Origin of the sequence: Gracilibacillus ureilyticus, assembly GCF_900111195.1 — a bacterium.
In the GTDB taxonomy this organism is placed as follows: Bacteria; Bacillota; Bacilli; order Bacillales; family Amphibacillaceae; genus Gracilibacillus; species Gracilibacillus ureilyticus.
Genome location: NZ_FOGL01000025.1, coordinates 1 through 53,927 on the forward strand (window position 1 = coordinate 1; position 53,927 = coordinate 53,927).

Here is a 53,927-nt window from a genome sequence, read left to right on the forward strand (position 1 = left end):
CACCTTTCAACTTTCCCTCATGTGAGGAAAAGTGTTATCCGGTATTAGCCCCGGTTTCCCGGAGTTATCCCAGTCTTACAGGCAGGTTGCCCACGTGTTACTCACCCGTCCGCCGCTCGTTCCACAAGAATCACCCCGAAGGGATCTTCTTGCTTCCCGCGCTCGACTTGCATGTATTAGGCACGCCGCCAGCGTTCGTCCTGAGCCAAGATCAAACTCTCAATAAAACTTGCACATGAATGTGCCGAATTGATCTGCTCGCTTCTATAAGCTAGCTAATTCTTACTTTTCTTTCATACTGGTTGTTTTGTTCAGTTTTCAATGATCAATGTTTATTTGTCGTTTTTGCGACAGCTTTTATATTATATCAACTCACCAGCTTCATGTCAATAACTTTTTATAAGTTATTTGAAACGAAGTATTAAGTTGTGCTGTGTTGTTTCAGCGACGTTTAATAATATACCACGGTCGCTTAACTAAAGTCAATAACTTTTTTAAAATAATTAAAGTTAGCTCAGCCTTTCTTCATTTCTTCTTAATAGCTGCAATTCTGCACCTCTCATCCTTCTATTATAACACTATCTTTTCCTATATATTTATAATTAAACAAAACCCCGCTTTAAATGCGGGGTTTAACTCTAAGTATCCTTATAAGCTCGCCAACAGGAGCTTTATTTGTTTCGCATTTGCGGGAATAGTAATACATCACGAATAGATGGTGCATTTGTTAACAACATTACTAAACGGTCGATTCCAATCCCCAGACCTCCAGTAGGCGGCATTCCATACTCAAGAGCTTCAAGGAAATCTTCATCCATTTCATGAGCTTCGTCATTTCCTTGCTCTTTTTCTTTCACTTGCGCTTCAAACCGCTCCCTTTGATCAATAGGATCATTAAGCTCAGAGAATGCATTCGCATGTTCTCTACCTACAATAAATAATTCAAATCGATCAGTAAAACGTTCATCTTCTTTATTCTTTTTAGCTAATGGCGAAATAGCTACAGGATGTCCATAGATAAAAGTAGGCTGGATAAGCTTTTCCTCCACCCTTTGCTCAAAGAATTCATTGACAATATGTCCATAAGTCATTGTATCTTCAATATCAATACCATGCTCTTTAGCAAGTGATTTAGCTTCTTCATCCGTCATTTGCTTCCAAAAATCTACACCAGTATGTTCCTTAATTGCATCAACCATATGCAACCTTGTCCATTTAGGTTCCAAGTTTACTTCATATTCTCCATAGCTAACCGTAGTTGATCCGAGTACTTCATTTGCGATATGGGCTACCATATTTTCTACTAACTCCATAATATCATGGTAATCTGCATATGCTTCGTATAATTCAATCATCGTGAATTCCGGATTATGTCTTGTTGAAACACCCTCATTACGAAATACTCTTCCTATCTCGTAAACCTTTTCCATTCCACCGACGATAAGACGTTTTAAATGTAACTCAATAGCAATACGCATGTACAAAGGTATATCAAGTGCGTTGTGATGGGTGATAAATGGACGTGCTGATGCTCCCCCTGCAATACTGTGCATCATTGGTGTCTCTACCTCCAGGAATCCGAGATTATCTAAATATCTGCGCATTGACTGGATGATCTTACTTCTCATAAGGAAAGTATCCTTACTTTCAATATTTGTTATAAGATCTAAATAACGCTGACGGTATCTTTGCTCTACGTCTTTTAAACCATGGAATTTTTCAGGAAGTGGACGCAGTGCTTTTGTCAATATAGTAAATTGATTTGCTTTAATAGAGAGCTCACCAACGTTTGTTTTAAATACTGTTCCTGTTACACCAACAATATCTCCCAGGTCAGCTGTTTTAAACAGCTCGTACGCATCTTCCCCTACCGTATCCTTTCTAACGTAAAGCTGGATTTGGCCGCTTAAGTCCTGGATATGCGAGAAGCCCGCTTTACCTTTTCCACGCTTTGTCATAATTCTTCCTGCTATAGTAGTCTCTATAGCTTTTTCCTCTAACTCTTCTTTAGAAAATTGATCATATGCTTCCCTTAGGTCTTCTGCCAAATGTGTGCGGGCAAACTTATCACCAAAAGGGTCCAGTCCTTTTTCTTTATAAGACTCCAGCTTCTCCAGACGTACCCGCATCTGCTCATTCAATTCTTCACTCATTATATCGTCACCTCAACTAGTATATTATTTAAACGCTTATCTTATTTCTTTGGTTCTAATTCTTCTACAGAAATGTTTAAATGTTGTGCAATAGATTCTAGATGTTCTAAACTAGGCACTTTCTTTCCCCGTTCTAAATCACCCAACCGAGAAACAGAGATGCCTAACTCCTCCGCAAATTGTATTTGGGTATAGCCTTTCAATTTACGAAAAGCCTTTATTCTATTCCCCCACCTGGATGTTGCCATTTGACTACTCCTTTTCTGTCCTTAAGAGCTAATTCATCTATTAAATTAGAAATATGTTTATTCACATGCGGTAAAAATAAATCTGGGGAGATTTCCCTTAACGGTATTAGCACAAACGCCCTTTCATGCATAAAAGGATGTGGTAAAGTTAATCGGTCTGTTTTTATATTCTCTTGATTATATAATAAAATGTCAAGGTCTATCGTTCTGGGACCCCATCTTATCTCACGTTTTCTGCCTAATTCCAGTTCGATTTTTTGACAGAGATTCAACAATTGAACAGGCTCCAGTGTTGTCTCTACCTTTATTACTTTGTTCAGAAAAGCGGACTGGTCTGTGTAGCCGACAGGTTCTGTCTCATAAACAGATGAAGAAGAAATCATTTTCAACTCATTATCCTTTTTTAACTGCTGCTCAGCCTTCTCTATATATTCTAATCTTGGTTCAATATTGGAACCCAACGCGATAAATACTTGTTTCATCATTGCCTCACCCTGTGAATTTCTACCGCAACAGACTTGTAATGACCAGGAATAGGCGGATCAGGTTTATAAACCTTTACTGTACAAGCTTGTAATAACGGGAAATTTCCGAATAACTGCTCTGCTGTCTTCTCTGCCAATGTTTCTACAAGGTTTACCGCTTTTCCTTCTATTACTTCCTTGACCGTCTTGTATACTGCACCATAGTCGATGGAATATTTCATCTCATCCGTCTTACCGGCCTTTGCCAGATCAAGTTCCATCGTTAAGTCGACTGAAAATCGCTGCCCCAGCTTTCTCTCTTCCGGAAACAAACCATGGTAACCGTAGAACATCATTTGATGAAGATAGATTTTATCCATTCAGATCACTTCCCTTACCAATCAGTACATCCATCATTTTAGCCATTCTCACTGTCATTTCTACATTATGTACTCTAACCAATTCTACACCTTTATTTATACCAAAACAAACCGTTGCGCCTGTTCCTTCGTCTCTTTGATCTACTGGCAAATCCAATGTCTGTCCGATTACAGATTTTCTTGATGTTGCCAGCAATACTGGATAACCTAACTGTTTTAGTTTATCTAAATTTTTCATTGCCAATATATTCTGCTCATAGGATTTGGCGAAACCTACTCCCGGATCAAGAATAATATTGTTTCTGTCCACACCTGCATCCAAAGCTATTTGAACACTTTCTTTTACATCTGAAAGCATATCTTCCACAAATGATTGATAGACAGCTTCTTTCCTGTTATGCATTAAAATAATCGGGACATTGTATTCTGCTGCAACCTTTGCAATCTTCGGCTCCCGCTTAGCTCCCCAAACATCATTAATAATAGAGGCACCGGCGTTCACTGCCTGTTTAGCAACCTCTGCTTTATATGTATCAATAGAAATTGGAAGATTAACTTCATTAGATAATGTTTCAATCACGGGTATAACACGCGCCAGCTCTTCTTTTTCGGAAACAGCCTTGTGTCCCGGCCTTGTTGACTCCCCGCCAATATCAATGATATGCGCTCCGTCCTGTTCCATCCTCTTCGCCTGCTCAACCGCTTTTTCCACAGTTGAATAGTTCCCGCCATCCGAGAAGGAGTCAGGAGTTATATTCAGTATGCCCATAATAAGTGTCTGTTTCGAATAGTGGAAGTCCTTCACTTTCGTTCTTAACCATTCACTCATATAAATCCGTCCTTTTTTAATAACATTATTCTCAAATGACTATTATATCATAAATAAATAATATTACGTTTAAAAACAAAAAGCGATTATCTTTTATCAGATAACCGCTTTTAAATAATTATTCTTCGTCAAATTGGTAAAGTGGTGTCGATAAATAGCGTTCACCGTTACTTGGAAGAACTGCTAAAACCTTTTTACCTTTACCCAGTTTTTTCGCAACTTGATTAGCCGCATAAATAGCTGCACCCGATGATACTCCGCCTAGCACACCATCTTTTTTAGCTGCTTCACGTGCAGTTTCATATGCCTGGTCATTTGTTACAGTAATTACCTCGTCATATACTTCCGTATTTAAAACTTCCGGTACAAACCCTGCACCAATACCTTGAATCTTATGCGGGCCTGGTTTACCGCCAGATAAAATTGCTGAGTCTGTAGGTTCTACTGCATATATTTTAATATCTTTATAGTGATCTTTTAACACTTTACCAGCACCAGTGATCGTACCGCCAGTTCCAATCCCGGAAACGAATGCATCCAGTTGGTCACCCATTTGTTCTACAATTTCTTTACCAGTAGTTCTCGCATGAACCGCCGGGTTTGCTTCATTGTTGAATTGTTGAGGCATGAAGTATCCATTTTCTTCTTGTAGCTCACTTGCTTTCTTGATAGCACCTTTCATACCTTCCGCACCTGGTGTAAGTACTAATTCTGCACCATATGCGCGTAAGAGATTTCGTCTTTCCATACTCATCGTGTCAGGCATTACTAAAATTGCCTTATAACCTTTAACAGCAGCGATTAACGCTAAACCGATACCAGTGTTTCCACTCGTTGGTTCGATAATAGTGTCGCCTTCTTTTAAAAGACCTTTTTCTTCTGCATCTTCCACCATGGCTAAAGCAATACGATCTTTTACAGAGCTTCCCGGGTTGAAGTATTCAAGTTTTACATAAACCTCCGCACCTTCCGGATCTGCTGTACGGTTTAACTTAACGATCGGTGTATTACCTATTAATTCAGCTATATTCTGAGCTACCTTCATCCTGTTTCCTCCTCAATTCCAAGTAATATAATTGGTTTTATATACAATTTACACGAAAAGCCTCATTTTTGTCAACCCATAAGCTGGCAGCAGTTACATCTGTCAATCGTCATCAAGGATTGTTTTCACTTCTAACTCATCCCACAGGGTTGTTGCATCAATCTCCTGATCTAGTCTCTCCAGTGCAATGTCCTGTTTCACTTCATCAGAGACTTCCTCATAATCGAGCGTGATCGCAGGAAGATTCTGATGGACATAGATTATCGCAATACCCTGGCTTGTTTCTATAGGGTCACTGTAGTTATTCTCAAGCGCGAGTGCTTGTTCAAAATATTCGGCAGGCAAAAAACTGCTTGTTTCACTATAAAACCCTAAATATCCGCCATCACTTCCTGAATCATCAATGGAATATTGTCGGGCAGCTTCTGCGAAATTTTTTCCTGAGTCCAGTTCTTCCAGTACCTTCTCAGCATCTTCCATTGTCGGCAAAATAATATGGGATAACTGTACCCTCTGTTCAAAATTATATTGGTTCTTATATATCTCATAATATTGTTCTGCTTCTGCATTATCGATCTCTACATTCCTTGTGAGCAGTTGTTGTAAGTAATATCGATATTTAATACGCCTTTCCCAATCTGCAATTAGTTCCTTCTTTTCCTCTTCTCCCAGTAGACCTCGCATAACTAACATCCGTGATATTTCCCGCTCTATTAGTTTCTCCTCTATAACTAGATTATTCTCTTCCGCTAAAGAAAATACCACTTCTTCATTCACGATATCGACTAATGCATCTGGACCGTAATCATCCATTACTCGCTGAATGAGTTCACTCCGGCTAACTTCATTCCCATTCACTGTAGCCAGCGGGCCGGATTCTCCCGCGAAAGCGAATGATTCTTCTTCAGGGCTACCCCGGAAGAAAAGGGTGAAGATGTTCGTGATGAGTAAAAGAAAGATTATAATCCACAAACTCAACTTCGATAAACCCACACACATATCCCCTTTTATGAAGTTTTTAATTCTTTCAATTCCTCAATATTGAAGGAGTAAGTTTCGTTACAAAAATGGCAGGTTGCTGTTGCTCCATGATCTTCTCTAATCATTGCATCAATCTCTTCATTCCCCAGACTCGTAATCGCTGCAGCAAGTCTTTCTTTTGAACAAGGACAGGAAAAGGATACAGGCATCTCTTCTAAAATTTTCAAATGTTCTTTGCCGCCAACTAATAATTCCAGAATCTCTTCAGGTGTTTTTCCATTCTGGATCAATTTGGAAATTGGATCAATACTTGCAATTTGCTGTTCAACTCTTTCAATTGTTTTTTCAGATGCACCTGGAAGCATTTGTATGATAAAGCCGCCTGCCGCCAGAATCGTGTGATCAGGATTAACTAAAACTCCCGCACCAACAGCAGAAGGTATTTGCTCAGAATTCGCCAGGTAATAGGTAAAGTCCTCGCTCACTTCCCCTGAAACAATTGGCACCTGACCGGTAAAATTACTCTTTAGGCCAAGATCTTTCACAATACTTAAAGTACCTTGTGTCCCAACCGCCCTTCTGACATCGAGTTTCCCTTGTGCATTTGATTCGAAATCAACATGGGGATTTAATACATAGCCTCGTACTTCGCCTTTTGCATTGGCATCCGTGATCACTGCACCAATTGGCCCGTCCCCTTCTAGCTTTACCGTTAATTTCGCATCATCTTTTAGCATAGCACCAAGCATTGCAGTGATTGTCACTGTTCTTCCTAAAGCAGCTGAAGCTGTTGCCCATGTATCCTGTCTTCTCCTTGCTTCTTCCACTGTGTTTGTTGATCTGATGGCATATGCTCTTACTTCACCGTCAAATGCTGTCGCCTTTAATAAAAAATCCTTCATAATATCCGCTCCTTTTCACCTTAAGTCATGTTCGTTTTTTAAGTATATTTCGTATAATCCCTTTAAGGTTAAATATGGATCAACATAGTCAATTGTATTGGAATCTCTCGCGATAAGATTAGCTAATCCGCCTGTCGCTATTACTTTAGCGTTTGTTCCCATTTCGGACTTTATTCTTGAAACAACCTCATCTACTTGGCCGACATATCCAAAATATACACCTGACTGCATTGCTTCTACTGTCGTACTGCCGATAATATTTTGCGGTCTCTTCAACTCAATTTTTGGCAGCTTTGCGGCATTCATATAAAGTGCTTCAAGAGAGATATTTATTCCCGGGGAAATAACGCCGCCAACATACTCTTCCTTTTCATTTATATAACAGTAAGTTGTTGCAGTACCAAAATCAATAATTATGCCTGGTGCACCGTACTCTTTTATCGCACCGACTGCATTGACAATTCTGTCTGCACCTAATTCTTTAGGGTTAGGATAAAGAGTTCTCAAATATGGATTGACTTTCTCTTCTCCAATAACCATTGGTTCACAATGAAGATACTTATCTGCCATTCTTTGCAGGGCAAATAATATCGGAGGGACAACAGATGAAATAATAATTCCGTTTATATCGGATAATTTAAGACCTTCATGTTCCAGTAATGATTTAATGAACATTCCGTATTCATCTTCGGTCTTGTTTTTATCTGTTTGCATGCGCCATTGATAAGTCAATTGGCCCTCACAAAAAACACCTAATACTGTGTTTGTATTTCCCACATCTAATACAAAAATCATCTTTTTCAGCCCTTTATTTTTTAATATTGGTCATTTCCTCATATTGTATAGGCAAGAAACATAAATTAGCAAGCCAAAAGGGGTCCTGAAAAGAGCGGTACTACATGAATGCACCTTTCCTCTCGTCACCTCAATGAATTCTGCGAAAAATTGAAATACTGATAAAAAAAGCAGTTCCTTTACAGAGAAGGAACTGCTTTTTCATCTTATTCTTTATCATTGTCATTGTCTTTATCTTTGGAACCATCCTGGTCAAAATAGCTATCTGATTCTTTATCAAAATAACTCTGCTCCGATTTCTTCTGGATATTAACCTTAACATCAGAGGAGTCATCATTTTTATCAGTTAACTTTGATGCAGAAGTATTATCTTCACCATTTTGTTCTGATACAACCGGATCGGGTAATACCCCGTCTTCAAATAACGATTTTATCTGGTTTGCATCCAATGTTTCAATCTTAAGAAGCGTTTTGGCAACTAATTCTAACTTATCTCTGTTTTCTGTAAGAATTTCTTTTGCACGGTCATAACAGCTTTGAATAAAATTCTGAATTTCCTGATCGATTTCATATGCAATGGCATCACTGTAATTTTGTTCTGATTGCATATCACGACCTAAGAATACCTGGCCGCCGCTGCTGCCAAACTGAAGCGGTCCAATTTTATCACTCATACCATACTCCATGACCATTTTTCTAGCAATGCCTGTAGCTCTCTGGAAGTCATTATGAGCACCTGTACTTACTTCCCCGAAAATAATTTCTTCTGCTACACGCCCGCCCAGTAATCCGGTGATCTTATCAAGCAGTTCAGGCTTTGTCATAAAGTAACGATCTTCCCTTGGAAGCATTACTGCATAACCGCCAGCCTGGCCACGAGGCACAATAGTTACTTTATGAACCATGTCGGCATCATCAAGCACCATCCCAATAATGGTATGTCCACTTTCGTGATATGCCACAATATTTCGCTCTTTTTCCGAGATAACACGGCTTTTCTTGGCAGGTCCCGCAATTACCCGGTCAATTGCCTCATCCACATCATCCATATCGATCTTTTGTTTATCTGATCTTGCAGCAACTAATGCCGCTTCATTTAACAAGTTTTCCAAGTCTGCACCAGAGAATCCCGGTGTACGCATCGCGATTGTTTTAAGCTCCACATCGTCAGCTAATGGTTTATTGCGTGCATGGACTTTTAAAACATCTTCCCGACCTCTTAAGTCTGGACGATCTACTGTAATTTGACGGTCAAAACGGCCTGGACGTAATAATGCCGGGTCTAAAATATCCGGTCTGTTAGTTGCAGCGATAATAATAATACCTTCATTCTCACCGAAACCATCCATTTCAACAAGTAACTGGTTCAGGGTTTGCTCACGTTCATCGTGACCCCCGCCAACACCAGCTCCACGCTGACGGCCAACTGCGTCAATCTCATCAATAAAGATAATACAAGGTGCGTTCTTCTTCGCATTTTCAAATAAGTCACGAACACGGGAAGCGCCGACCCCGACAAACATTTCAACAAAGTCAGAACCACTTATAGAGAAGAATGGTACTCCAGCTTCTCCGGCAACAGCTCTGGCTAGTAATGTTTTACCTGTACCAGGAGGACCTACTAACAGTACCCCTTTTGGAATCTTCGCACCGATTGCTGAGAACTTACGTGGGTCTTTCAGGAAATCTACTACTTCTACGAGTTCCTGCTTTTCTTCATCTGCACCGGCTACATCACGAAAGCGTACCTTTTTCTTTTCTTCGTTATACATTTTGGCTTTACTCTTCCCAAAATTCATTACACGGCTGCCGCCGCCTTGTGCCTGGTTAAGCAAGAAGAAAAACAGGATGAATATAATAACAAATGGGATCATTGTTGTTAAGAACGTGACCCATCCACTTGGTTGTTCTTCCTCATAAACTTCTAATATGCCCTGTTCAGAAGCCACCTCATATACTTCTTCAACAATTGCCGGGCTGTTTGGGATATTTGTAATAAAGGCTGGATTATCCTCTCCAGATAACTCCCCCACAATGCGCATGACACCATTTGACGGGCGCATTTCCATCCCTTGAATTTCATTATTTTGCAATGCTTGCATAAACTCATTCGTATTTAGTTCTTCGGCCTGATTGTTTTGACCGGTGAACACAGATATGATCCCAATAACTACCAGAAATATCAGGAAATACAGGATCACATTACGTATTATCCGATTCATTGCCTACCTCCTCCCGCAACGAGAAAACTATAGTAAATAGTATCATATAGAAAGAACTTATTACAACTAATTACCACTGTGTTTTTCATATGTATGATAATTTATTGAACTCAGTTGTCCTATTATTCATCGCCACCGTAAATTTCCGGCTTTAAAATTCCAATATAAGGGAGGTTGCGGTATTTTTCCTGATAATCCAGTCCATATCCAACCACAAACTCATTCGGAACTTTAAAACCGACTATATCTGCTTTAATATCAACCGTTCTTCCTTCCGGTTTATCCAGTAATGTGACAATTTTAATTGATTTAGCTTTACGGTACTTAAATAAGTCTACCAGATAACTCAATGTTAACCCACTATCAATAATATCTTCAATTATCAGTATGTCTCTTCCTTCTACTTTCGTATCTAAATCTTTCACAATTTTCACTTCACCGGATGATCGCATTTCATTGCCATAACTGGATACATCCATAAAATCCATTTCCAAATGTGTATTAATATTGCGAAGGATATCTGACATAAAAGGCAATGCACCTTTTAATACACCTACAGCTAAAGGGAACTTCCCATCATATTCTTTCGTCAGCTGCTCCCCTAATTCTTTGCATTTCTCCTGAATTGCCTCTGCAGATATTAATACTTCTTTTATTTCATTATGCATCGTGCTGCCTCCTAAATGGTTGGTTCAATATATTCTAATAATAAACAGTTCATTGCCTGTTTATTTATATTCACTTCTGCTTTTTTTAATCCGATCACCCAGAGAATGGATCCGTCATTTGCAATCAGCAAAGGCCATTTATCACGTTCAGCTATTGGAATTTTTTCATCAATAAATATATCTTTCACCTTTTTGCTCCCATTTAATCCTCGCAATTTCAACCGGTCACCCGGTCTTCTTGTCCGTATCGTTAATGGAAAGATAGAAGCTTCCAATGGCAGGAGAATCGAATGTTTCGTTTCCCGGAAAGAGCCAACACTGTAACTAGCCCGTAAAATAGCCTGATTAAGCAAATGATTTTCTCCTGGAATATGTATTTCCTGTATTTCATTTTGTAAACCTGCTGTTTCGGTCGTTGTAAAACCAAACATAATATTTTGATAGCTTTTTGTAACCTGCATAGATTGCGGAAAATCAATAGTTACATTAGCTTTTTCGTGATTTAACAATGTGAGAATATCTTCTTCATGTTTAGTCGAAATTCCTTCAGGAACCTCTTGATAGAGATAGTTTAATATTAGATGAAGTGCACGTCTTTGTAAAGCAATCGGATAATTCAGGAATGAAGGAATAAAGAAGCTTGCAGTCTGGTCATTACTTTGAAATTGAACCACCTCTTTAACCATTGCCTTTGCCTGTTGCAACAAACAGTCCTCATCTTCTGTTAAACGTTCTGTTAATTGCTGGACTTGCCTGTGAACACTCGGGTTTTTCTCCTTTAGCAACGGAAGTACCTTCAGACGGTAATAGTTTCTCGTATAAGCTAAACTTTGATTCGACGGATCTTCTCGAATCTGCAGACCGCGTTCCTCGCAGTAACGGTAAATCTCCGCTTTCGTACAACATAATAATGGACGTATGATCTGTCCATTTGCAAACGGCCGCTTCACAGGAATACCTTTTAATAAGGCAGGATTAGCATGCTGAACCAATCGCATTAATACTGTCTCGACCTGATCATCCCCATGGTGGCCAAGTGCCAGATAATCAGCTTTGTATTGATTCATTACCTGTTCGTACACCTGGTACCTTAATTTCCTTGCAGCAACCTGTGTGCCTTCCTTATCTTTGTCCCGCTTTACATCAACTGTTTTACCAACAAAAGGGATCGCCCACTCTTCGCATACTTCCTGTACAAATCTCACGTCCTCTAGAGACTCGTTCCCCCGCAACCCGTGATCAACAGAGACAGCAATTACCTTCAGTCCCATTTGATCCTTTACTGATACAAGGAAATGCAGCAATGCCATCGAATCAGCACCACCTGATACCCCAACGACTACTGTTGCACCTTCATGCAGTAATTGATGGCGTCTCATAAAATTCTGTACGTTTTGATCAAATTTCCCGGAATTCAATCACCACCACCTCACAATTTTTTAAATCTATTTTAACATAATATGATAAACGTTTTCTTGTAATTACAAAAATAATGTAACATACATATAACACAATCCGCTAACCGAAAGAATACTGAACACTTCCAGGAACGGGTGATAAGAGGTCTCTGTTTGTTTATCTGGCACTAATCGCTTTTGTCTTACATGTGTATGATGGGTTTGTTTCATTACATCCTCTAATAAGTAATCTTTTACCTCTATTGCTTCATTCATCTCTCCATTTATCATTTTTATTAATAACTTTTTTAAAGATTCGGACCGGATCGCCAGCTGTATCTTCTGGTTCAGTGTTTTCCTCGGATTATTCCCTTTTGAAAAACCATCCGGATAGAAAATTCTTAATACAACCATCGCAAGAGCAAACAAATCATACCCGGGATCTGCCTTTCTCGTACCCATCTGCCAATATGCCCTGTCGTAAAACTCCGTATACTCTTTAATGGCTCGGCCTTGTAATGTCGTTCCACCGACATCCACCCATTTTAGTTTTGCTGGTCTTCTGGATACAATTAAATTGTCTGTTTTCAAATCCCCGAAAACGTATCCCTGATCATGGAGTGCTTGTAAATCCTTAGCAAAACCTATTAATAGAGTAATCAGCCATTCCTGCCCGTTCCTGTTAATAAAATCTGGTAAATCATCTCCCGATATATACTCCATTACATAAAAAGAATATACATACCCATTCGGTGCAATATAATCATCTGTATCGATTAAAGAAGGCCCAAGGCTATGCCCTTGAACCTTCTTAAACGCTTTTAATACATTGACTTCTGAAGTAATGGAGTGACTTTGTTTACTTACTTTCAGTGCAACTTGGACATTCTGGTATACACAGAGATAAACCGTTCCTATCGCTCCACTGCCAAGTTCCTTCACAACATGATAACTCTTTTTATGCCACTTCCCTGTAACAGTTTGGCCTTTAGAAATATGGATATCAGGCTTCTTCAACGTCTGGGTATTCATTATGGAACAGTCTCCTTTTTAGACTCTTCTTACCGAATTGGTGCATCGCTTCTTTTAATGCAGGGCCTGTTGGCGTTACACCGCCACTTGCCAGCTTTGAAAAAATAGATGTAATAGAATCCAGTTTGCCCGTCCAATCCACTAATTGCTGAATTGGCTTCTTCCTGCCAGGGAATTGATAGATACTAAAACGGCTTCGTCCAATTCTTGCATTCATACTTATAGACAAATCGATTAATGCCTCCTGAACTGTTGGCAGTTTATTAGCCATACTTGCACTTGTATCAACGAGAACCAACACTTCCAAATCACATGTTTCACCAAGTTCATCAACGACTTCCATTACTTCTCCCCGTTGCTCTGGCGGCAACTCTTCCATTGTTCTGGGACTTCCGAGTATTTGCTGTAATTCTTTATTTACCACACCTTGCAATGTTTCATTCATTGCCTGTTTCGTTACTGTCTGAACCGTTTGTGACAATGCCTGTTTATAGACAATCTGACTAACACCTCTGCCACAGCTGGCAATCTCTTCAACTTCAAGTAATCCGGTTGGCTGTTCAGTCTGCTCATCTTCCATAATTCCAATTACATTTACTGTAATTCCCTGTTCCGCAATAATTGTTGCAACACTTGCCGGGTTCTCCCCTTGATTGGAGCATCCGTCCGTTATTAATAGTATTTGCTTAAGCGTCCCTGTTCTCATTCATTATTCCTCCTATTTTAAAGGCTTAATGAATTCTAGATTCATAACCCTTTTTCCAACATTTTCACCAAAAAAAAGGAGAAATATACGTTAACTGATGTTCTGATGCCAGAAGCTGTCTTTTGTGCTAATGGCTGCCCATTTTGGCTGATTCTTTTCAATCTGTGCCACTAATACAGTCATATCATCTTCAATTTCCCCGGCCTGTGTACGGATCACTTCTTCCAGTATGAGATCTGCCATTATTTGCGGATCTTTTGTTTCTAATTCACTTAGTTTTCGTTTTATCCAGACATCCACATTTTCTATATGTTTCGGACCTTCAAATATTCCGTCACTCATCATAATAATGAAGTCTCCCGGCTTCAGCTGTGTACTTACAACCTCCACATCGAATTCCGGTATAATTCCAATTGGTAAATTACTAGATTCAATGCTTTCAATGGAATCAGCGCTCATTACATAACTTGGAGCAGAACCGATCTTCAGGAAACGGACAGAAGCATGGTGCAAGTCGACCATTGCAAGATCCAATGTTGCATAAATTTCCTCATTTGTTCTTAATGAAAGGATAGAATTTATTGACTTAATTGCCACTTGTTCATGTAACCCTGACTCCAGAATTTGCTGCAGCAGGCGCAATGTTTCCGTACTCTCCTCATGAGCCCTGTCACCATTTCCCATCCCGTCACTGATCGCAAGTGCGTAGTGACCGGCACCCAATTCCATCGCTTTATAGGAATCGCCGGAAACCAAACCGCCACCTTTCGCTGCATGGGCAACTCCTGTCATTACGGTATATTTGCGGGCAGATCCGAATGTAAACAAACTGTGTCCTTTGGCAATAGGAGAAACGTCCTCTGTAACTACAACAACGGTTTCATCAAGGATGTCTGACAGAATTGGTGCAATTAACTTTGCCGCTTCTCCATGATAACGGTTAAATGAGATCACCATTTCTATATCAATGTTTCCTTTTTCCAGACTGTAAACATCAAGCTTCTCCAGTTCAATTCCTATGTGCTTCAATGCTGCCACCATTTCGATTTCCTGTTGCTCATGATTTTCCTTCTCCTTCAGAATTTCTTTTGCAAAGTTCTCCATGACATCTGAAACGCCTCTTAATTGATCTGCAACAAACCTTCTGCTTTCAAGCACTTGCTTTTTTAATTGCTGGTTCGCCTGGAGGAAGGATAATTCCTGTTTCATTGCATCAATGACTCTGTTCGCCTTAATACAATGTTCCCCAAAACGAAATTGTGTTACTTTGTTCAACTGGTCGCCCTGCTCTAACTCATCTTTTACTTCTTTCATAATGTCGTACGTCTCGTCAAATTGCTTCACCCAGCATGTTTCTTTTTTAAAGCATGTCTGGCATGTTTTCTCGGCTACATTACTTAAATAATAATCCACTTCTATATCCTGATCCTTTAACTGGTTCGAATTAATTTGGAAACTGTGTGACAGTGCCTTGAACACGTTGGAGAATCGCTCCACACGGTGTGCTGTTACGTTACGTACTTTTTGCAAATATTGTTCTTGCTCCTTTGCATATTCCGTTGTACCTGGTATATATCTTGCTATTTTTTTCACTGCGCTGTCAGGTGTAAGGAAGAACAACAATATAGCAAGAGATGATTCGATAAAAGCTGTCTGTATATCATCCATCTTCTCACCGTATAAACTGATCAGTAATGTACTAATTAACAGTCCTACACTAACTGCCAATTTCCTTCCTTCTTTTAACAAGCCTCCAAGCAGACCGGCAAATGCTAACAGACTCATTTGATATAAGTTGGCGATACTGGCTAAACTTAAAATTAACCCGGCAACTACCCCGACTGTCGAACCAATGGCCGCCCCGCCTATCAGAGCAAGCAACAGGACAAGATATCTTGCCAGAACCTGTTCAACATGCGCTCCATAAATCTCCATTCCAATAAATCCAGTTAATACGGATGCCAATAAAATAATAAAACAAACGATCTCTTCATTTTTTAATGTTGGCTTATATCTTTTTGGTGATAAAAGCGGAAGACTCTGCATAAAGATTAGTAATAACACTAATGCCAGTATTCCTTCGACTGCTGCAAGAGTCCATTCCATATATGTAAGCGGACCTTCCCATGCATATAAACACATGTGAGGAAGAAATGTTGAAACAAATGCAACAACCGGCAGTGCGCGCTCCTGTTTTTTCAGATGAATAACAATGAGATTTAGTAAGGACATTAAAGAAATTGCCAGCAGCAGATAGACACCTTGCATCGTTGAGTAAGAAAGTGCACCTAAGAGGGAAAAAACTATCAGAGAAAACAGCTTATCACGTCTCAGATACCAGACAGCAACAATAAATGCGATACTGAACGGTGATAATGTTGACAGGATAACTGCCCTTCCTAATAAAAAACCTAAAATGGATAACATAAAACCTTTTTCAACCATTAAAAAATGCCACCATTTCAGCCAGTTTCTTTGCCCAAAGATCTGGGTAAGTTTCTCTTTTAATAGAATAGATTTTGGTTTACTCTCCGTATACGTATTCATTCTTATCACTCCTCCTCCATCATTTAAACATATTTCCACTCCCTTTTTTGTCAAAATAAGAGGCTGTAAATAAAGAAACGTTCGACTCTTTGTCCAACGAATTCATGTAAATAATCGATAAGCGACATTTATATATGGTCAATCTGTCAAAAATACGATCATTATTGCTCATTATGTAAGAAAGATATCCGATTTGTTTGTTTGAAAGAATAATGTTGACAAGCCGGCAAAATTGTTGTATTATATTTTTTGTGTCTTTTAATGAGTGCTTCCGCATTTCCTGCAATATTATGGCGGTGTAGCTCAGCTGGCTAGAGCGTACGGTTCATACCCGTGAGGTCGTGGGTTCGATTCCCTCCGCCGCTATCCTTTTAAATCAAAGTAAAAGCCGAACTATGATCGAATTTAATGATTCGAAGTAGTTCGGCTTTTTTTGTGTAAACTATATTTCTTTTCTCCCTAACCAACTTCTATTGAAAATTTACCAAAATTTAATAGTATTTAACGTCTACTTAATTTACTATAAAAGTAGGTAGATGTTAGAAAATAAAAAGGAGTGTTTTACATATGAAGAAAGGAACAAACCCAAAAGCGGCCGCAGCCGTGGTTGCTGCAACAGCTGCACTTGTTGCTGCTCCAGCTATTCAGCTTGCAGACAGTATCCATTTTACAGATGTAGCAGAAGATCATCCTTATTATGAAGTGATCAGTGATTTTTCCTCCAAAGGGATAATCAGCGGATATGGAGATGGAGAATTAAAACTGAATAAATCTATCTCACGCGCGGAAGTTTCCATTATTCTATCGAAAATACTGGAACTGGACTCTGACAATACGGCACTGCCATTTACCGATGTAGAGCCTGACGCCTGGTATACAGACAGTATTAAGAAATTATTCAGTAACGATATTATCATTGGAAAAAACGCATCCATTTTTGCTCCTGAAACAGAGGTTACTCGTGCAGAATTTGCTCAGATGCTTCTTACAGCATATGATATCCCAACAGAAGAAACGACACTGCCATTTACTGATCTGAACTCGGAAGCATGGTATATGCCTGCTGTCACTGCCCTTTACGCAAATGGACTGATTAAAGGGATTGATGAAAATACTTTCGCTCCGGATCAGCCACTTACCCGCGGGGATGCAGTTTGGCTGCTTGCAAATACCCATAAGCAATTCAGTAACATTGATGAGGAAGAAGGCTTCTCCTTATCAATTATGCATACAAACGATATCCATTCACATTTGGATGATATTCCAAAACTTGTCACAGCAGTGAATGAGGTTAGACAAGAAATGCCTGATGCTCTTTTACTTGATGCAGGAGATGTAAATACAGGAACGTTATATTTTCATGAGTATAAAGGACAGGCTGAGTTAGCTTTTATGAATTTAATGAAATATGATGCCATGACATTTGGTAACCATGAATTTGACCAAGGTTCAAGCAATGAAGGTCATAAAGCATTATATGATTTTGTAACTGATGCGAATTTCCCGTTCGTCAGCTCTAATATTAATTTTTCCAAAAATCAATATATGGGAGACCTGTTCAGCGATATCTCCACAGATACTCCTAACGATGGGGAAATTTACAATAGTATTGTGAAAGAGGTTAATGGAGAAAAAATCGGTATTTTCGGTTTAACTACAGAGGAAACTGTCGATATTTCAAGCCCTGGAGACATTGAATTTGAAAATTATTTAAATGCTGCAGAAGAGGCAGTCCAGGAACTTGAAGCTCAGGGTGCTGACAAAATCATTGCACTTACACATATAGGATTTGATGATAATCCGGCTATAGACAATGACCAGCAGCTTGCTGCAAATATTGAGGGAATTGATATCATCGTTGGCGGACACAGTCATACAGAATTAGCAGAACCTGTTGTTGTTACTTCTGACGCTGAAGATATGGAACCAACCATTATTGTCCAGGCATATCAATATGCTAACTTCTTAGGCACACTAGATGTGGAATTCGATGAAAACGGTGTGATTACCGGGTATGCCGGAGATTTAATTGAAATAGCTGAACAAGAGGATGACCCGGAAGCATTGGCATTACTGGCAACATATTCAGAAAAAGTTGAGATGGTTAAAAATGAGGAAAGCGGAGGGGTTGCAGAAGCAGAGCTGCCGAATCCACGGATAAGTGATGATAGTGATAGCAGTATCAGTGTAAGAAATTCTGAAACTGCACTTGGAAATTTAATTACAGATGGAATGCTATCAAAAGCAAAAGAGTACAATCCTGACACCTCTATTGCCGTACAGAACAGTGGGGGAATCCGGACCTTCATTGATAAAGGGCCGATAACGATTGGCGAAATTCTTACTGTAATGCCTTTTGGTAACACACTTGCTTTGATGGAATTAAAAGGCTCTGAATTGAAGGAAGCATTAGAACATAGTGTTAGCCAGACACCTAATGAGAGTGGCGGTTTTCTTCAGGTATCAGGTATGAAGTTTACTTATGACAGTTCTGCGGAAACTGGAAACAAGGTCGGTACAGTAGAAGTTATGCAAGATGGGGAATATGTTGAATTGGATGAAAATAAAACATATATAGTTGCAACAAATGCCTTCGCAGCAAAAGGCGGAGACGGATTTGATACATTTGCTAAAGCGTATGAAGAAGGGCGCGTTACTGACTTAGGATTATCAGACTGGGAAAACTTCCGTGACTATGTCGCTGAGCTTGGAACAGTTAATCCTTCAATTGAAGGAAGAATAGTCGATACGGCTAATCAATAATGAGAGAGCCGTTCTCATACACAGATTGAAAAATTGAAATATGACGGTACATTTTGCAACACAAGTAAAAAAACCGAACTGCTTCGAATTCGATTAAAAATTCGATCACAGTTCGGTTTTTACTTTGGCTAAGACTGCATTGTCCCAACCTTATCTATTTATTCTGATTACGAGTCACATCCGTCTTTGCCCTAAATCCTACATAGACAGCAAGTGTTTAGCCTTTTCTCGCTCCTCGTCCCCCGCGCTTAGATTCTGTTTGTTTTTTTAATGTTGCTAAACGATCTTCAGAATCCTTTAAAAACCGATTCATTTTCTGTTCAAATGACTCGGGTCTCTCACGGTTATTATTTTTCGGATTGCCCTGATTTTTACGACGATTTGATGGTGGCGGATTGTCTTTTGCCTTTTTTATTGATAAGCCAATCTTCCCATCATCTTCTACATTAAGAACTTTAACCGTCACTTCATCTCCAACTGTTAAATGCTCATTAATGTCTTTTACATAATTGTCGGCAACCTCACTAATATGAACGAGTCCTGTCTTTCCATCAGGTAACTCAATAAACGCTCCAAAATTAGTGATACCTGTTACCTTTCCCTGCAACTTGCTGCCTACTTCGATTGACATAAAGAAATTGCTCCTCCTTAGATTTTTTAAGAAAAAATATTATTACAATATATATTATAGCGAAGCAATAAAAACGGTGTCAATAAGATGCCTCTTCTTCTGGTAATTTAAATACGATTTCGCCTTCTTCAGTAAAAAAGTAATTTGTTTTAGCAATTTGAAGGAGATATTCTTCATCATTTAGTAATTTTACCTCATCTGATAACTTTTTATGCTCATTTTCAAGCTGTGCTAACTGTTCTGACTTCTCCTGATACTCTGTTTGCATATTTTTCAATGCAATTCGCTGTTTAATATGATATGTTGTTAAGCTTACGGCGATAACCATGACAATAAGCAGGAATAGAGATATTCTCCGGAATAACCTTTTCTTCCTCTCGTTTTGTCTTCGTTGATGTGCCTTATGCTGTTCTATATATGCTTCGTGTATTTTAGAAACATTGCTGCCGGGTTTTGCCATGATTACTACCTCCTCGCATTTCTTTTATTTTTTCCTCCATTTTATTTTACTAAAAAAGTTGAGAATTGGGTAGAAATACTTTTTTCTTTTTTCCGGCACCAATCGGAAGATTAGTAAAAATAAATGGCGGAAAGGATATAAAATTATCAATAAAAGAAAATTAAGTAACTTTAACAGCATCATCACTATTCGATAAAGTGTAAAAAGTACGGCGGTTATGATCCACTTTAGCGGGTTTATCAGCAATAATCTGATACAACGAAACAAAAACCGGAAAATCGCAGCTAAATAGAAAAGAATTCTTTCCAGCAATCTCCGGTACAGCTGTTCAAATAACGCTTTAAACATAGCATAACCGCATAAAAGCGCGATAAAAACGTAGAATCTGACTATTCCCTCATTAATCACATATAATACAAAAAAGAGGAGAACAGCCTGTACAATCCAAAAGAAGAGTTCAAATAAATACCGAAATATGATATGATCTGCCCACCATAATGCTATTCTTTTAAATGTAATATATGCTACCCCGATATATACCCCAAAGGCAATCATCGTAAACATTGTGAGAAATTGCGTCTCTAATGTCATTTGAAGAGCTTGCTAAAAATGCCTTTAGCTTTATCTCCTTGCTGTTCATCTAAATAGGAGAGTTCATAAATCTTACCTTTAATCGATACATGGCCGGATTCCACATCAAGGTTCTTCATCTGCAGATTATCTCCGCGTATCACTAAATAACCCATTACTGTCTGCAGGAGAAACTCTTCACTATCGAAACTGTCCACTTCTTTTACACCATCTATCTCGAGCAATCTTCTATTTGTCATCTTGACATTGTGATCCATCTGGGCTGCTGTTACCGGTTTTTTATCATAATAGTTCATTGCTTTCCCTCCCTTTTATCCACCACTAATGTATGAAAAAAGGGACAAGTTTAGAACAGAATAGCAATTAATTCTCTTTATATTCTTCACTTTTGATTGTGTATAAGTCGCTTGCTTCTTCTTTACGGACAGTTTCTTTCAGCTGATCGATCTGAATCGTTAATAACCGCTGGCCAAACTGAATTTTTAATTCATCGCCAACCGCTACATTTGTTGCCGCCTTTGCCGTATTGCCATTAACAATGATTCTTCCCTGGTCGGCAATTTCTTTTGCTAATGTTCTTCGTTTAATCAGTCTGGATACTTTCAAAAACTTATCTAATCGCATGATAATTCCCTTCCTGCTTTATTTATTCTTCTTGCTTTGCTTCTTCCCAGAATTTGTCGAGTTGTTCCAGTGTAAAGGAGTCCCAGTCTTTATTGGAGGCTTTCACTGATTGTTCTACAAAATGAAAACGTTTTTTAAATTTCTCGTTCGTTAGTAATAAAGCTGTCTCCGGGTTAATTTTATAATATCTTGCAATGTTTATCATTGCAAATAGTATATCTCCAAACTCTTTAGCCATTTCCTTCTCATCGTTTGTGGAAATTGCCTCTTTCCACTCATTTATTTCTTCTTCAACTTTTGCCCACATATCTTCCGCATTATCCCAGTCAAACCCCACTTTCGCAGCTTTTTTCTGGATTTCCTCTGCCATCAGCATCGCCGGCAGACCTTTCGTTATATTGTCTAACAGAGATTCTTCTGTATGCTGTTTCTCCTGCTTTTTAATTGCTTCCCAATTTACCATCACGTCATTTTCATCCTGCACTACTGTATCTCCAAATACGTGGGGATGTCTTCGTATCATTTTCTCTGTAATACTGTTAATGACTTGTTCAATCGTGAAATATCCTGATTCCTCGGCAATCTGACTATGTAACATTACTTGCAGCAGCACATCACCTAATTCCTCGGCAATCGCTTCATCGTCTTCCCTGTCAATTGCTTCAAGTACCTCGTAGGTCTCTTCAATCAGATATTTCTTTAATGATTCATGTGTCTGCTTCTGATCCCATGGGCAGCCACCTGGACCACGCAATGTTGCTACAACTTCTCTTAAACGGAAAAACTGATGATTTAATTCAGATTTATCGACAGGCGGTACATAAACGCTCGTCAGATTACTTAAATGTGCCTGCATATCTAATTCTACTAAGGGGATATGTTTCAGCGACTCCTGTCTACTTCCCACAGCTTCAGCGATATAAATCATATGATTTGGCGGCAAGTCTTCGAGTAATTCCAACTTAACCTCGGACGCAATAAATGAATCATATACCTGGCAAAATACAATATGCTGTTCATACTGAAGCTGATATCTTTGAAAACTGGTTGCATCAACGAATTGAAACCCTTCGATCGGATCGAATTGAAAAACCCGGAACATATCATCAAGAAAGCTCTGCCCACCAGCAAGCCTGACGTCTACTCTATCACTTTCCAGTAAAAGCTGAACCGTCCTTTCAGCAAGCATCGGGTGCCCTGGTACAGCATAAATTATTTGATGCTCATCTAACGCCTTTTCAATAAGAACGGAAACAATCTCTTCATATACTGACTCAAACTCGCCATGTTTTTCATAAACCGAATCAAATCCGTAAAAATGGACCCCTTCCTGTTCCAGTGAAGTAACGACAGGATGATCCATTGTTCTGACATAACACACTTGTTCAGATTGGGCCAGCTTCCGGTAAATCCCGAGTGGCAACTGATCCATATCACCACCGCCTAACCCAATCACGTCTATTAACGGTTTCGACATTAACTCTCCTCCTTGCTCCATTTTCTTATTACAGGGATTTTCGCCAGCTCTGCTTGTGAGAAGATTCGTAAACGAATTAATGAGAAAAGATAGAGAATAAAACCTGCCAGTACGCTGAACAGGACAAAAATCAGTTGCTCTGCTCTTGTCTCTATTTCCCAGTAATTCATCTCAACATATTTTACAAGCAATAAGCCGGCAATCATCACCACTGTTGCCAAACCTGTCTGTATGACAGGTAAAATACGAACATTAAACTTAACGATCTTTTTTGTCAGCATATAATAATATAATACACAAACAAATCCAATTGATAGAATTGTCGCGATGGCTGCCCCATCTATATCAAGGAATGGTACAAGTAATTGGTTTAATAGTACTTTTAACCATAAAGCAGCAAATAATACAATAGCGGTTCCTCTCGTATAGCCGAATCCCTGCAGAATAGCTGCCAATATTAATGACGATGCACTGAACAACAGCGTAATGGACAACATACGCAAACTGAATGTTCCGTCAGTGTTCTGGTAAAAAAGTTCATTTATATCAGGCATTAATACAATTAAGCCTGCTGTCGCTCCAACTGATATTAAGATACCGTATTTCAGAGCTGTGCGGATATTTCTGATGGACTCTTCTTTGTTCCCGGAAATTTGCGGTACGAGCGCCATTGCAAGCGAAGAACCGATAATTGTTACCAATTGCAATAATGGCTGGCCCCTGTCGATAATACCTTTCCACTTCATTGCCTCCAATTGTGTCCAGCCGCCCGTCACAAGGCCTGGAACGATTGTAAAAGCATCAGCCAATTGCATAAAAAGCAGCATCATATGATTCATACTCATAATAATCCCTGTGATAATAACAGTGCGGAATATATGATAACTGGAAATATTTTCAGTATGTGCTTCTTCTCTATTAGAATATTTCTTTTTCCAGGTAAAGTAAAGGAGCAGGAATGATGCTGTAAATGCCGCAGCTGTTCCAATAGCCGCCCCGTCACCGATACGGTATGGAGAAACATTGTTCCTATATATCCATACTGCAGTGAAAATAATGATCAGTGCACGGATAATCTGCTCAACCATCTGGGAATTAGCAACCGCTGATAAATGATTAACCGCCTGTAATCTCCCGCGGTATATTGCCACAAATGGAACAAACAAAAAGATCCATGCCATATGACGGATCGGTTCTGCCAGCTGCTGATCCCCCATTGCCTCTGCTAATAATGGACTGAACAAAAATAACAGTGCAAAGAAAAACACACCTAAAAGAAAAAGCATCTTAAAAATCGCCAGAGTTATTTTTCTGTTCCCGTTTTCCAGCTGATGTTCCATTAAAAATGCTGCAACTGCAGAAGGTAATCCGTATAGTGCCATCATAATCGCTATACCAATCACCGGGTATACTTGCTGGTAGATGTAAAAACCAATATCACCAGTAAGGTTCTGCAAAGGTATCCGGTATGATGCGCTGATGACTTTGCCGGTAATCCCTGCAAATACCAGTGCAAAAGCCCCTGTAAAAATGGTTTTCCTGTTAGTTTTCATGTGCGTCTTCCTTTTAATTACTGATTACATTAATTCCTTATAGTATAACAAAAAAACTCCCATATTAACGAAACATGCTAATATGAGAGTCCTATTATTAGTTAATTGTAATAATATCTTTATCTTCTTTATTTACATTTCCACTAACATTGAGTTTTACTTCCTGACCTTCTGGTAAGTTTGTAAAGATAACAGGTGTAACGATCGAAGGTGCATTTTCCTGTACATAATCAAGGTCTACTTCCATTAATACTTGACCCTGTTTAATCTGATCACCTTCCGCTGCTTTTGCAGTGAATCCTTCACCCTTCAGATTTACCGTATCGATACCAATATGGATAAGAATTTCTGTACCATTTTCAGCAAGTATCCCGATCGCATGTTTTGTTGGGAAAATGTTGATTATCTTTCCATTTACAGGTGAGACTACTTCCCCTTTTGATGGCTTAATTGCAAATCCGTCGCCCATCATTTTTTGTGAGAATACCTGATCAGGCACCTCTGAAAGTGGCAGGATCTCCCCTGTCATCGGACTTGTAAATTCCAGATCTTCTAATTTATTTTCAACTATTTCTTCTTTTTCAGTCTGCTCTGTTTCTGTCTTTTTCGCTGGTGTCTTTCCATCCATAATATCCTGCATTTGACCACGGATTGTATCAGATACCGGTCCGTAAATTGCCTGAATATTATTTCCTACTTCCATGACACCTGAAGCACCTAATTTTTTCAATCTTGCTTTATCAACCTTATTTTTATCCTCTACACTAACACGAAGACGAGTAATACATGCATCAAGGTTAGTGATATTTCCTTTACCACCCATTGCTTCCATAATCTCGTAAGGACGATCGTCTACTTCATCATCACTGTCACTGTCTTCCGCTTCATCTTCACGACCTGGTGTTGCTAAATTGAATTTCTGGATCGCAAACCGGAAACCGAAATAGTAAATCACAGCGAAGATTAAACCGACGATGATTACCCACCACCAGTCAGTCCGGTTAGGCATAACCCCAAACAAGATGAAGTCAATTAAACCACCAGAGAAAGTCATCCCGATTTTTACATCCAATAAGTACATTGTCATAAAAGACAATCCGGCAAAAACAGCGTGAATCGCAAATAATAACGGAGCAACAAACAGGAATGAGAACTCAAGTGGTTCTGTAATACCTGTCAGGAAAGATGTAAGAGCAGCAGAGAACATGATACCTCCAACTACTTTCTTCTTTTCCGGCTTCGCTGTATGATAAATTGCTAATGCTGCTGGTAAACCAAACATCATGAAAGGGAATTTACCTGTCATAAAATTTCCGGCAGTAAAGTCAACCCCATCCTTCAACTGTTCAAAGAAAATTGCCTGGTCTCCACGTACAATATCACCCGCAGCGCTTGTATATGAACCAAACTCAAACCAGAACGGAGAATAGAAAATATGGTGTAGACCAAATGGGATGAGTCCACGTTCTATTACACCGAATACGAAGGTTGAGATTGTCCGGTTTGTTTCAAGCATCACGTGGGATACTGCGTTTAACCCATCTTGAGCAAATGGCCATACAAGGAACATAAGAATACCTAATATTAATGAAGAAAATGCTGTAATAATCGGAACAAATCTTTTTCCTGCAAAGAAACCTAAAAATTGCGGTAACTCAATATTAAAATACCGATTATACATAAAGGCGGCTAATATACCGACAATAATACCTCCGAATACACCTGTCTGTAATGTCGGGATACCAAGGACGCTGGCATAAGCAGGATCACTCGTCATCTCTGCTGTAATATCACCGAATACACCCATCGTTACATTCATTATTAAGTAACCAATAATTGCGGCTAACCCTGCAACACCATCACCTTTTGCCAAACCGATTGCAACACCGACTGCAAATAGTAATGGCAAATTATCAAAGACAACCCCGCCTGCCTCTGACATTACCTCCAGTATTTTTTGAACGGTTGCGTTTCCAAACCACGGGAATTTCTCTACCCATTGATCCTGGGCAAAACTTGTACCAAATGCCAGCAGAATACCTGCAGCTGGTAATAATGCCACTGGCAGCATTAGAGCTTTACCAACTTTTTGCAATGTCCCGAAAATATTTGACATTACAATTACCTCCTTATAGTTTATTCTTTTTTGATATGCAACAATGACTTGCCTGTTTCATTTATCCAAAATAAAAAGGCATGAGCAAAAGAATATGCTTAAGTATCTATGGATACACTTTCCCCCATAGATTAACCTAAAACACCCTTTTTACTCATGCCTGATCGTATCAGTAACACGTCTAAGATGATTGGATTAAACGTTGTAAATGAATCGTTAAATATAATACTTCAGATTCGTCTACATGTATATGCAGTTGTTGTTGCATAACTTTTATCAACTTCCAGGCTAGATTATAGCACAATGGATATGTTGATTTCAAGACATTGGCTAAATTTGTTTGTTCTCCTAGAGATTCACCCTGGTATACCCTTTCAATCGCACGATGGAGATGCTGAATTAATCGGTGATAATTTACATTATGACGGTCCAGCTTTATTTTTAAGTTTTCTTCAATAATTTGAACGAGTTTCGAAATAAGCTGATGATGTTTGTTCATGTCACGGATCGATTTATCTGTAACAGCACTATGAATGTGTAATGCGATAAAGCCCATTTCCCCTGCCGGGAATTGAACGCCGACTTTTTCCTTCAGGATCGCAACAACTTCTTGCGCGACCTGATATTCTTTTGGATAAAGTGATTCTATTTCAAATAAAAACGGATTATTGAACTGTACCTGCTGGTGTGCCCGGTTAATCGCAAAGGAGAGGTGATCTGTTAATGCCACATGGATATGTTCATTAAGCTTTTCTCCCATTCTTTGTTCAATAAGGACGATGATGTCGTTCAATATTTCCATTAAATCCTGGTCTACATGTGAAATCAGCTGTTTATACTGTTCCTGTTCTTTCTCATCTTTTAACAGGAATGTTTTTTCCACTTGATTTTCCGGTACAATGTCACCGTTTTTTTTCCCAAATCCAATCCCCTTGCCAATTAGAATGACTTCTTTGTATGTTGGATGGGAGGCAATCAATACATTATTATTTAACGCTTTCTTTACGACCGTTTTCTCCTCCATCTGTACCACCTCGCATATCTCTATCTATCTTACTAGAATAAACAGCAATAATCCATAGAAATATGAATAATAATTTTTCTTTAATAATTATTATTATTCATTATTGAATGGCAGAGCATCCATTATCTAATTAAGAATTTTACCAACAGGAAAAACCGGACTACTTCGAATTATTAAAAATTCGGCCATAGTCCGGTGATTATTTTCCTGCAAGCCTTTTAAAACAACTATTATTCCATTTGTTTCGCAAGGAAGTGTGCGGCAGTATGTGCTGCCTTTTCTTCTACTTCCCCGAACTCCTGCTGTTCCCTTGTGAAAATAACCATACATCCGATCGGGTCTCCGTTTGCAACAATTGGATAGATTAAATATGACTGCAGCTCTTCTTCTTTTCCGTCCACTATTTCAACAGTTTGAGCATTCTTTTCTACCGTGAGCTGTCTGCTGTCCATTACCTGATCCAGCTGTTTTGAAATCTGCTTACCGAGATATTCCTTTTTCGTCTCACCTGCTACTGCAATAAACTCATCTCTATCACTAATTAATACCGATAATCCTAGTGATTCATACAGTGCCTCCGCATATTCTGTCGCGAAATCACCAAGCTCACTAATTGGAGAATATTTTTTCAAAATAACTTCCCCATCACGATCAACAAATATTTCTAATGGATCCCCTTCACGTATTCTTAAGGTGCGTCGAATCTCTTTCGGGATAACTACCCTTCCTAAATCATCAATACGGCGTACAATACCTGTTGCTTTCATAGTAAATCATGACCTCACTTTCAAATAATTAACTATGTATTTAGTTAAGAACACATAGTGAAATAATTACATTGTAAGGATAGTATGATTTAGTTAACTTAAAAGTATACAATTTTTCCAATATATTTTTTCTCTCATTTTACACTAATTTACATTTACACTACTGGCTCTCTGTCCATCTCATGCAATGTCTGGATAAATGATTCTAATATGGTATAACGTTTTACAGCTGTATTTTTATCAAACCGGAAAACAACTTTTAACTTCCTGTCCTCCGTACCCAGCTGGATCAACCGTCCATGCTTGTTAGCAAATTCAAATAACTTCGCCCCATCTAATTCCTGGCTTCTTTTTTCTTCAACTATCAGTTCCAGCTGATTTTTCTTTTCGGAAATGGATTCGACCCGTTCTTTCTTTGCCATCATTTTTAATGTTGTTACATGGAAGAGGTTTTCTACCTGCTCCGGATAGTCGCCAAAACGATCAATCAGTTCATCTCTAAGGTCGTGGATATCTTCCTGTGAGAGAATCGCCTGGAATCGCTTGTACATGTCAATTTTTTGCTTCTCATCTTTAATATACTCATCAGGTATATAGGCATCCACTTTTAGATCTAGTTCTACTTCGAATGGCTGTACCTCCTCGATTGTTTTCCCCTGCTGTTTTGCCTGTACAGCCTCTTTCAGCATTTGTGAATACATATCAAAACCAACTGAATCAATAAAGCCATGTTGCTGGGATCCGAGAATATTACCTGCACCACGGATCGATAAATCACGCATAGCTATTTTGAAGCCGGAACCCAGTTCAGTAAATTCTTTAATTGCCTGCAGTCTTTTTTCAGATACCTCTGTTAAAATTTTATCTTTCTGGTAGGTGAAATAGGCATATGCTACCCTGTTGGACCTGCCGACACGCCCTCTAAGCTGATAAAGTTGGCTTAAACCCATCCTGTCTGCATCATATACGATTAATGTATTTACATTCGGGATGTCTACACCAGTTTCGATAATGGTAGTACTTACCAGAACATCTGCTTCACCTTCTAAAAAGGAGAACATGACATTTTCCAGCTCTGTTTCATTCATTTGTCCGTGGGCAAAAGTTACCCTGGCATCTTCTACCAGTGCCTGAATTTCCTGTGCCATTCTTTCAATTGACTCCACACGGTTATATAAGAAAAAGACCTGTCCGCCTCGTGCTAATTCACGCTCAATTGCTTCTCTGACTAATGGACCATTGAATTCCATCACATATGTCTGGATCGGAAAACGGTTTTCCGGTGGAGTTTCGATAACGGAAAGATCCCTTACACCTAACATGGACATATGTAATGTTCGCGGAATAGGGGTCGCTGTTAATGTTAAAACATCCACATTTGTTTTCAATTGCTTAATTTTCTCTTTATGCTTCACACCAAAGCGCTGTTCCTCATCCACAATCAGCAGACCTAAATCTTTATAGACTACATCTTTGGATAAGAGGCGGTGTGTACCAATCACAATGTCTACCATTCCGTTTTTCAGACCTTTTAATGTCTCTGATTGCTGTTTCCTCGTACGGAAGCGGCTTAACAGGCCAACATTAATCGGAAAATCCTGAAAGCGTTCCATGACCGTTTCATAATGCTGTTGGGCTAAAATAGTAGTCGGAACGAGTATAGCTACTTGCTTTCCATCAGCAATTGCCTTAAAGGCGGCCCTGATGGCTACTTCTGTCTTCCCGTAACCTACATCGCCGCATAGCAGGCGATCCATTGGGCGTTCCTTCTCCATATCTTCTTTAATCTCATTAATACAGCGGATTTGATCCTCTGTCTCCTGGTAGGGAAATGCTGCTTCAAAATCACGCTGCATTTCCGTATCCTCACTAAACGCGAAACCTTTTGCTGCTTCCCTTTCGGCATATAGCTTTATCAAATCATCGGCAATATCCTCTACTTTTGACTGGACTTTACTTTTGACTTTTTTCCAGTCGTTTCCTCCAAGGCGATATAGCTTAGGTTCTTTACCTTCTGAACCGACATACTTTTGTACAAGGTCAATCTGATCGATTGGAACGTAAAGCTTATCATCACCCGAATATTTCAGAAGCATAAAGTCTTTATGGAGACCAGCTACCTCTAACGTTTCAATCCCGATATACCGTCCAATACCGTGGTTTGTATGAACAACATAGTCACCGACCTGCAATTCCTGATAACTTTTAATCCGCTCTGCGTTCGATATTTTTTGTTTTCTTTTCGTACGCATTGTTTTCTGTTTAAACAGTTCGTTCTCTGTTACGACAGCAATCTTATGTAAAGGAATCTCAAAACCGCTTTGAATACTGCCAACTGTTACAATTGGCTGATCAACAGGTAATGACGGGATATCCTCACTAATTGCCGCATTTATTTGATAATCTTCTAAAACGGAATGAACCTTTTCTACCCTTTGGTCATTTGGGGCTAATACAATGACAGAATAGCCCGATTTCTTCCATCTTTCCATTTCATTTTGAAACAAGTTCATCTGGCCATGGAATTGCTGCATGCTTCGTGTGGACATATTTACAATATTAGATGGATTTGTATTAGGTATGTGACGCAGGAATACCGATAAGTATAATCGGGGCTGATTCATGTTAGCCCACGTGTCATGCCAGTCAAAGGATAACCTTAAGTCGCTTAATGCCTGGTTGCGGCTGAGGTTGTCCTTTAGCCACTCCCCTTCCTCTTCATCTAGGTGCATGGCAGTTTCTTGAATTCTACTCATCTCATCTAAAATAATTAAACCATCATCAGGAAGATAGTTTAATAAACTAGTCGGTTGATCATAGAAATACGAAATATATTTCTTCATATCCTGAAAGCGCTCGCATTGGTTTAGACGGTCGATGTCTCCCTGAACAGCCTCTGACAACGCTTGTTTATCTTGGCTGCTTTTCGTTTTTTTCAATGTTTCCTGTAAAGCTTTCTCCATTCTTTGGGCCGCTGTAATTAAGTCATGGTCTGTTGTAAGAAGTTCTGTCGCCGGGCCAATCCGGGCCTCATCAAGTTTTTCCAGTGACCTTTGGGATTCTGCATCAAAGTATCTGATCGAATCTATTTCATCATCAAACAATTCAACACGCAGCGGGTTATCTGCCGTAAGGGGATAGATATCAAGTATTCCGCCACGTATACTGAATTCTCCCGGACTGCTTGTCATTTCCTGTCTCTCATAGCCCATATCAATTAACAGACGAATTGTTTCTTCAATATCGAGTATTTTTTCTAACTCAAATTTCAATTGGTACTTTTTCCAATAATCAACCGGCGGTAAAAGCCGCTTTAATCCCGCAACAGGAGCAATCATAATTCCATTGTCACCTTTAAGCCATGATGTTAAGGATTCAATCCGCTGGGCTAGTAATTCCGGACTCGCTATCGCCAGTTCTGATGCGAGCAGCTCATTAACAGGGTATAGATAAATGTCACTTCCCTCTGAGAACTCCAGTAAATCTTCGTATAATTGTTGTGCTTGTGTCAGTTGGTGTGTAACTATTAAAACTTTCTTACTGATTGCTTCATGAATTAATGCACTGAACAAGCTTCTTGCTGAACCTGATAACCCTGCAATCACTTGCTCTTTTAATCCGGTGTTCACACCTTCTATTATGGAATATATATCTTCCTTCTTCCTTAAAAATTGCTTTATTTCCTGCATAATGCTCCCCCTAATGCTTCCTCATAAATAATAGATAGTTGATATTAGCAGCTATCCCGATGATAGTGAAACTGCAAAAATGCCTTGGTTTTGAACCAAAGCTTTTAAAACAGTGTACATTATTCTGTTGTAAAATATGCAGTCACAACTATTCCTTTTTGTTCTATTATTGAATAAAATAATCAAGTTCATGATATGCGGGATTGCTTTCCAATGTGTCCTGGCAGTTCTCACAGATTGAGTTTATTTCTAAATGTTCTGTTGGCCTGTGGTTCATTAATCGTGACTTTTCCTCAGTCGTTAAATGTTCCCAGCCAATTTTATTAAGATCGAGCATTTGCGAATTTAATCTGCCAACTTCACAGCCGCAATGCTTGCATTTATAAACTAATGCCATTGTATGCACGCCCTTTTTTAAAGATAATCACTTAAGTTAGTTTTATTTTTTCCAACTTGGTATGATTTATACAAGGACGAATTCTATTTATTTATTATATTCATTCATTACTTTTTGAAAAGGCTCTTTCATCCATGCTTCCAATGCATTCGCAGCATGCTCAATGGACTCATCTAGAACCGCTTTGTCATCTGGCAGGAACTTCCCCAGTACATAATCAATCACAGGGATAGGCTGAACAGGTCTTCCTATTCCAAAACGAATCCGGTTAAACCCTTTTGTGCCTAAATGGTCAATAATCGACCGGACACCGTTGTGACCGCCATGTCCACCTGTCTGTCTTAATCTCACTTTACCTAAGGGTAAGTCCAGATCATCATAAATAACTGCAATATCCTCTGGAGTTAATTGATAAAAATCCATCAATGGACGCAGACATTCTCCAGACAAATTCATGTATGTTTGGGGTTCCAGCAGGATTACCTTTTCATTTTCCAAAGTCTCCATTGTATAAAGGCCATTGAATTTATTTTTATCAAGCTTCCAGTTATGCCGATTCAGTAAATAATCAACAACCATAAAGCCTGCATTGTGTCTTGTTTCCTCATATTTCTTTCCTGGATTACCTAAACCTACGATACACTTCATTTTTTAACTTCCTTTAAATATTATTCTGCTTATCATTTTACCATAACTGAGCAGATACCTTAAGAAAAACCGAGCCGGGAAAGCTCGGTTTTATTATAATTATTCTTCTGAATCGTTCGTTTCTTCTGTTGCTTCCGGCTCTTCCGTCAGCTCATTCACATCTTCTTCCGGCTGCTTGTCAGGAACAAGAATAGATACGACCGTTGTATTTTCATCTTCTAAAATCTCATAATTCTTTCCGTCTCTTAAATCTGATATTAAAATACTGTCACCAATTTCTAAATCAGAAACATTGATTGTAATATTTTCTGGTATCTCATTCGGCTTCGCTCTTAAGGAAAGTTCATACAGCGGCTGTTGTAAAACCCCGCCTGCTTTCGTTCCTGCTGCTTCACCTTCTAAAACGACCGGTACCTGAACGTCAATTTCCGCTGACATGTTTACTACATAAAAGTCAGCATGTACTAATTCACCTTTCAGCGGGTCCTGCTGATATTCGTGAAGCATTACATCAAAGCTGTCATTGCCTACTTTCAGTGAAATGATAGCATTTCTTCCTTCATCCCGGACAGTTTTCAGCAATTCCCCACTATCTACTGCAACCGGTTTCGGGTCCACATTATATCCATAGATAATTGCCGGCACTCGACCTGCAACCCTTACTTCTCTAGTGTACGAACTTTTCAGATTATCTCTATTTTCTGCTTGTAATTCTACTGCCATATTGATCACCCTCCAAGTAAATTTTACACGGTAGTATAATAATTCCCTTAAGTGAGTGAACATAAACGTATATTTCTACATAATGGCAATATTTTAACATTTTAATCAAGAGATATTACATTGGCAATCTGAAAGATAATTAATCAAACAGGATACTTACTGATTGTCTCTCATGAACACGGATAATCGCTTCACTTATTAATGGCGCAACAGATAACTGGGTAATTTTATCAATCAATTTTTCTTCTTTTAACGGAATACTGTTCGTAACAACTAATTCCTCTATCTTTGAATTCTGAATACGTTCAATTGCCGGACCTGAAAGTACCGGATGAGTACAACAAGCATAAACAGCTTTTGCTCCACTATCGATCAGAGCATTTGCTCCAAGGGTAATTGTCCCCGCTGTATCAATAATGTCATCAATCAAAATAGCAGTTTTCCCTTCAATGTTACCGACAATGTTCATTACTTCTGCCACATTAGGGCGTGGTCTTCTTTTATCAATAATCGCGATTGGCGCTTTTAAACGATCCGCAAGATTACGTGCTCTTGTCACCCCGCCATGGTCTGGTGAAACAACAACAATATCATCTAAACCTTTTTTGCTCCAGTAGCTTGAAAGAATCGGAACACCAACCAGCTGATCCACAGGAATATTGAAGAAACCTTGAATTTGCGGTGCATGCAGGTCCAGCGTAATTGCTCTCGATGCGCCTGCAGTCTGGAGTAAATCTGCTACAAGTTTTGCAGTAATCGGTTCTCTCGCTCTCGCCTTTCTGTCCTGTCGAGCATAACCATAATAAGGCATGACAATATTAATCGATTTGGCTGAAGCTCGCTTTAAAGCATCGATCATTATTAACAGTTCCATAATGTGCTGATTAACTGGTTCACACGTAGATTGAACTACATATACGTCACAACCGCGAATACTTTCTTCAATGTTAATTTGAATTTCACCGTCACTAAACTTAGTAACAGAACTTTTTCCTAATTCCACCCCGATATTTGCTGCAATTTCTTCCGCAAGCCTTGGATTCGAATTTAGTGTAAATACCTTTAATGATGAATCCTTATATTCAGACATGTCGATACCCTCCATCACTTATTTGTTCCAAATTGGATTGTTATTTATACTTTTTGGCGTACCCTTCTTTATTAACTTGCTTTGATCTGCCAATAGACAACGCTTCTCCTGGCACATCTTCAGATATAGTAGATCCAGCTGCAATAAGCGCACCCTTTCCAATCGTGACAGGGGCAATTAAATTAGCATTACATCCAATAAAAGCACCATCTTCTATTTTAGTTAAAAATTTATTTTTGCCATCATAATTTACTGTGATCGTACCACAGCCAACGTTCACATCACTGCCGACATCGGCATCCCCAATATAGCTTAGATGGGATACTTTACTTCTGTCGTCAATTTTTGATTTTTTCACTTCTACAAAGTTTCCGATCTTTACATCATTACCAATATTGGCATCTGGTCTAATATGAGCAAAAGGACCAATTTGTACCCGCTGTCCAATATAGCTGGAGGTTGCTACACTATGTTTTACCTTCGTATGTGCACCGATATGACAATCAGTTATTTCTGAATTAGGGCCAATCTGGGCATCCTCTTCGATCGTTGTCTCACCATTAATGACACAACCGGGATAAATGACAACATCTGATCCTATCTCCACTCCTGGAGCAATATAGGTATTATCAGGGTCAACCATTGTGACACCATTTCGCATATGATATTCATTAATTCTTTGTTTCATAAGAGTCTCTGCCTGTGATAATGCAACCCTGTCGTTCACACCTATTGTTTCATGGAAGTTTTCTGTTTGAAATGCTGCAACTTTCTCCTGCTGCTGTTGAGCAATTTCAATTACGTCAGGCAAGTAATATTCTCCTTGTGCATTATCATTGGAAACCTGTTTTAAAGCTTTAAATAATAATTCATTATCAAAACAATATGTACCTGTATTTATCTCTTTTATTAATTTTTCTTCATCTGAGGCATCTTTCTGTTCAACTATCTTTTCAACCTGATTGTCGCTGTTTCTCACAATTCTTCCATATCCCGACGGATCTTCTGCGTGCGCTGTAAGGATGGTTACTTTAGCATTTTCTTTTTCGTGATACTTTATAACAGACTCCAGTGTTTCTGCAGTTAATAATGGCGTGTCTCCACATACCACTAATGTCGTGCCTTTTTGCCCTGCCAGATATTTTTCAGCTTGCAAAACAGCATGTCCCGTTCCCAGCTGTTCTTCCTGAATTACATAATGAGAGTCTTCCCCTAACTGTTCCTGTACTTTCTCCGCACCAAAGCCCACAACTGTCGTAATACTCGATAATTGAAGAGCTTTCAATTGATCAACAACATGCTGTACCATTGGTTTTCCTAGTATAGGGTGCAATACTTTATATAGTTTCGATTTCATCCTCGTACCTTTACCAGCTGCTAATACAACCGCAAAACGTTTTGACAATATGTTCCCTCCGTTCTAATATCCGCTTACTATCTATTTTTAACCTGTATAACATTTGTACAGTAGAATCCCAATTATGAATATATATGAAAACTGACCATTTTTCAATGAATGTTAACCAGGAAAGCTAAAAATCATGGATTGGCGGAAACATACAAAAGGGTCTAATCAAGAATGATCAGACCCTTTAATAAACAATCTTATGAAGCTCCTGCTTCTTCAAATTCCACTTCTTCTTCTTCACCAACACGATGGTATTCTTCTAAAACCGCATCCTGAATTTTTGATCGAGTACCAGAATTAATGGGATGTGCAATATCTCTAAATTCTCCATCAGGAGTACGCTTAGAAGGCATTGCTACAAACATTCCGTTGTTTCCATCGATCACACGAATATCGTGGACAACAAATTCGTGATCTAATGTAATAGATGCGATTGCTCGCATTCTTCCATCGGTATTCACGCGGCGTAATCTTACGTCAGTTACTTCCATTATGTTTCACCACCTTTTCCCTTTTTAAGAACTTAATACAATAATTCAACATCTTTTCTTAAATTCCTGCTAAAGTAGGAAAAGTTTTTATTATTTTTTTAAATTTATTTTAGAAAGGTGGTTAAACAACGCCAATTACCTTCGATTAATGGAAGTAGTTCCCTTTTATTACTTCGATTTGCTTATTATTATCATCGACATTCTTTATTTGAACAAGAGAGGTATACTCATCGACCACTCGCTCTTCTTCATCATCTTCCGCTTCTGCTAAAACACCGATCGCCTTCACATTCGCATTAAATTCTTCCAGCAAGCTCTTCATACCATTGATTGTCCCGCCTGCTTTCATGAAGTCATCAATAATACATACATTTTCATTAGGTTTAAGACTTCTTTTTGACAATACCATTGTCTGAATCTTCTTTGAGGAGCCTGATACATAATTGATACTTACCGTTGACCCTTCAGTTACTTTAGGATCACGCCTGACAATAATAACAGGGACGTTCAGGAAGGAAGCAACTGCGTATGCCAGCGGGATACCCTTTGTCGCAACCGTTACAATTGAGTCAATACTCAATTCCGCAAACCGTGAGGCGAATAAACGGCCGATATTACGGACTGTATCCGGATTACCTAATATATCACTCATAAAGAGATAACCACCTGGTAAGATACGGCCAGGGTCTTCTAACTCCTTACATAATTGGTCAATAAATTCCCGGCTTTTGTCTTCTGATACTTGCGGCACATATTTAACACCGCCTGCTGCACCTGAGACCGAGGCAAGGTATCCTATTCCATCCTCCCGGAAAATCCGGTTGATGATCGTCAAATCTTCACTGATGGAAGATTTAGCTGCACCGTAAGTATCTGAAAAAAACGGTAAGGAGATTAACTCCATTGGATGCTCTATTAAATAATTGGTCATTGCCACTAAACGATCGCTGCGTTTCATTACTACACCCCAAAATCCGAATGATTTGTCGTAAATATAACATTTTATACGGTTTTAATCAAGTGTTTGTTGTGTCCCTAACATTCTGACAATATGCACATCCTCACAGAAGCCACGCAGACTGTTATATATCCGAACTGCTCTCGATTCATGCTTGACTAGCCCGTATACAGTCGGGCCGCTGCCACTCATTAGTACGGCATCTGCCCCTGACTTCAACATCTGGCTCTTAATTTGTTTAACTTCCGGATTTTTGGGTAATGTGACAGTTTCCAAAACATTTTTCAGCTTTGCACATATCTCCTTGTAATTAGCTGTTTCGATTGCATGGATCATCCCATCAGTATCTGGATGATCAAGCTTGTCCAATTTTAATGATTGATATACAGACTGAGTAGAAACCCCTTGTGATGGTTTAGCAAGCACTACCCAACATTGGGGTGGAGGAGGGAGCTCTGTTATTTTCTCCCCCCTCCCTTTAGCAATGGCAGTCGAATTATATACACAAAACGAAACGTCTGAGCCGATTTCTGAGCCGATGACTGCCAGTTCATCTATTGTTAAATTTATATGCCATAACCGGTTCAGTCCTCTTAAAGTAGCAGCCGCATCACTGCTCCCCCCGGCGAGACCCGCTGCAACCGGAATTTGCTTATCAATTTTAATTAATACACCATGTTTAATTCCAAACCGCTCTTTTAATAATTTAGCTGCACGGTATGCTAAATTACGTTCATCATTTGGAATAAACCTGCTGTCAGATTCAACTTTAATCTGACCTGATTCCAGCAGAAAAAGTTCTATCCGATCTGCCAGGTCTACTGTTGTCATTACCATTTCCACTTCATGATACTGGTCGGGCCGCTTATATAGAACATCTAATGTTAAATTTATTTTTGCGGGGGCCTTTTCAGAAGTATACATCTTGTCACCTACTTTAGTTCACTATAGCCTGCACTATTACAAATACCTCTTTTTGTTTTGCTTATTCGATATATTTGATCAGATTATTGCCAGCTTGTATAGAAAATATACTTTATGTAAAGATACCATAAATAGTTTAAAGGGACAAAACCTTAACTAGGTTCTGTCCCCTGTCAAACTTTCTTCTGCTATTTGTACAGCCCTTTTCACCATGCTGCCGGCTTCATTAGCTGTTATTTCACCCCAGCCCTTTTCCTTTACCTTGTCGTAAAACCCTAACTCTTTAGCAAGCTCTTCTTTAAAGTGCTCAGACATTATCCCACGCCTTCTGCTCATCGAAGATACTCCCTTTCTGTCGTGTTCTTACGACAATAATATTTTCTCCCAGTTAGATAAGCTTATGCCAGGCAAATATTTGAATAGAAATCTGGGTATAACAACCGTTCTTCTGTGTAAAAATATTCACCGCAGGAAATTTTTAAACAAAACAAAAAGCAGCAAACATAGTTTACTGCTCCCCTGCAACTGCTTTTTCCAGTTCTTCCATGAAATTCAATTCTACGGTTTCTGTAAGTACGTCTGCATAGCTGTAAGATACTCGTTCAAATGAGTTTTCCTCCTGATCCAACTCTACAATAAATACAGAAGGGTATGTTTCTGCTAATGTCCCATAACGCTCTACAGTTTTCTTTCTGCCGCCGTTCGCTTTAATCTTCAGACGTTTACCAACATAGCCATCTAAACCTTGTTTGATTTCAACCAATGTTTTAGCCAATACACTCCACCTCACTAATCATATTATACTACATTCTTGTCCAACAGTCAAATAAAAATATTCTATTATATCAATATTGTTTATTTACTGTCAATAAATAAATTTAAAAAATATCTATGATTAGTATCTCACATAATTTGAAATTTATGTATGGGTTGACTATATGTTGCAGCATTCACTTAATCTGTTCCATTTGTCCGTGCATAAAAGTGATTGGCCAGCCTTGCAAATTCCTCCATTGACAAGGATTCAGCCCTTCTTGTTCCATCTATTTCCGATAATTCAAAACCTTGCTCGATCTCTTCTTTTGTAAGGATACCAGTAAAATGTCTGATTAAATTATTTCTTAATGTTTTTCTTCGCTGCTGAAAACTCGCTTGAACTAAATCAAAGAAAAAGTCCTCATCATTTAGCTCGACTGGCGGCTGTTCCCTCATCGATAAGTGCAGGACAGCTGAATCCACCCTTGGCTGAGGGTTGAAAACAGTCTTCGGAACTATCATTCCAATACTTGCATTTGTGTAATACTGAATAGCAATGGAAAGAGAGCCGTATTCTTTAGTATTTCTCACAGCTGCCATTCTTTCAGCAACTTCACGCTGAATCATCACAGTAATACTGGTGATTGGTAATTTAGCCATCAGTAACTGCATTAAAATAGGTGTTGTAATATAATACGGCAAATTCGCTACAACTTTAATTTCTCTCTCGTCAGTAAAACGCTCTGAACACAGTTGTTTAATATCCGCTTTTAATATATCTTTGTTCACAATTTGAATATTACTGTATGGAGCTAATGTATCCTCAAGAATCGGGATGAGTCGCTGGTCAATCTCAAAAGCCATCACCTGATTTGAATGAATTGCCAGCTGCTCTGTTAAAGCCCCGATACCTGGCCCAATTTCAATTGTATTCACATCTTTTGTAATATCCGCTACTTGCATCATATTTTTAAGTATATTGACATCAACTAAGAAATTCTGTCCAAGACTCTTTTTAAAGGAAAAGCCGTATTTATTCAGAATTTCCTTCGTTCGTTTCGGTGTCGCGATCGCCTTTAGCTCACTCATGCATTCTCCTCCTGTTCGATCTGTTCCATTACCTTATAGAAATCATGTTTATCTATACAAAACATTTGTAATCTTTTTAATAACTGCTTCCCGTTCACATATCCGATTCTTAAGGCAATTCCAAGCTTCTCTCGCCTTTCTTTTGCTCCACTGCCTCCAATTAAACCACATGCTAACAGATCCGCTCTGGTGATGTCGCTTTCCATATTTTCAGCTATTTCATATACACTGCCTAAAGCTTTACGGATAACTTCTGCTGATGCATGCTCTATGCCTAACCCTTTGCCGCCTTTTGCAACTGCTTCATTCTTTGTCAGAAAAGCGTGTTTGCATCCTGGTACATGCTGATCAATGATTTTACGAATCCGCTGCCCCGGATGATCAGGATCTGTAAATATGATGACACCTCTTTTTTGTTTGGCGTGTGCAATCTGCTCCAAAGTATATTTATTAATAGCTGATCCGTTTGTTTCAATCGTATCCACATCCAGAGCCTGTTTAAGCTTCGCTGTATCATCTTTACCTTCCACTACTATTATTTCTTTAATTTTCACCAAATATCCCCCATTCCGGCTCTCTAAGAACCACAGGAAAGTTCTTTCAACATTATAACATGCGCAGCTAATTCAGTATAAACGATAAAAAAGCCAAACGATTTCGAATGGCACGAAATCATTTGGCCAGTTTTTTAATTTATTTATAAATTTTTACTTGCACCGTTCTGCTTCCAAAACTCTGTGCCTGCTGCAATGTCGGCATATGAACATCAATCTTATTGCCTTTAATCGCTCCGCCTGTATCTCTTGCGACAGCATAACCATAACCCTCTACCCAAACTTTTGTACCAAGAGGGATAACACTAGGGTCTACAGCTATCACCCCATGTGGGTTTGCTTTCAGGTTATAGCCCGTTGAAGTCAGACCTCTCCCATCACATGAAGCACAATTCCAATTATACGCAGTAGCGTGCATGTATAATGTTGTCACTTCCTGTTCACCGCCACGAGAGACGATTGGTTGTGAGGACGGTGCAGCAGCGGTTGCACTGCCTGCAGTCGTAGTAACTGCCGGTGCTTCCTCTTTTGTACCGACTGCTACCACTTTCTCTTTACTTTCTTTAATAACTTCTTCATCAATAAGCGTTCTGGAGACCTCTTTGCCGTTTTCTAAAACCACTTCATAATGTTTTTCAACCATACCTTTTTCCCCATCAGTTACCACTTCTTCTTTTCCCTTTTCCAGGTCAGCATCACTTTGTTTTACTACTGCAAAATCAACCTCTTCTTCAACGATATCTGTTACTTTTTCCACTCGTGTAATATCGATAACTGTTTCTCCATCAACATTTTGAGTTTGGGCAGGCTTCACACGGTCCAATTCAGACAAATCAATTTCGTTTTGTGTAAGCAGGTTTTCTACTGTTCCGCCTACTGTCCAGATAGTTTGTTCCTTACCTGCATCGTTAATCGTTACCTGGAATGCTTTTTCTATATTTAATGTTGTTTGATCTGAGATTTGCTCTTCTAAGCTTAATGATACCTGATCATGTTCTGAGATTTCAATTCCTGATTCCTCAATGAAAGCTCCGACAGTATTTGCTGTCGTATAGTATGTTTGTTGTGTATCGCCTTCAGTTACAGTAATTTCTTTTGCAACCGTATGTTCTATTGTCATCTCAGATGTGATGGTATCTTTTAGGTTATGCGAAAGATCATCATGCTTTTGCACCTCAATGGCCAGTTCACCAAGTACATCTTCTACAGTATTGGCATGTGTGCGTACTGTAATTTCTTCCCCTTCCTGAACAACAGTGACTTCAGCTTTAGATAATTCATAAAATAAATAGCTAATAGATCCAATGATAACAAGTAATGTAAGAGCATAAACGAAGTCCTTGTTATTCAGGAGTTTCTGCAAATTAAAAAGACGTTTCATGAACTTTTCATCCCTCCTTCTTCTCGCCGTTGTATTATATAAAGTTAAATAATCCCTGTCAAACAGGTATTTAACTAAAAAAGAACAGATAAATCCCTTGGAATCAAGGGTTCCTCTGTTCTTTTTGAAGAAATATTTCAAATTCATTACATTACCGTAACAAACGTGACATCACCTTATTTTTAGCTATATTATTTGAAATAACCGCTTAGCATTTTCGGTTGTCTGCCTGCTTAATTCACTAAACTCCACGTCGCGCAATTCAGCTATTTTCTCTGCCACCAGTTTGACAAATGCCGGCTCATTTCTTTTTCCCCTGTTTGGGTGTGGTGCTAAAAATGGACAATCAGTTTCAATTAACAAGCGGTCTTCTGGAACTATTTTGGCTACTTCTTTCGGCATTGTTGCATTTTTAAATGTTACAGGCCCTCCTAGAGATATATAAAAGTTCATATCAAGGCAATCACCAACATAATCGGCTGAATCATTATAACAGTGCATAATGCCGCCTACTTTGCTGGCATTCTCTTCTCTCAGGATAGTAATAATATCTTCTGGTGCCTCACGATTATGGATAATTATTGGCAGGTTCACCTTTTTAGCTAACCGAATCTGTTTACGAAAAACTTCTTTTTGCACATCTTTTGGTGACTTGTCCCAATGATAGTCTAATCCCATCTCACCTAATGCTACAACTTTAGGGTGGGAAGCTAGCTCTTCCAGCCAATCTAATTCTTTATCTGTCATATCAACCGCATCAACAGGATGCCAGCCAACAGCTGCATAAATATGATCATAGGTTTCTGCTAATTCGATTGCTTTGGGTATTGTTTCATGATCGAAGCCTACAATTACCATATATTCGACGCCAGCTTCTCTGGCTCTAACGATCACTTCTTCTCTGTCTTCATCAAACTGACTTACATTGAGGTGTACATGTGTGTCAAATAACATCCTCTTTCTCCTTTCTTCACATTCATTCGCGTTATTAAAACAAAGCGGAAGGGTTGGGACCTATTAGGCAAGCAAGGAAAATTAAAGAGATTGACACGGAGCCGCGATATTCCCTTTTTTCCAACAAAAAATCCGAACATTTTCAGAAAATTATTATCATATTCTGAATGTTCGGATTCCCTTTCATTTAAAGCTTCTTAGTCCCAGCCTCTTCTTCATTTTTACTTTACTACCGATCCGTTTGGTAAATCTGCTTCGACGGTTGCCAGTGACAGATTACCATCACTGTCTTCACCTGACAGAATCATACCTTGTGACATTTCCCCGCGCAGCTTTACAGGTTTCAGATTCGTCACACAGATTACCTTTTTACCAACAAGTTCTTCAGGTGTATAATATTTTGCAATCCCTGAAACAACTTGTCGTTTTTCTGTACCAAGGTCTAACTGAATCTTTAATAATTTATCAGCTTTTTTGACTTTTTCCGCATGGATAACTTCCGCTACCCGTAAATCTATCTTCATAAAGTCATCGTACGTAATTTCATTTGTTTCTTCTTCTTTCTTCTCCGGTTCAGGAGCTTTCATCAGATCTTTAATTGTTTGCACTTCTTTTTCTACATCAAGACGCGGGAAGATTGGATCTTTCTTTACAACAGATGTACCTTCCTTTACAGCACCAAATGTATGAAGACTTTCCCATGTTTTATCCTGTTCGTCCGTTACACCAATTTGCTCGAAAATTTTCTCAGGCGTTTTTGTCAGGAATGGCTGTAACAATATAGCAATTCGACGCAAGCTGTCGACAAGGTGTGCCATCACATTACCAAGTCGATCCTTTTTGCTTTCGTCTTTTGCAAGCACCCATGGCTCATTTTCGTCAATATATTTGTTTGTTCGGCTTACATACTTCCAGATTTGTGTTAATGCAACCGAAAAGCCCATCTCATCTAATGCTTCTTCCACATTTTTAACCGTTTCTTTACCTAGATCCTCCAGATTCTGATCAAAAGCTGTTTCAGAGGAATGAAAGGCAGGTATTTTCCCATCAAAATATTTCTCTATCATAGCAACCGTCCGGTTAAGCAGATTACCTAAGTCATTTGCCAGATCATAATTTGTTCTGTCGACAAAACCTTCTGGTGTAAAAACACCGTCAGAACCGAATGGCACTTCTCTCAACAAATAGTACCGCAATGCATCCAGTCCGTATCTGTCCGTTAAATCGATAGGATTTACTACATTTCCTTTCGATTTGGACATTTTACCGTCTTTCATCAAAATCCAGCCATGTGCAAATACCTTTTTCGGTAATGGCAAATCTAATGCCATTAACATAATTGGCCAGTAAATGGTATGGAAACGGACAATCTCCTTACTCATTAAGTGAACATCCGCCGGCCAGTATTTCTGATAAAGGGAATCATCATCTGTGCCGTAACCTAATGCAGTAATATAATTGGATAATGCATCGATCCATACATAAATAACATGCTTCGGATCTCCAGGCACTTTAACTCCCCAGTCAAAAGTTGTCCGGGATACTGCCAGATCTTCCAGTCCCGGCTTAATAAAGTTGTTAATCATTTCATTTTTACGGCTTTCCGGCTGAATAAACTCCGGATTCTCTTCATAAAATTCAAGTAAACGATCAACATATTTACTCATCTTGAAGAAATATGACTCTTCTTTCACTTGATCTACAGGTCCCCCGCAATCAGGACAGCGGCCGTTTTCAAGCTGCCGTTCTGTAAAGAAAGATTCACAGGATGTACAATAACTTCCCTCATATTCATCAAGATAGATATCCCCTTGTTCGAGCAATTGGGCGAATATCTTTTCTACAACCTGCTTATGGCGCTCTTCTGTTGTGCGAATAAAATCGCTGTATGAGATATCAAGCTTTTCCCATAAATCTTTTATCCCGCTTACAATATTATCCACATATTCCTGTGGAGTGACTCCTGATTCATCCGCTTTTTTCTGGATTTTCTGACCATGCTCATCCGTTCCTGTTAAATAGCGAACATCGAACCCTCTCAGACGTTTATATCTTGCCATCGCATCACCTGCAACGGTACTGTAAGCATGCCCGATATGTAGATTTCCACTTGGATAATATATAGGTGTCGTAATATAAAATGTTTCCCTTTTCTCAGACATTTCCTCTACCTCCTCAAATACACAGTGTACGTATATTCACACATTTTTAATCAGTCTGTTTTTATTGTAGCGACTTTTCGGATACATTTCCATTATTATTGCATTTTTTACTTGAAAGGGGAAAAATATTAGAACTTTCTCTTGTTTTTACACCTTATTCCATATTCTTAAAAATTCTGCAAAATACCCCTCATTTTGTTTGACATTAATGGCAAGGAATGGTATTATAACGCTAGAGTTGTCGAATATTGACGAATTTGTTTTTTATTTATCGAAAAAAGGGGAGAATAAATATGAAGTCAACAGGTATTGTACGTAAGGTAGATGAGTTAGGTCGTGTGGTAATTCCGATCGAACTTCGTCGTACTCTAGGAATCAATGAAAAAGATGCATTAGAAATTTATGTCGATGATGAAAGAATTATTTTACAGAAATATAAACCAAACATGACTTGCGCTATCACTGGGGATATTTCTGATGATAACTTAACACTTGCAGACGGCAAACTAGTCCTCAGCCCTGAAGGTGCACAAGTACTTATAGATGAAATTCAAAAGAAACTGAATAAATAATTCAGCTTTAACATAACTGGTAAAATGACAAAAAAATGGTTCTTCTCATCCGTTTGTGACGATTAGAACCTTTTTTGTATTTCACCTATTAAGTTACGATGTGTGATAGGCCTGATATACTTCTCTCTTCGGTATTTCCCTTTGTTTCGCCACCATCTTAATCGCCTCTTTACTTGTTACATTCTCTTCATTTATTATCTTTTCTACGTGCTGCTTTAACGATAAATCAATCCACCAGTTTTCCGTTTCAGGCGGTTTCCCTTCGACGACAAGACAACATTCTCCTTTAAAATTCTCCTCACCTGCCCATGTCGACAATTCTTCGAGCGTCCCTCTCGTATATTCTTCAAACTTTTTGGTCAGTTCTCTGGCAATACTAACATGGCGGTCTCCTCCCAATGAATGGGATAAATCTGTTAATGTTGCTGAAAGTCTGTGCGGTGATTCATATAAAATAAACGTTATATCAAGCTTTTCTAAATAATCTAACGCTGCTTTTCTATCTTTCGTCTTTCTTGGCAAAAACCCGTAAAAATAGAAATGATCTGTCGGCAGGCCCGATCCTATAAGTGCACATAAAGCAGCATTTGCACCAGGTAAAACAATAACAGAGATTTCCTCCTCAATTGCTGCTTTAATAATTTCATAACCAGGATCTGATATCCCCGGCATACCTGCATCACTGACTAATGCTAAAGTATCACCACCCTTTAGTTTATCCAGGATATTATGTTCCCTCTCTAGTTTGTTATGCTCATGGTAGCTGAGCATTGGCTTCTTGATCTCAAAATAATGCAGCAGCTTCCCTGTATTTCTCGTATCCTCTGCAAGGACGAGATCTGCTTCTTTCAATATACGCAAAGCCCTTACTGTAATATCTTCTAAATTTCCAATAGGTGTTGGTACAACATATAGTTTCCCTCTATCATCAGCTGCTGCCTGAAAGCTCTTTTGGATTCTCATTAGTTCCACACCTTTCCCGGGCATTTTCATGAATTAACTGTATCTTTTCCTGTTTTGACAGTTTCTTTATCTTTGCTTCTAATTGCAATGCTTCCGATTTTGTTTCACATTTGGATTGGTAGACAAGCTTTAAAGGTCCCCTGCCTCTTGTATATTTTGCGCCTTTTCCTTCTGAATGCATTTTTAGCCTTCTGGAAATATTGGTAGTGTATCCTGTATAAAGTGTCCGATCCATACATTCCAGTATATAAACAAAGTGATTATTGCTTTTTGCCATATAATATCCCCTCTAGTACTTCTGTATAATCTCCATTTTCATCAAATGCATAAAGTGGCGGGAGGAGTTTTACATCTGCCTTTCCATCACGAATTGCTTCTATTAACAAAATATTTGCTTCTTTATCTTTTTTCGGGTATACAAACTGAATCCGCTTTGGTTCCAGTTTATACTTTCGAAACAGTGTGATGATATCAATTAACCTGGAAGGACGGTGAACCATTGCTACTTTCCCCCCTGATTTGACTAATTGGCTGCATACTTTTACCACATCTTCTAATGTACAATATATTTCGTGTCTTGCAATTGTCAGATAATCATTGCGATTCTGGTGATTTTTATTTTCGGTTGTAAAATATGGAGGGTTTACGGTAACATAGTCAAACTTATCATTCCCATAGTGCCCTGGCATTTCTTTTATATCTGCATGAATCATATGTAACTGGTTTTCTAACTGATTAAGGGACACATTTCTGACTGCCATATCGTATAATCGCTCCTGAATCTCTACACCTGTAATAGGAACCTCTGACTTTCTTGATAACAATAAAGGGATCACACCATTTCCTGTACACAGATCAATAATCTTTCCACGTTTAACCGGTATATTCGCAAAATCAGCAAGCAGAACAGCATCCAGTGAAAAAGCAAAAGCACTTGGACTCTGTATTATTTTCATATTCTCATCTGCCAGTAAATCATCTAACCTTTCATCATCTTTTAATTCCATCCAACGATCCTCTCCTATACTTGCACAGTATATCAATAATAACAACTTTCTGATGAAGAAAAAGGCTGACACAGGATGCGTCAGCCTTCATTCATGTTCATTGTTTATTTTGTCTTATTCAGGAATAATAAACAGAATAAACAATCCCCATCTTGTCTAGGACTTCCAAAATGAACATTACAAATATGGAAACCTTCCTCATACAAACGAGCAAGATTATCATAGCCTTCCCCTATCGTTAAATCCTGCTCTTCTGAACTGGAAACCTCATTGCTGTCTTCCGTCTGTTCTTCCATTCGTTTACGCAGATGATGATTCTCCATTTCCAACCGGTGATTTTCTTCTAACATATCTCGTAATTGCTGTTTCAAATCACCTAATTGCTGATACAATTGTCCAATTTGCTCTTCCATATGAGATACTTGCTCAAATAGCTCTTTTTTTGTCACGTATTTTCCACCCCATCATTCTGCGGCCTGGGTTTTTATAACTCCTTCTTCCATTAATTCATCTAATGTATATTCTACCACACGTTCCTTTTCAGGAATTTCAATTTGAATTAATCTCTCTAGTATATTTAATCCAACCACTTTCCCTTTTCCAAAATTGGTCTGGATGTGCTGGCCTAAATCAGGCAACTCGCGCTTCGCTGTTTCATAATCATCATTTTCATACTTCAAACAGCACATAAGCCGGCCACACAGACCGGAAATCTTGGAAGGATTTAATGAAAGACTCTGATCTTTTGCCATTTTAATGGATACTGGTTCGAAGTCTCCTAAAAAGGTTGAACAGCAAAGCATACGTCCACATGGGCCAATTCCGCCAAGCAGTTTGGCTTCATCCCTTACACCAATCTGGCGCAGCTCAATTCTCGTTTTAAATACAGATGCCAAGTCCTTGACCAAATTGCGGAAATCGACTCTGCCATCAGCAGTAAAGTAGAAAATAACTTTATTGCGGTCAAATGTATATTCCACATCAACTAAGTTCATCTCTAACTGATGTTCTTTTATTTTAACCTGGCATGTATTGTACGCCTCTTCTGCTACTTCTTTGTTTTCCAGAACTAACATCTTATCTTTCTCGTTTGCCATTCGAATAACTTTCTTCAGCGGTAATACAATATCTTCTTCATCTACCTGTTTATTCGCAACGACTACTTTCCCGAATTCAACCCCGCGGACTGTTTCCACGATAACATAGTCTTCTGTTGTTAACGTTATTTCCCCGGGATCGAAATAATATATTTTACCCGCTTTTTTAAAGCGGACACCTATTACTTCTATCACTCATATTCACCTCTGTATTTGAAGTGTTAATTGTTCTATCACTAACTGTGGATGCACATTTTGTTCGAGCTTCCTTTTTGCTTCCATTATAGTTTGGAGATGCTTCGTTATATCCTGGATCGACCAGTACATACTAGCTTGTTCCAGCTTTTCCATCTGATGAAGAAAAACAATAGAGGAAGAATCGTCCATATGATAATGAATCACATCACGAAACCATACTAACAATAAGTCTAGCCCTTCTTGCAATTGGGTTTTCTCTTTAAAATGAGCCATCCACTGTGTATGCACAAATATTGGCACTTCATCTCGATTATTTTGAAGCATTTCAACTAATTGTACCACTAATTTTCTTGCCTGTGCAAACCAAGTATCTTTACTTTTATCTAAAGCCTCATCTAAATTCCTTGTAAAGTTGGTTAATATGCGGGCATTTCCTTCTGTTATACCTGTTTCAATTAATTTTTGTTCTAATTGCTTTGAATTAAGCGGCATTAATGCAAGGATCTGACACCTTGAACGTATCGTCGATAACAATGACTGACTGTTCTCTGTTAATAAAACAGCTGTTGTTTCCTGACTGGGTTCCTCCAGAAACTTCAGTAACCGGTTGGCTGCATTGTCCGTCATTTTATCTGCATGTTCAATAATGTATACTTTTTTATTTGATTCTAAACCTGTATAGGTGAATTCCTTTTTTAAATGTGCAATCTGGTCTGTTTTGATCGAAGCACCGTCTGGATGAATAATATGAAGGTCCGGGTGATTGCCACTGTTAATTCTTTTACAATCCAAACAAGTACCACATGGCTCATAGCCTTCTTTATTTTTACAAAAGATACTCTTTGCAACTAATTGGGCCAATGCATACTTCCCGGTACCTTTATCGCCATATAATAAATAGGCATGTGAGATTCTTTTTTTCTTTATACTGTTTGTCAGCATTTTCGATACTATCGGCTGCTGCTGAAACATTTCTTCCCAACTATTTATCATTATAACCTTGCCTACTTTCCTTTTCACTAAAAAGCATATCTTAATTGTTGCAAAAAGGATAGATTAGAGCCCTAATCTATCCTTTTGCTTATGTGTATAAATTAATTAACAGTCCTTTTATTTCTCCAATCAAATCAAGAATTTGAATAGAATTCTTTTCTTGATCAAGTACATTTTCAGTTAATTCTACTAATTTCTCATCTATTTCTTTTACAATACTAAGTTTCCTGTTATCCCCGTCAAGCACAAAGCTGTGTGATTGTTTTATACCTAACCCGTGATCTACTGTCTCTTTAAGGAATCTCTTTACCATTCGTTTATATGCAGCCAAATCCTTGAATGAACGGAATCTGGCAATTTTCTTTCCCTGTGCTGTAATTTCTGACATTAGCTTGTGTAATTCTGCTTGTTTTAACTGTGTGGACTGGGTGCGAACCATATTATCGAATTGCTGGCCATTCGACTTTCTCTGGTTATCACCTTTTTTGAGCGAATCCAGCTGTGTCCTCATATCCTGACTGATTTTCACTGAATTAGCCTCCTATCTTGTTCATTAAAATTGGTGGAAAGCATCGACAGGTACAACAAATACTGTTGCTCCTCCTACTTCTACATTAATAGGGCGCGGAATATATGAATCTGCATTCCCACCTAAAGGAGATACAGGGGAAACCATTTGCTCTCTTTGACTACAGTTATCTTTAATAACGTCTAGTGCATCTGCAACATGCTGGTCCTCACAACCAATCATTAAGGTAGTATTCCCTTCTTTTAAAAAACCACCTGTTGATGATAGCTTTGTCGTTTTAAAATTTTTCTGACCAAGTGCATCAATAAGCCGATTACTGTCCTTATCCTGAATAACTGCCAAAATTAGTTTCACAAATGCTACCTCCTTTTTATAAATTCATTAATAGTATCATATGCTTCCTTTTCTACAGTTAGTATATCAAAGCTTGCATCAATCTTCTTTATTCTATCAGGAAACTTTTCCAGTAAATTATGATAAGCTTCATATACTTTGTGGTGAAAAGATAATTCTTCTACATCTAACCGGTTTATTTCACGCTCTTTATTGCCATTGATTCGTGCAATGCCTTTTTCCGGTGTTATATCCAATAGTAGTGTAAGGTCTGGCATGTACTCGTCGATTGCAAACTTATTGATCTGATACACTTCATCCATACCTAATCCTCTGGCAACACCCTGATACGCTAAGCTGCTGTCAATAAATCGATCACATAACACAATTTTTCCTTCATTGACTGCAGGAATTACTGTCTCAACTAAATGCTGCCTTCTCGCTGCCGCATACAGCAATGCTTCTGTTCTGGCATCCATTTCTGTATGTGACTTATCTAAAATTATTTCTCTTATTTTTTCAGCGATAGGGATACCACCCGGTTCCCTTGTCACCACAATGTTGTGGCCTTCAGCTTCCAAAAGACGGGCTAATTCCAGGATGACTGTTGTTTTACCAGCACCTTCCCCGCCTTCAAAAGTAATAAATAAACCTGACAAAGTTAATTCTCCTTTTACTACCTATTCAAAAACATACAGTCCGATAATCTCCCTTGACGGCTGGAACGAAATCTTCTTTTTCTGTAACTCTTTAATAACTCCCACATGTCTTGAAGTAATCCTTTCCCCTTTTGCAATTAAAGGAATCCCCGGCGGATATGGAGTAATAGTATCAGCTGCTACATAGCCTACACTGTCTTCTAACTCCACCCACTTTGTTCCTTTTGCTTTCATTTGCTGATAGGATAGGGAAAGTGTCTCGGTTCTATATATAATCTTTTGATCATTATTCTCTATTTTATCATGTTTTTCCACATGTTTGCTGTATTTTTTCAAATTTGCCTTCACTTTTTCTACTGCAGCCTCTAGTACAGCTGCATCCATATGCGGCTCCATTCCGAATACTAATAATATATCCTCATCTGTTTTCATTTCCGCAATGAGTCCTTCTAATTCAAGAGAATTCATTATTTCCTCCGTAGAAACACCGCCTGCTGCCTTTAACACTAATTTTAATGGATCATCACTGATCTCTAAATCCCAAAAGTCATTGGAGCGGAAAATATGACGCACTTTCCGTAAATATATCATTAACTGATTATACTGTTCCTTTGTATAATTAGCTAAATAGAATCTCGCTATATCTAAACTTATCATGATTAAATAAGAGGGACTGCTAGATTGCAACAATTGCAAGTAATGAGCTACCTTCTGCTTGTTTATTTTTCCAGTCTTTTTTGAAATATGCAAAAATGCCCCCATCGTTAATGCAGGAGTCATTTTATGTGCTGATTGCACAACAATATCTGCCCCTAAATGAACTGCTGAATCCATTTCAAAAAACGGGACAGAAAAATGACAGCCGTGAGCTTCATCTACCAATACAGGAATATCGTACTCATGGGCAACTTTTATTATTTTTTCCAATTCAAAAATTTTCCCGAAATAATCGGGATATGTTAGTATTAATGCTTTTGCGTCCGGGTTACTTTTACACGCGCTTACTATATCCTTATAAGAAGGATGTTCATACCGGTTCGTCTGAGGATTCAGCTGTGGTGCTAAAAATACTGGTCTTGCTCCCGCTAATTCTAATCCGTTCAATACAGATTTATGGCAATTTCGCTGAACTAAGACTAAATCATCCGCTTCACATGTTGCAAGTATCATTGCTAAGTTTCCGACAGTACTACCATTCACTAAGAAAAATGTAGATCCTGTCTGAAACCAGTCTGCAGCGAGAGTTTCGGCTTCCTGTATTACTCCATCAGGTGCATGTAAATCATCAAGTCCCGGTATTTCTGTTAAGTCGAGCCTCATCATATCCTTGAAAAGGTCATGTCTGCTAGAAGCAGTGACTTGTCCATTCTTATGACCGGGGACGTGAAATGAGTATGGAAACTTTTCTATGTGCTGAATCGCCTTATCTAATAATGGAGTTCTAGCTTGGTTGCTTTGCATTCTATTACCTCTTTTTTTACATAGTAAATGTCGATTGATTTATAGCTTTTAACTTTTTCACATAAGTAGAGTATGCCTCATCTCGAGGGTCAGTAGCAACTATATCCATCTCACATTCTGTACAAATAAATAGTTGATATAAATAGATACCATCTTTTTTAGGTTTATCACAAATCCCGCACAGCCTTGTTATTTGGTTTTTATCCATTTTTCACACCTCCACTACTTATTATGGCCAATCTATGAAAATATATTCGTAAATTATTAATATTCTATATCATCATATTTTTACTTTTTTCACGTGAAACATTTATCAGATTCAGTCAGTTTTCCTCAGCATTTGTTAGAACGTGCTTTTTTAACATAACAAAAAACCTCTTAGTTTAGAGAAACTAAGAGGTTTATAGATTGCCTGGCAACGTCCTACTCTCGCAGGGGCAAAGCCCCAACTACCATGGGCGCTGGAGAGCTTAACTACTGTGTTCGGCATGGGAACAGGTGTGACCTCTCCGCTAT

General features: G+C 38.7%; 54 protein-coding genes, 1 tRNA gene and 2 rRNA genes. 3 read left to right on the forward strand and 54 right to left on the reverse strand.

The window, feature by feature from the left end; genetic code table 11:
• The 16 genes from BMW36_RS18505 to spoIIE form a co-directional block, all read right to left on the reverse strand.
• Nucleotides 1-227, reverse strand: a 16S ribosomal RNA gene (locus BMW36_RS18505); the annotation flags it as partial.
• A 444-nt stretch (nucleotides 228-671) separates the two neighbouring features.
• On the reverse strand, nucleotides 672-2,153 hold the full coding sequence (lysS, locus tag BMW36_RS18510) for a lysine--tRNA ligase (protein ID WP_089743905.1): 1,482 nt from the start codon (nucleotides 2,151-2,153) through the stop codon (nucleotides 672-674).
• A 41-nt stretch (nucleotides 2,154-2,194) separates the two neighbouring features.
• Entirely contained in the window at nucleotides 2,195-2,401 is a 207-nt protein-coding gene (locus BMW36_RS18515) for a helix-turn-helix domain-containing protein (RefSeq protein WP_089743906.1), read from the reverse strand.
• Nucleotides 2,371-2,886: a 2-amino-4-hydroxy-6-hydroxymethyldihydropteridine diphosphokinase gene (gene folK / locus BMW36_RS18520; protein WP_342707279.1), complete on the reverse strand. Its 516-nt coding sequence runs from the start codon at nucleotides 2,884-2,886 to the stop codon at nucleotides 2,371-2,373. Before folK ends, BMW36_RS18515 begins: the two co-directional genes overlap by 31 nt.
• A complete protein-coding gene (gene folB, locus BMW36_RS18525) occupies nucleotides 2,883-3,245 on the reverse strand; it encodes a dihydroneopterin aldolase (protein WP_089743911.1) in 363 nt (120 codons plus the stop codon). Before folB ends, folK begins: the two co-directional genes overlap by 4 nt.
• Nucleotides 3,238-4,074 (reverse strand): dihydropteroate synthase, encoded by an 837-nt coding sequence (gene folP, locus BMW36_RS18530; protein WP_089743913.1) that lies wholly within the window; start codon nucleotides 4,072-4,074, stop codon nucleotides 3,238-3,240. The genes folB and folP overlap by 8 nt, the downstream gene beginning before the upstream one ends.
• 118 nt (nucleotides 4,075-4,192) lie before the next feature.
• Nucleotides 4,193-5,119, reverse strand: a complete 927-nt coding sequence (gene cysK, locus BMW36_RS18535; RefSeq protein ID WP_089743915.1) for a cysteine synthase A — start codon at nucleotides 5,117-5,119, stop codon at nucleotides 4,193-4,195.
• A 102-nt stretch (nucleotides 5,120-5,221) separates the two neighbouring features.
• Nucleotides 5,222-6,112 (reverse strand): peptidylprolyl isomerase, encoded by an 891-nt coding sequence (locus BMW36_RS18540; protein WP_175480521.1) that lies wholly within the window; start codon nucleotides 6,110-6,112, stop codon nucleotides 5,222-5,224.
• A 14-nt stretch (nucleotides 6,113-6,126) separates the two neighbouring features.
• On the reverse strand, nucleotides 6,127-7,002 hold the full coding sequence (gene hslO, locus BMW36_RS18545; RefSeq protein ID WP_089743919.1) for an Hsp33 family molecular chaperone HslO: 876 nt from the start codon (nucleotides 7,000-7,002) through the stop codon (nucleotides 6,127-6,129).
• A 15-nt stretch (nucleotides 7,003-7,017) separates the two neighbouring features.
• Nucleotides 7,018-7,797: a type III pantothenate kinase gene (locus BMW36_RS18550; protein ID WP_089743921.1), complete on the reverse strand. Its 780-nt coding sequence runs from the start codon at nucleotides 7,795-7,797 to the stop codon at nucleotides 7,018-7,020.
• Nucleotides 7,798-8,003: 206 nt separating this feature from the next.
• A complete protein-coding gene (gene ftsH / locus BMW36_RS18555) occupies nucleotides 8,004-10,019 on the reverse strand; it encodes an ATP-dependent zinc metalloprotease FtsH (RefSeq protein ID WP_089743923.1) in 2,016 nt (671 codons plus the stop codon).
• 122 nt (nucleotides 10,020-10,141) lie between these two features.
• On the reverse strand, nucleotides 10,142-10,687 hold the full coding sequence (gene hpt / locus BMW36_RS18560) for a hypoxanthine phosphoribosyltransferase (protein WP_089743925.1): 546 nt from the start codon (nucleotides 10,685-10,687) through the stop codon (nucleotides 10,142-10,144).
• Nucleotides 10,688-10,698: 11 nt separating this feature from the next.
• Nucleotides 10,699-12,105 (reverse strand): tRNA lysidine(34) synthetase TilS, encoded by a 1,407-nt coding sequence (gene tilS, locus BMW36_RS18565; protein WP_089743927.1) that lies wholly within the window; start codon nucleotides 12,103-12,105, stop codon nucleotides 10,699-10,701.
• 63 nt (nucleotides 12,106-12,168) lie between these two features.
• Complete coding sequence (locus BMW36_RS18570; RefSeq protein ID WP_089743929.1) at nucleotides 12,169-13,116, reverse strand: serine/threonine protein kinase; 948 nt, start codon at nucleotides 13,114-13,116, stop codon at nucleotides 12,169-12,171.
• Nucleotides 13,088-13,822: a vWA domain-containing protein gene (locus BMW36_RS18575; RefSeq protein WP_089743932.1), complete on the reverse strand. Its 735-nt coding sequence runs from the start codon at nucleotides 13,820-13,822 to the stop codon at nucleotides 13,088-13,090. The genes BMW36_RS18570 and BMW36_RS18575 overlap by 29 nt, the downstream gene beginning before the upstream one ends.
• Before the next feature lie 90 nt (nucleotides 13,823-13,912).
• Entirely contained in the window at nucleotides 13,913-16,369 is a 2,457-nt protein-coding gene (spoIIE, locus tag BMW36_RS18580; RefSeq protein WP_089743934.1) for a stage II sporulation protein E, read from the reverse strand.
• 292 nt (nucleotides 16,370-16,661) lie between these two features.
• Here spoIIE and BMW36_RS18585 point away from each other — a divergent pair.
• Both BMW36_RS18585 and BMW36_RS18590 read left to right on the forward strand, forming a co-directional pair.
• Nucleotides 16,662-16,735 (forward strand) — tRNA-Met (locus BMW36_RS18585).
• A gap of 201 nt (nucleotides 16,736-16,936) precedes the next feature.
• On the forward strand, nucleotides 16,937-19,132 hold the full coding sequence (locus BMW36_RS18590; protein WP_089743936.1) for a 5'-nucleotidase C-terminal domain-containing protein: 2,196 nt from the start codon (nucleotides 16,937-16,939) through the stop codon (nucleotides 19,130-19,132).
• Nucleotides 19,133-19,349: 217 nt separating this feature from the next.
• Here BMW36_RS18590 and BMW36_RS18595 read toward each other — a convergent pair whose 3' ends face one another.
• From BMW36_RS18595 to metG, 26 genes are all read right to left on the reverse strand, one after another.
• Complete coding sequence (locus BMW36_RS18595) at nucleotides 19,350-19,763, reverse strand: S1 domain-containing RNA-binding protein (protein ID WP_089743938.1); 414 nt, start codon at nucleotides 19,761-19,763, stop codon at nucleotides 19,350-19,352.
• Nucleotides 19,764-19,842: 79 nt separating this feature from the next.
• Nucleotides 19,843-20,223: an FtsB family cell division protein gene (locus BMW36_RS18600; protein WP_089743940.1), complete on the reverse strand. Its 381-nt coding sequence runs from the start codon at nucleotides 20,221-20,223 to the stop codon at nucleotides 19,843-19,845.
• Between the two features lie 24 nt (nucleotides 20,224-20,247).
• The gene (yabQ, locus tag BMW36_RS18605) at nucleotides 20,248-20,814 is read right to left on the reverse strand and encodes a spore cortex biosynthesis protein YabQ (protein WP_089743942.1); all 567 of its coding nucleotides are present in this window, start codon (nucleotides 20,812-20,814) and stop codon (nucleotides 20,248-20,250) included.
• Nucleotides 20,811-21,110 (reverse strand): sporulation protein YabP, encoded by a 300-nt coding sequence (yabP, locus tag BMW36_RS18610; protein ID WP_089743943.1) that lies wholly within the window; start codon nucleotides 21,108-21,110, stop codon nucleotides 20,811-20,813. The genes yabQ and yabP overlap by 4 nt, the downstream gene beginning before the upstream one ends.
• 67 nt (nucleotides 21,111-21,177) lie before the next feature.
• Nucleotides 21,178-21,438, reverse strand: coding sequence for an RNA-binding S4 domain-containing protein (locus tag BMW36_RS18615; protein ID WP_089743946.1), 261 nt, complete (start codon nucleotides 21,436-21,438; stop codon nucleotides 21,178-21,180).
• A 22-nt stretch (nucleotides 21,439-21,460) separates the two neighbouring features.
• Nucleotides 21,461-22,915 (reverse strand): bifunctional methyltransferase/pyrophosphohydrolase YabN, encoded by a 1,455-nt coding sequence (gene yabN, locus BMW36_RS18620; protein WP_089743948.1) that lies wholly within the window; start codon nucleotides 22,913-22,915, stop codon nucleotides 21,461-21,463.
• The gene (locus tag BMW36_RS18625; protein ID WP_089743950.1) at nucleotides 22,915-24,468 is read right to left on the reverse strand and encodes a putative polysaccharide biosynthesis protein; all 1,554 of its coding nucleotides are present in this window, start codon (nucleotides 24,466-24,468) and stop codon (nucleotides 22,915-22,917) included. The genes yabN and BMW36_RS18625 overlap by 1 nt, the downstream gene beginning before the upstream one ends.
• A 97-nt stretch (nucleotides 24,469-24,565) precedes the next feature.
• Nucleotides 24,566-26,584: a glucose-specific PTS transporter subunit IIBC gene (gene ptsG, locus BMW36_RS18630; protein ID WP_089743953.1), complete on the reverse strand. Its 2,019-nt coding sequence runs from the start codon at nucleotides 26,582-26,584 to the stop codon at nucleotides 24,566-24,568.
• A gap of 181 nt (nucleotides 26,585-26,765) precedes the next feature.
• Nucleotides 26,766-27,608: a glucose PTS transporter transcription antiterminator GlcT gene (gene glcT / locus BMW36_RS18635; RefSeq protein ID WP_089743954.1), complete on the reverse strand. Its 843-nt coding sequence runs from the start codon at nucleotides 27,606-27,608 to the stop codon at nucleotides 26,766-26,768.
• Between the two features lie 230 nt (nucleotides 27,609-27,838).
• Nucleotides 27,839-28,375 carry a stage V sporulation protein T gene (gene spoVT / locus BMW36_RS18640; RefSeq protein ID WP_089743956.1) on the reverse strand — a complete coding sequence of 179 codons (537 nt, stop codon included), beginning with the start codon at nucleotides 28,373-28,375 and terminating at the stop codon, nucleotides 27,839-27,841.
• Nucleotides 28,376-28,530: 155 nt separating this feature from the next.
• A complete protein-coding gene (mfd, locus tag BMW36_RS18645; RefSeq protein WP_089743958.1) occupies nucleotides 28,531-32,064 on the reverse strand; it encodes a transcription-repair coupling factor in 3,534 nt (1,177 codons plus the stop codon).
• 166 nt (nucleotides 32,065-32,230) lie between these two features.
• Nucleotides 32,231-32,461: an anti-sigma-F factor Fin gene (fin, locus tag BMW36_RS18650; RefSeq protein WP_089743960.1), complete on the reverse strand. Its 231-nt coding sequence runs from the start codon at nucleotides 32,459-32,461 to the stop codon at nucleotides 32,231-32,233.
• An 87-nt stretch (nucleotides 32,462-32,548) separates the two neighbouring features.
• Nucleotides 32,549-33,109 carry an aminoacyl-tRNA hydrolase gene (gene pth / locus BMW36_RS18655; protein WP_089743962.1) on the reverse strand — a complete coding sequence of 187 codons (561 nt, stop codon included), beginning with the start codon at nucleotides 33,107-33,109 and terminating at the stop codon, nucleotides 32,549-32,551.
• Nucleotides 33,110-33,208: 99 nt separating this feature from the next.
• The gene (locus tag BMW36_RS18660; protein WP_089743965.1) at nucleotides 33,209-33,832 is read right to left on the reverse strand and encodes a 50S ribosomal protein L25/general stress protein Ctc; all 624 of its coding nucleotides are present in this window, start codon (nucleotides 33,830-33,832) and stop codon (nucleotides 33,209-33,211) included.
• 139 nt (nucleotides 33,833-33,971) lie between these two features.
• Complete coding sequence (locus BMW36_RS18665) at nucleotides 33,972-34,922, reverse strand: ribose-phosphate diphosphokinase (RefSeq protein ID WP_089743967.1); 951 nt, start codon at nucleotides 34,920-34,922, stop codon at nucleotides 33,972-33,974.
• Nucleotides 34,923-34,962: 40 nt separating this feature from the next.
• On the reverse strand, nucleotides 34,963-36,327 hold the full coding sequence (glmU, locus tag BMW36_RS18670) for a bifunctional UDP-N-acetylglucosamine diphosphorylase/glucosamine-1-phosphate N-acetyltransferase GlmU (RefSeq protein ID WP_089743969.1): 1,365 nt from the start codon (nucleotides 36,325-36,327) through the stop codon (nucleotides 34,963-34,965).
• Between the two features lie 200 nt (nucleotides 36,328-36,527).
• Nucleotides 36,528-36,821, reverse strand: a complete 294-nt coding sequence (gene spoVG, locus BMW36_RS18675) for a septation regulator SpoVG (RefSeq protein ID WP_089743971.1) — start codon at nucleotides 36,819-36,821, stop codon at nucleotides 36,528-36,530.
• A 145-nt stretch (nucleotides 36,822-36,966) separates the two neighbouring features.
• Entirely contained in the window at nucleotides 36,967-37,779 is an 813-nt protein-coding gene (gene purR, locus BMW36_RS18680) for a pur operon repressor (protein WP_089743973.1), read from the reverse strand.
• A gap of 54 nt (nucleotides 37,780-37,833) precedes the next feature.
• Nucleotides 37,834-38,703: a 4-(cytidine 5'-diphospho)-2-C-methyl-D-erythritol kinase gene (ispE, locus tag BMW36_RS18685; protein ID WP_089743975.1), complete on the reverse strand. Its 870-nt coding sequence runs from the start codon at nucleotides 38,701-38,703 to the stop codon at nucleotides 37,834-37,836.
• Nucleotides 38,704-38,859: 156 nt separating this feature from the next.
• Nucleotides 38,860-39,039: a small, acid-soluble spore protein, alpha/beta type gene (locus BMW36_RS18690; protein WP_089743977.1), complete on the reverse strand. Its 180-nt coding sequence runs from the start codon at nucleotides 39,037-39,039 to the stop codon at nucleotides 38,860-38,862.
• A 172-nt stretch (nucleotides 39,040-39,211) separates the two neighbouring features.
• A complete protein-coding gene (gene veg, locus BMW36_RS18695; RefSeq protein ID WP_089743979.1) occupies nucleotides 39,212-39,478 on the reverse strand; it encodes a biofilm formation stimulator Veg in 267 nt (88 codons plus the stop codon).
• Nucleotides 39,479-39,657: 179 nt separating this feature from the next.
• On the reverse strand, nucleotides 39,658-40,548 hold the full coding sequence (gene rsmA / locus BMW36_RS18700) for a 16S rRNA (adenine(1518)-N(6)/adenine(1519)-N(6))-dimethyltransferase RsmA (RefSeq protein WP_089743981.1): 891 nt from the start codon (nucleotides 40,546-40,548) through the stop codon (nucleotides 39,658-39,660).
• Nucleotides 40,545-41,102 carry a ribonuclease M5 gene (gene rnmV, locus BMW36_RS18705; protein ID WP_089743983.1) on the reverse strand — a complete coding sequence of 186 codons (558 nt, stop codon included), beginning with the start codon at nucleotides 41,100-41,102 and terminating at the stop codon, nucleotides 40,545-40,547. The genes rsmA and rnmV overlap by 4 nt, the downstream gene beginning before the upstream one ends.
• 139 nt (nucleotides 41,103-41,241) lie before the next feature.
• On the reverse strand, nucleotides 41,242-42,483 hold the full coding sequence (locus tag BMW36_RS18710) for a G5 and 3D domain-containing protein (protein WP_089743985.1): 1,242 nt from the start codon (nucleotides 42,481-42,483) through the stop codon (nucleotides 41,242-41,244).
• Nucleotides 42,484-42,669: 186 nt separating this feature from the next.
• Nucleotides 42,670-43,437, reverse strand: a complete 768-nt coding sequence (locus BMW36_RS18715; protein ID WP_089743987.1) for a TatD family hydrolase — start codon at nucleotides 43,435-43,437, stop codon at nucleotides 42,670-42,672.
• A 221-nt stretch (nucleotides 43,438-43,658) separates the two neighbouring features.
• The gene (gene metG / locus BMW36_RS18720) at nucleotides 43,659-45,599 is read right to left on the reverse strand and encodes a methionine--tRNA ligase (RefSeq protein WP_089743988.1); all 1,941 of its coding nucleotides are present in this window, start codon (nucleotides 45,597-45,599) and stop codon (nucleotides 43,659-43,661) included.
• A 293-nt stretch (nucleotides 45,600-45,892) separates the two neighbouring features.
• On the opposite strand from metG, the gene BMW36_RS18725 reads away from it, so the two are divergent.
• Nucleotides 45,893-46,171, forward strand: coding sequence for a transition state genes transcriptional regulator AbrB (locus BMW36_RS18725; RefSeq protein ID WP_089743990.1), 279 nt, complete (start codon nucleotides 45,893-45,895; stop codon nucleotides 46,169-46,171).
• A gap of 93 nt (nucleotides 46,172-46,264) precedes the next feature.
• Here BMW36_RS18725 and rsmI read toward each other — a convergent pair whose 3' ends face one another.
• The 12 genes from rsmI to rrf all read right to left on the reverse strand — a co-directional run.
• Entirely contained in the window at nucleotides 46,265-47,134 is an 870-nt protein-coding gene (rsmI, locus tag BMW36_RS18730; protein WP_089743992.1) for a 16S rRNA (cytidine(1402)-2'-O)-methyltransferase, read from the reverse strand.
• On the reverse strand, nucleotides 47,100-47,411 hold the full coding sequence (locus BMW36_RS18735; RefSeq protein WP_089743994.1) for a GIY-YIG nuclease family protein: 312 nt from the start codon (nucleotides 47,409-47,411) through the stop codon (nucleotides 47,100-47,102). The genes rsmI and BMW36_RS18735 overlap by 35 nt, the downstream gene beginning before the upstream one ends.
• On the reverse strand, nucleotides 47,395-48,141 hold the full coding sequence (locus tag BMW36_RS18740; RefSeq protein ID WP_089743995.1) for a tRNA1(Val) (adenine(37)-N6)-methyltransferase: 747 nt from the start codon (nucleotides 48,139-48,141) through the stop codon (nucleotides 47,395-47,397). Before BMW36_RS18740 ends, BMW36_RS18735 begins: the two co-directional genes overlap by 17 nt.
• 104 nt (nucleotides 48,142-48,245) lie before the next feature.
• Nucleotides 48,246-48,590 carry a DNA replication initiation control protein YabA gene (yabA, locus tag BMW36_RS18745; protein ID WP_089743997.1) on the reverse strand — a complete coding sequence of 115 codons (345 nt, stop codon included), beginning with the start codon at nucleotides 48,588-48,590 and terminating at the stop codon, nucleotides 48,246-48,248.
• A 15-nt stretch (nucleotides 48,591-48,605) separates the two neighbouring features.
• Nucleotides 48,606-49,433, reverse strand: a complete 828-nt coding sequence (locus BMW36_RS18750) for a PSP1 domain-containing protein (RefSeq protein WP_089743999.1) — start codon at nucleotides 49,431-49,433, stop codon at nucleotides 48,606-48,608.
• A 6-nt stretch (nucleotides 49,434-49,439) separates the two neighbouring features.
• The gene (holB, locus tag BMW36_RS18755) at nucleotides 49,440-50,426 is read right to left on the reverse strand and encodes a DNA polymerase III subunit delta' (protein WP_089744011.1); all 987 of its coding nucleotides are present in this window, start codon (nucleotides 50,424-50,426) and stop codon (nucleotides 49,440-49,442) included.
• Between the two features lie 91 nt (nucleotides 50,427-50,517).
• The gene (locus BMW36_RS18760; RefSeq protein WP_089744001.1) at nucleotides 50,518-50,958 is read right to left on the reverse strand and encodes a YaaR family protein; all 441 of its coding nucleotides are present in this window, start codon (nucleotides 50,956-50,958) and stop codon (nucleotides 50,518-50,520) included.
• A gap of 24 nt (nucleotides 50,959-50,982) precedes the next feature.
• The gene (locus BMW36_RS18765) at nucleotides 50,983-51,312 is read right to left on the reverse strand and encodes a cyclic-di-AMP receptor (RefSeq protein WP_089744003.1); all 330 of its coding nucleotides are present in this window, start codon (nucleotides 51,310-51,312) and stop codon (nucleotides 50,983-50,985) included.
• Between the two features lie 5 nt (nucleotides 51,313-51,317).
• Nucleotides 51,318-51,950 carry a dTMP kinase gene (gene tmk, locus BMW36_RS18770; protein ID WP_089744005.1) on the reverse strand — a complete coding sequence of 211 codons (633 nt, stop codon included), beginning with the start codon at nucleotides 51,948-51,950 and terminating at the stop codon, nucleotides 51,318-51,320.
• A 21-nt stretch (nucleotides 51,951-51,971) separates the two neighbouring features.
• Nucleotides 51,972-53,411, reverse strand: a complete 1,440-nt coding sequence (locus tag BMW36_RS18775; RefSeq protein ID WP_089744007.1) for an aminotransferase class I/II-fold pyridoxal phosphate-dependent enzyme — start codon at nucleotides 53,409-53,411, stop codon at nucleotides 51,972-51,974.
• 16 nt (nucleotides 53,412-53,427) lie between these two features.
• Complete coding sequence (locus BMW36_RS18780; RefSeq protein ID WP_089744009.1) at nucleotides 53,428-53,619, reverse strand: sigma factor G inhibitor Gin; 192 nt, start codon at nucleotides 53,617-53,619, stop codon at nucleotides 53,428-53,430.
• Nucleotides 53,620-53,821: 202 nt separating this feature from the next.
• Nucleotides 53,822-53,927 (reverse strand): 5S ribosomal RNA (gene rrf / locus BMW36_RS18785); the annotation flags it as partial.

Bases quoted from the DNA above. Each gene is read 5' to 3' on its own strand.
- BMW36_RS18735 (WP_089743994.1), bottom strand. From the start codon at position 47,411: ATGGCAAAAAGCAATAATCACTTTGTTTATATACTGGAATGTATGGAT.
- ispE (WP_089743975.1), bottom strand. From the start codon at position 38,703: ATGTATACTTCTGAAAAGGCCCCCGCAAAAATAAATTTAACATTAGAT.
- rsmI (WP_089743992.1), bottom strand. From the start codon at position 47,134: ATGAGAATCCAAAAGAGCTTTCAGGCAGCAGCTGATGATAGAGGGAAA.
- hslO (WP_089743919.1), bottom strand. From the start codon at position 7,002: ATGAAGGATTTTTTATTAAAGGCGACAGCATTTGACGGTGAAGTAAGA.
- BMW36_RS18710 (WP_089743985.1), bottom strand. From the start codon at position 42,483: ATGAAACGTCTTTTTAATTTGCAGAAACTCCTGAATAACAAGGACTTC.
- BMW36_RS18625 (WP_089743950.1), bottom strand. From the start codon at position 24,468: ATGAAAACTAACAGGAAAACCATTTTTACAGGGGCTTTTGCACTGGTA.
- rsmA (WP_089743981.1), bottom strand. From the start codon at position 40,548: ATGAGTGAGCTAAAGGCGATCGCGACACCGAAACGAACGAAGGAAATT.
- metG (WP_089743988.1), bottom strand. From the start codon at position 45,599: ATGTCTGAGAAAAGGGAAACATTTTATATTACGACACCTATATATTAT.
- BMW36_RS18665 (WP_089743967.1), bottom strand. From the start codon at position 34,922: ATGTCTGAATATAAGGATTCATCATTAAAGGTATTTACACTAAATTCG.
- BMW36_RS18615 (WP_089743946.1), bottom strand. From the start codon at position 21,438: ATGCGATTAGATAAGTTTTTGAAAGTATCCAGACTGATTAAACGAAGA.
- purR (WP_089743973.1), bottom strand. From the start codon at position 37,779: ATGAAACGCAGCGATCGTTTAGTGGCAATGACCAATTATTTAATAGAG.
- BMW36_RS18690 (WP_089743977.1), bottom strand. From the start codon at position 39,039: ATGAGCAGAAGGCGTGGGATAATGTCTGAGCACTTTAAAGAAGAGCTT.
- BMW36_RS18550 (WP_089743921.1), bottom strand. From the start codon at position 7,797: ATGATTTTTGTATTAGATGTGGGAAATACAAACACAGTATTAGGTGTT.
- glcT (WP_089743954.1), bottom strand. From the start codon at position 27,608: ATGGAGGAGAAAACGGTCGTAAAGAAAGCGTTAAATAATAATGTATTG.
- BMW36_RS18780 (WP_089744009.1), bottom strand. From the start codon at position 53,619: ATGGATAAAAACCAAATAACAAGGCTGTGCGGGATTTGTGATAAACCT.
- ptsG (WP_089743953.1), bottom strand. From the start codon at position 26,584: ATGTCAAATATTTTCGGGACATTGCAAAAAGTTGGTAAAGCTCTAATG.
- folB (WP_089743911.1), bottom strand. From the start codon at position 3,245: ATGGATAAAATCTATCTTCATCAAATGATGTTCTACGGTTACCATGGT.
- spoIIE (WP_089743934.1), bottom strand. From the start codon at position 16,369: ATGAATACGTATACGGAGAGTAAACCAAAATCTATTCTATTAAAAGAG.
- folP (WP_089743913.1), bottom strand. From the start codon at position 4,074: ATGAGTGAATGGTTAAGAACGAAAGTGAAGGACTTCCACTATTCGAAA.
- pth (WP_089743962.1), bottom strand. From the start codon at position 33,109: ATGAAGTGTATCGTAGGTTTAGGTAATCCAGGAAAGAAATATGAGGAA.
- BMW36_RS18660 (WP_089743965.1), bottom strand. From the start codon at position 33,832: ATGGCAGTAGAATTACAAGCAGAAAATAGAGATAATCTGAAAAGTTCG.
- folK (WP_342707279.1), bottom strand. From the start codon at position 2,886: ATGATGAAACAAGTATTTATCGCGTTGGGTTCCAATATTGAACCAAGA.
- BMW36_RS18570 (WP_089743929.1), bottom strand. From the start codon at position 13,116: ATGAATACCCAGACGTTGAAGAAGCCTGATATCCATATTTCTAAAGGC.
- ftsH (WP_089743923.1), bottom strand. From the start codon at position 10,019: ATGAATCGGATAATACGTAATGTGATCCTGTATTTCCTGATATTTCTG.
- BMW36_RS18515 (WP_089743906.1), bottom strand. From the start codon at position 2,401: ATGGCAACATCCAGGTGGGGGAATAGAATAAAGGCTTTTCGTAAATTG.
- cysK (WP_089743915.1), bottom strand. From the start codon at position 5,119: ATGAAGGTAGCTCAGAATATAGCTGAATTAATAGGTAATACACCGATC.
- BMW36_RS18590 (WP_089743936.1), top strand. From the start codon at position 16,937: ATGAAGAAAGGAACAAACCCAAAAGCGGCCGCAGCCGTGGTTGCTGCA.
- yabP (WP_089743943.1), bottom strand. From the start codon at position 21,110: ATGAACTATTATGATAAAAAACCGGTAACAGCAGCCCAGATGGATCAC.
- mfd (WP_089743958.1), bottom strand. From the start codon at position 32,064: ATGCAGGAAATAAAGCAATTTTTAAGGAAGAAGGAAGATATATATTCC.
- BMW36_RS18740 (WP_089743995.1), bottom strand. From the start codon at position 48,141: ATGGAATTAAAAGATGATGAAAGGTTAGATGATTTACTGGCAGATGAG.
- BMW36_RS18725 (WP_089743990.1), top strand. From the start codon at position 45,893: ATGAAGTCAACAGGTATTGTACGTAAGGTAGATGAGTTAGGTCGTGTG.
- lysS (WP_089743905.1), bottom strand. From the start codon at position 2,153: ATGAGTGAAGAATTGAATGAGCAGATGCGGGTACGTCTGGAGAAGCTG.
- yabN (WP_089743948.1), bottom strand. From the start codon at position 22,915: ATGTCGAAACCGTTAATAGACGTGATTGGGTTAGGCGGTGGTGATATG.
- BMW36_RS18595 (WP_089743938.1), bottom strand. From the start codon at position 19,763: ATGTCAATCGAAGTAGGCAGCAAGTTGCAGGGAAAGGTAACAGGTATC.
- fin (WP_089743960.1), bottom strand. From the start codon at position 32,461: ATGGCATTAGTTTATAAATGCAAGCATTGCGGCTGTGAAGTTGGCAGA.
- BMW36_RS18775 (WP_089744007.1), bottom strand. From the start codon at position 53,411: ATGCAAAGCAACCAAGCTAGAACTCCATTATTAGATAAGGCGATTCAG.
- hpt (WP_089743925.1), bottom strand. From the start codon at position 10,687: ATGCATAATGAAATAAAAGAAGTATTAATATCTGCAGAGGCAATTCAG.
- BMW36_RS18715 (WP_089743987.1), bottom strand. From the start codon at position 43,437: ATGTTATTTGACACACATGTACACCTCAATGTAAGTCAGTTTGATGAA.
- spoVG (WP_089743971.1), bottom strand. From the start codon at position 36,821: ATGGAAGTAACTGACGTAAGATTACGCCGCGTGAATACCGATGGAAGA.
- yabQ (WP_089743942.1), bottom strand. From the start codon at position 20,814: ATGACATTAGAGACGCAATTTCTCACAATGTTTACGATGATTGCCTTT.
- spoVT (WP_089743956.1), bottom strand. From the start codon at position 28,375: ATGAAAGCAACAGGTATTGTACGCCGTATTGATGATTTAGGAAGGGTA.
- BMW36_RS18600 (WP_089743940.1), bottom strand. From the start codon at position 20,223: ATGGCAAAACCCGGCAGCAATGTTTCTAAAATACACGAAGCATATATA.
- BMW36_RS18575 (WP_089743932.1), bottom strand. From the start codon at position 13,822: ATGAGAACAGGGACGCTTAAGCAAATACTATTAATAACGGACGGATGC.